This is a genomic window from Moorella naiadis (nom. illeg.) (genome assembly GCF_051020825.1).
In the GTDB taxonomy this organism is placed as follows: Bacteria; Bacillota; DSM-521; order Neomoorellales; family Neomoorellaceae; genus Neomoorella; species Neomoorella naiadis.
This window is the reverse complement of the sequence record NZ_JAXGFQ010000015.1, coordinates 1-54,212: the sequence shown is the minus strand read 5'-3', so window position 1 is coordinate 54,212 and position 54,212 is coordinate 1. Positions and strand designations below refer to the sequence as shown.

Sequence of the window (54,212 nt, the reverse complement as noted above, 5' to 3'; positions counted from 1 at the left end):
GTCAATACATTATTTGCTACAGTGAGGTGCTCAGCGCCGTTCCCGGATCTCCTGGACCACCCTGGCGGCAAAGACCGTTACCGGTACGCTGCCGGTATCCCCGGCGCGGCGCTCCCGTACGGATACAGTACCCCCGGCGGCCTCCTTATCCCCCACGACCAGCATGTAGGGGATCTGTTCCACCTGGGCGGCGCGGATCTTGTAGCCGATTTTATCGTTGCGGTCGTTGACCTCGATCCGGATGCCGGCCCGGACCAGTTCCTCTTTCACTTTGAAGGCGTATTCGTTGTGGCGGTCGGTAATGGGCAGCACTCGCGCCTGGACCGGTGCCAGCCAGACGGGGAAGGCGCCGCCGTAGTGCTCAATAAGGATGCCGATAAAACGTTCAATGCTGCCGAAGACCACCCGGTGAATCATTACCGGCCGGTGTTTCTGGCCGTCTTCGCCGATGTAGTTCAGGTCGAACTTCTCCGGCATCAAGAAATCCAGCTGGATGGTGCCGCACTGCCAGGTCCGGCCCAGGGAGTCCTCCAGGTGAAAGTCGATCTTGGGGCCATAGAAGGCGCCGTCGCCTTCGTTGACAGCATAGGGCATGCCTTTGGCCTCCAGGGCCTGGCGCAGGGCGCTGGTAGCCGTTTCCCAAATCTCCGCCGAACCCATGGCGTTCTCCGGCCGGGTGGAAAGCTCCACGTGGTACTTAAAGCCGAAAAGGCTGTAGAAACGGTCCACCAGGTCGATGACCCCCTGGATCTCGCCGGTAATCTGGGAAGGCAGCATAAAGATGTGGGCATCGTCCTGGGTGAAGGCCCGCACCCGCATCAGGCCGTGGAGGACGCCGGATTTCTCGTGGCGGTGGACCAGGCCTAATTCCGCCAGGCGTAGGGGCAGGTCACGGTAGCTGTGCTGCTCGGTTTTGTAGACCAGGATGGCCCCCGGGCAGTTCATGGGTTTAATGGCATAGTCGACATCGTCGATCTTAGTGAAATACATATTCTCCCTATAATGATCCCAGTGGCCTGACTGCTCCCAGAGGGAACGGCTCAGGATCACCGGGGTGCGGATCTCCAGGTAACCGGTGCGACGGTGCTCCTCCCGCCAATATTGCTCCAGCTCATTGCGGAGGATCATGCCTTTAGGATGGAAGAAGGGGAAGCCGGGTCCCTCCTCGTGGAGGCTGAAGATACCCAGCTGGGCCCCCAGGCGGCGGTGGTCCCTTTTCCTGGCCTCTTCCAGGCGGTGCAGGTACTCCTCCAGTTCCTTGGCCTTCGGGAAGGCCGTCCCATAAATGCGCTGCAGCATGGGATTGACTTCGCTGCCGCGCCAGTAGGCTCCGGCCAGGCTGGTGAGTTTGACTGCCTTCAAGTAGCCGGTGCTGGGCAGGTGAGGGCCGGCGCAGAGGTCAATGAAATCGCCCTGGCGATAGGTGCTGATGGGCACCCCTGCCGGCAGGTCGTTGATGAGTTCCACTTTGTAGGGCTCACCCTGCTGCCGGAAAAGCTCCAGGGCCTCCTCCCGGCTTACCTCCTGCCGTTCCAGGGGCAGGTCGGCTTTGATGATCCTTTGCATTTCGGTCTCGATAGCGGCCAGGTCTTCGGGGGTAAATTTATGCTCGCTATCAAAGTCATAATAAAACCCGTCGGTGATAGCCGGGCCGATGCCCAGTTCTGTACCGGGGAAGAGGTGTTTGACGGCCTGGGCCAGGACGTGGGACGCGGTGTGACGGTAGGTCAGGCGCCCGCCTTCATCGTCAAAGGTAAGGATCCCCAGTTGACATTCCTCCGGCAGGGGCCGGGTCAGGTCCCAGACCTCACCGTTGACCCGCGCCGCCAGGGCCTCCCGGGCGAGGCGGGGCGAAATGTCCTGGGCTACCGCCAGGGCCGTGGTGCCCGGGGCGTACTCTTTGACGCTACCGTCGGGTAGGGTTACACGCATAATTGTTCCTCCTTAAAAAAATAATCCCCGTCCCGCAAAGGGACGGGGATTGCTCCCGTGGTTCCACCCTTCTTCGGGGGATCAAGCCCCCCTCCGACGCTCGTAACGGTAGCTTTCCGGCCGAGCTTACTCTTTTTCAGCCCGGCAGCTCCAGAGTGGTCCGGCTCCCTGCCATCACCCGGGACGCTTGCAGCCAGGGCGTCCCTCTCTGGTGGGCCGTACAGGGGCCTTTTCTCCTTCTTCGCCGTTAGGTACATTATAGCGATTGCAGTCGGAAGCTGTCAAGGTTTCGCGTTTAATCGTGTTATTCGCCGCCAAATGAACTCAACTTCATTAATAATATCCAGTAAGCTTTGTGCGGTTATAGTTTGATGACTCTCCGGTTCGTCAAAGGGATGGCAATGCCAACCCCGTAAATTATCCCTATCGATACCCCAGACACGCTTTTCTTCGTTAATTAATGCAAATGCTAAAGTACCAGTACGTTCATTGTAATATACCTTGAGAAAGCCATCATCTTTGAGTTCAATCTTTCCTTTCACCAAAAAAACTTCAACCTGTAGGTGGTAATCATCTACGAACCGTTTACCTGCTAAATTAGCAAAAAGGTCTCTTATAAATTTGCCTACATCCATTTATCTTTTAGCCCCTGGTAGTGTTTTAAAAGGGTTTCTATTTCCTCCCAATCCCAGTAATCCTTCTCTACCTCATAAGAAAATGCATCCTTTGGCAAGCTATTATCCTTTATTTGCCGGCTAAAAGCCTGAAAGGACATGCCCCATTTTTTTTGGAGTTCTTGTTGGCGTTCTTTAAGGTTAGTGATCTTTAAATCAAGGAATTCACTAAAGAGTTTATATAAAGCTTCATCCATGTCATGGGCATGGGTAGTCTCTAATAGTAGACTGCTAAATCGCGGTGAAATAGCCATGGCCACTGCCTCCTCCCACGATGTATCCTGTAAATATTTTACCAGACATCTATGTTAACGGGAAGTCCCTCACCACCCCGCCAGCAGCGCCTGGATCAGGCCGATCAAGAAACCCAGGAGGCCGCCGAGCCATTCGATATAGCGCAGTTCCCGGCCGGCTACTTCGACAACTATTTCTTCCACCTGCTGCAGGTTTAATTTATTAAACTTGGCCGCCACTACGCCTCCCAGAGAAAAGACCCCCGGTGCCCGGCCAATCTCCGCCAGTAACTCCCGGATGGCCGACGGCATCTCCCGCCGCAGGGTTTCTTCTATTGACCTGCCGGCCGCTTCTTTTAAACCCGGGGGAATAAAGGAGGGCAGGCGTTCCAGCAGGCGCCGCCGCGCCACTTCTACCACCATAGTAGTCAGGCGGTCCTCCAGGGCCGGGGTATGTAGTTGTTCCAGCACTTCTTGCCAAGGTAGCAGGTCTTTATCAACGACTCCGGCTATATTGGCGGCTATTTCCGCCTGGCGTTTAGGAATAAGTCCCTGCAGGGTCCAGAATAATATCTTCACCGGCCGGCGGGGCCGGAAGAGCATCCTGATAGCAATGACGTTTGTCAGCCAACCTATAAAAGCTCCGATAAGAGGGATTAAAACCCACCTGGCAAGCATTTTATTTCACCTCATCGAAGCAGATAATAACAAAAGCCAGGCTAAAATACAAGGTGCCCGGCCTTAGTTAAAATTTAAACATCTGGATGCAGTTATGTCATTAAATTGCGGCAAGGAGGATAACGTTTACCTGTTAGTTAATAATCCGACCCGGGGCTAATTATGGGCCAATTGCCCCCTACCGCTTTTGCAGGGGTTGTAAACAGCGACTGCACCCGTTACACTGGATAACTCGTTCACCAAAGACACTTTTAATCGTAGTAATGGTATTGTGACAGCGGCCTTTATCTACAGCATGCAGGATTACCTGGCGGGGGGAGATGGTTATGAGGGCGCTGATTAAGAGATCCTCATAATTTAAATCGCCATCCGCCATATCTACCATGAAACCCTCCAGGTACTCACCATTGAGATTGCGGTTCTCACCGTCATAGAGCTGGAAACCGCCGCCGGGACTCAAGATCACATGGACCTTTTCCACCCGGGGTTCCTGGGCTTCGACAAAATAACGCAGGAGGCGGACAAATTCGTCGTACTCCTTTTCCATTAAGAATTCATCAACAGCTTCTTCCAGGGCCTGATCCAGTTCCAGCAGGTAGTCCGGCAGGCGGAAGCGGAGGAAACCATCAATATTCAACCAGTTGTTTTCCTGGAAATACTCCAATACCCGCTCATAGATAGCCTCGCCTCGCCCCTGCTGAACCTGCAGGTAGCTGTTCTCTCCCTGATCCAGGATGGCCTGGGCGCGCCGGCAGATTTCCTCGATAGCTTCTTCATCCAGGCCCTCATATTCGCTGGTTAGGATGCTGGCCAGCAGGTCTTTTTCCCATCTTTCGACAATAAAAGTGGCCACAATTTCGGCCACCTGTTCCTGAAAGCGCTTGATATCCCTTTGCGAAGGTCGGCCCCGCCCTGTCTCCAGGAAGCAGCGAAAGAAGTTTACTCCTCCAGCCTGCCACAGGTGGAGGCCAATTGTATAGTTAAATCTATGGTTAAACTCGGCCTGCAAAAAATCTATCGGCCTGGCAGTAATGAGCGTAATGTTCATGGGCCTTGCACCCCCTTGTGCTGCTATTATATGTGCCGCCCATGATTTGTATACAAGGCTGCTCTTATACATGCCTTAAAAAGCGAGGAATCCCAAGGCCTCAGGCTACGGCTGAAATTGGCATGGAGTTAATTTTTGCTAACAAAGAGGACCCTTACTTTAAGCAAGGGTCCTCTTTGCTGAAATGGTGGGCGCAGCAAGGATTGAACTTGCGGCCCCTTCCGCGTCAAGGAAGTGCTCTCCCACTGAGCTATGCGCCCGATTGCTATTATTTTCCGCGGCGAGAAATTAGCTCCTCACCTATGTCTCACCGCGCTGACGATTTTATTATGCCGCAAAAAAGCTGGGATGTCAAGGGGACTGCTATTTTTCTATTTTTTCGTTCGTAACCTGCTGCAGTTCCAGCTCGTAATGGGTGCCATTTTATTTTCGTCTTTTTTCGTCTTGCTTCCTGTTCTTGACCTTTAGCATTTGCTCGCTGAACGCTGCGGCGTGGTAGGAGCTGCGGACGTAGGGTTCGGAGGCGACATAGAGGAAGCCATACTCCTTCCCCTTTTCCGCGTACCAGGCAAAGGTCGCGGGGGTGACGAATTCTTTAATCTCCAGGTGCTGGGGAGAGGGCCGCAGGTACTGGCCGATAGTGAGGATGTCACACTGCACAGCCCGCAGGTCGGCCATGACTGCCAGGACTTCTTCCCGGGTTTCCCCCAGGCCGACCATCAGGCCGGATTTGGTATAGATGCCGGCGTCGAGTTCTTTCATTTTTTTGAGGACGTCCAGGCTGCGGCGATAATCGGCCTGGGGCCGGACCTCTAGGTAGAGCCGGGGCACTGTTTCGACGTTGTGGTTAAAGATGTCCGGCTGCGCCCGGGCAACGATAGCCAGGGCGTCACGGCTGCCGCGGAAGTCCGGGGTTAATACTTCAATATAGGCCTGGGGCAGGGCTGCCCGCAGGGCGGTAATGGTGGCGGCAAAGTGGCCGGCACCGCTGTCGGGCAGGTCGTCTCTGGTCACTGAGGTAACGACCACGTGTTTAAGCCCCAGGCGCCGGGCCGCTTCAGCCACGCGATGAGGTTCATCCTGATCCACGCCCTCCGGCCGGCCGTGCTCGACGGCACAGAAGCGGCAGTTGCGGGTGCAGGTGTTGCCTAGGATCAAAAAGGTGGCCGTCCGGTGGGCGAAACACTCCCCCTGGTTGGGGCAGCGGGCGCTCTGGCAGACGGTGTTGAGGTGCAGGTCGGCCAGGAGCCGCCGGGTGGCCTCGATGTCACCGGACGCCGGCAGGCGTTTGTGGAGCCAGGGAGGCATGCGCCGCTTACCGGTTGTTTCAGATGAATTGACCATTGCTGTCTGCTATATTCCTCCCAAAAATCTCTTTCCAGTACTTTGCTTACCGCCTTTGGTCCAAAGGGGCTTCTGCATCTGTTTACAGTAAATTATCAAGGGTACTTCGTCCCTGGTTTGAACGGCGGGCAGGAGGAACCTGAAGTTAAGGGGGCTTTCAGCCCCTGCGCTTTTAGCCTCTGTGGTAAGTCCCGGATAATTTTGATGACCGCTACGAATGGATGCTCATTCCGTGGACAGCCTCAGCGGCCTCCATGACAGCTTCAGAAAGGGTGGGATGGGCGTGGATTGTCGCCGCCAGTTCGGTGGCGGTAACCCCCTGGCTCACAGCCAGGGCACCTTCGGCGATGAGCTCGGTGGCGTGGGGGCCCATGATGAAGACCCCGACCACCCGGTCGCTCCCTTCTTCGGCGATGACCTTGACCAAGCCTTCGGTTTCGCCGCTGCAGAGGGCCTTGCCGCTGGCCAGGAAAGGGAATTTGCCGACCTTGACCTTCATACCCCGCTCTTCGGCCGCTTCTTTCGTCAGGCCGACGCCGGCGATCTCCGGCAGGGTGTAGATGCAGTTGGGTACGGCGTCGTAGTTGACTTTCGTCGGCCGGCCCATGATGGTGGCCACTGCCGCCAGGCCCTGGGCTGAGGCGACATGGGCGAGCTGGATCTTGTTGGTGACATCGCCGATGGCATAGATGCCGGGGACGCTGGTACGCAGGTAGTCGTCGACGACGATTTCCCCCTTCGGCCCCAGGGTGACGCCGGCTTCTTCCAACCCCAGGCCGCGGGTGTTGAACTGGCGGCCGATGGAGATGAGAATTTTGTCGGCGGCGATAGTCTGGCCGCCGGCCAGGGTGGCCTGGACCCGGCCGCCGTCTTCTTTAACCGCAGTGATCTGGGCTTTCGTTTTAATCTCGACCCCGGCTTTTTTGAGGATCATACTGAAGCGCCGGGCGATCTCACTGTCGATCATAGGCAGGATGGTGGGCATCATCTCGACGATGGTGACCTTACTCCCCAGGGTGGCGAAGAGGGTGGCAAACTCGCAGCCGATGACCCCGCCGCCGATTACCAGAAGTTCGGCCGGTACCTCCGTCCAGGCCAGGGCCTCGGTGCTGGTGACGACGGTGTGGCCATTATAGCCCAGGGCCTTAATCAAGGCCGGCTCTGACCCGGTGGCCAGGATGATGTTCTCGGCCACGATGTTCTCGAGGGTGCCCTCGGTGGTGGCTACTTCGATTTGGCCGGGGCCTTTCAGGAACCCGCGCCCCTGAATAAGGTCGACTTTGTTCTTTTTGAATAAGTAAGCGATACCCCCCGTCAGCTGCTTGACTACGGCGTCTTTCCGCGCTGCCAGGCGGCTGTAGTCGACGCTGTAATCTTGGACGTCAATGCCAAAGGCCGCCGCTCCCTGGAGACCCTTCACCAGGGCCGCTCCGGCCAGCAGGGCCTTGGTGGGGATGCAGCCCCGGTTGAGGCAGGTACCGCCTAAAGCGTCCTGCTCGATGACGACGACCTTCGCCCCCAGCTGGGCCGCCCGGATGGCGGCTACGTAACCCCCCGGGCCACCGCCCAGGATGGCTATTTGGTAGTTCACGGGAACCCCTCCTAAAACTTTGTCAGGTAGTGTTCGATCTCCCACTGGTGCACCCGGGTGCGATACTCCTCACACTCGATGCGTTTGGCCTCGATAAAGCGCTGGTAGATATGGGGACCCAGGGCTTCGCGGATAACAGCATCCTGCTCTAATTCCACCAGGGCTTCGTCCAGGGTGCCAGGCAGCAGGCTGATACCCTCCGCTTTGAGACGGGCTGCTTCCATGTCAAAGATATTGGCGTTAATGGGCGCTGGCGGCTCAATACGGTTTTTGATGCCGTCCAGGCCGGCCCTCAACATGACGGCAATGGCCAGGTAGGGATTGGTCGAGGGATCGGGGTGACGCACCTCCAGCCGCGTCGACAGGCCGCGTTTGGCCGGGATACGGATCAGGGGGCTGCGGTTCCGGGGTGACCAGGCGATATAAACCGGGGCTTCATAGCCCGGTACCAGGCGTTTGTAGGAATTCACCGTAGGATTGGTAATCGCCGTCATGCCCCGGGCGTGGGCCATCAGGCCGCCGATAAAGTAGAAGGCGACCCGGCTCAGCTGGAGATCGCCGTCCGGGTCATAAAAGGCATTCTGACCGTCACGGAAAAGGGAGATATTGCAGTGCATGCCCGAACCGGAAATACCATAGATGGGCTTGGGCATAAAGGTGGCATGGAGGCCGTGGCGCTGGGCGATGGTCCGCACCACGAACTTGAAGGTGGCGATATTATCGGCCGTCCGCAGGGCGTCGGCGTATTTAAAGTCAATCTCGTGCTGGCCGGGGGCTACCTCATGATGGGAGGCCTCGATTTCAAAACCCATCTGCTGCAGGGTGAGGACCATATCCCGCCGGGCGTCCTCCCCCAGGTCCACCGGCGTCAGGTCAAAGTAACCGGCGCGGTCGTGGGTCTCCAGGGTCGGCCGGCCGCTGGCGTCAGTATGAAAGAGGAAAAACTCGGCCTCCGGGCCGACGTTCATGGTAAAACCCAGGGCCTCTGCTTCGGCGATGGCCCGCCGTAGGGTTCCCCGGGGACAACCGATAAAGGGCGTACCGTCGGCGTTATAAACGTCGCAGATTAAACGCGCCACGGCGTCGCCGTTGGGTTTCCAGGGAAAAATGGTAAAAGTGGCGGGGTCCGGGCGCAGGTACATATCGGATTCTTCAATGCGGACGAACCCCTCGATGGAAGACCCGTCGAACATCAACTCGTTATTCAGGGCCTTGGGGAGCTGATCCGGAGTAATAGCTACATTCTTTAGCACCCCAAAGATATCGGTAAACTGCAGGCGAATAAATTTTACGCCCAGGTCGGCAACTTGCTGTAAAATCGTTTCCCGGCTGTCCACCATAGATTGGCTTTCCCTCCCTACAAGCTCCTAATCAAAACGAAAGCGCCCTGGTAAAAGGACGCCTTTTTACCTCTTCGATTATAGCATTGTCCCCGACGGCTTTCAACATTTTTTACCTTTCGAATATCAAGTCCCGGGTAAACGAATGGTATTTTCAAGCTTTCCGGGCGCTCTCACCCCCAAGGCCTGATAAAAACAGGCGAGGTCAGGACTTGATCCGGCCCGCTTACGTATAACCAGTAATAGGAAAGCTCTCTCGGAGCCGGCAATTTAAAAATCCAGGTACGTCTTTCACTGGTGCCGGTGGCTTCCCCTTGCCAAACAGGAACTTCACTATTGTTTCCCTGAAAAAGAAATAATTGATGTTTACCGGCGACTACTCCCTGCCAGGCGATCTCGATCTCCATAACCGCCCCCGGCGGCAGAGTAATCAGCGATCCCGGCGGTTGGCCGTTGATTAAAAAATAACCCAGGCCGCCGTGGTGGCTGGCTACCGTTTGGCCCCGGCGCAGGGCCAGGTCCAGCAAGTATTTCTTGACCTCCCAGGGTAACCCGCTCCACCCCTCCGGCAGGTAAATATAGGTTATATAACCCTGGTAAGGCAGTATCTGGTGCCAGTCGCTCCCCGCCCGGGCGGAAGGGAAGAAGCCGGCCTGCGCTACCCTTCCCGCCAGGCGGGCTACCTCGGCCCGCCACAGCTCCAGAGGCCGCGACTGCAGGTCAAAGTGCCATTGCAGGCCGGAGAAAACCTCCAGGCCGCTGTAGTTTACCACCGGTTCGGTTTCCCAGGGCCAGGGCGGCCGGCCGAAGGGATGGGCTATAGTTACCGAGGCGCTAAAGCCCGGCAGTTTATTAACCCGATCAATAATCTCCTGGCCGGGGTCCCTGGCATTCTCCCAGCCCTCCAGGTCCGCCAGGCCGTAAAGAAGCAGGTGACCGGCGCTGTCCCGGGTGGCCAGCTCCAGACCAGGAAAGACCGCCATGATGCCCGACAACTCCCGGCAGTAACCGGCAAAGCCCTCCCAGGAACCGGCAAGCAAATCGGCATGGGGGGTAAAGTAGAGGGCGCGGTAGCCCCTGCCGGCTAGTTCCTTTACTATGGCCGCCGGTGGCCAATGGCCGTCGTCGTGACAGGCGTTATGCATCTGCAACTCCACCGGCTGCCAGCGGGGATGAACCGGCAGGGGGGCCACCAGGATCGGGGTTTCGGCCCGGTAAACGCGACCGCCAAAGGAAACGAATTCTAATTCCAGGGTATGCCCACCGCCGGCAACCTGCAGAGCCGGCAGGCCAGCTGCTTTAATAAACAACCATGAGCAGGGGTAACGTTTATCCCCTGCCGCCAGGGTCCGCAGGAAGGCCACGGGGTCGGCGGTAGCGGCCCCGGCCGGTAAGAGGTAAACCGGCAGGACCAGGGGAAAGATAACATTGTAGCGGTCGACGGGACGGCTGTCCAGCCATACGCGCCGCAAGCGGAGGTGCCGGTGCGACCCCCGGCCCCAAGCACTGACCGGGATGGCCCACTGGCCCGCCCCCGGTTGCCAGCGTAAAAATTCAGGTAGGATAATCTGCATCCGCCTAATACTCCGCTATATTTACGCCTGACCCAGGACCTCAGCCGCATAGCCCAGGATGCGCTGGAGGATCTCTTCCCGTTTGTAGTCAATGGCCTCAAAATTCATGGCCGGGATATAGTAGCCCTCCATGTGGTCATGGGTGATCTTTGCCTCGCGGATATGGGCGATGGCCCGGTCCAGGGCAGCCTGGTAGCGCACGACGGCGCTGGCAATCTCATTACCGTAGAGATTTAAATGCTCCCGATCAATAAAGCGGTTTAAATCCAAAGCCATGGCCACCTGAAGATTGGGCATGGCCTGCAGGTCGATAGCGTGGGGTGGCTGCCAGTTCATAACCGCCGCCTGGATCTCCGGGATTATGACCATGTCAATATTGTTGGGGTCGAAGGGACAGTGGTAGACCTCGGTATTCAGTCCCTTTTCGTTGGCCACCCGGGCTACCGTGGCCAGAATCCCCGGTACGCCGCTGCCCGGGTCCCCTGCTACTGTATACAGCCGTTGCCCGTCCTGGAGCAGGGTTTCCAGGTTGCCGGTTACCAGGCCGCGGGGGGTCAGGGCGGTGGCAAAAAGATGGCGCTCCCTGGCCGGCTGGTTATAGCGGGACCTTACGCCGGCAAAAATAGCTTCGAGGAGCTCGGCCTTGGCCTGGTAGACCCGGGGCCAGAGCATGCTCTCGGTCACGTAGCTTTCCCACTCGTCCCGGATGACCTTAGCTTCCTTCAAAGCACTGTAGGCGATACGGTACAGGCGACTGATGCGCTGGTTATCCTGGAGGACCTCTTCCTTGCTGGCCCGCACCTTACCTTCATCCCAGTAATCGCCCAGGTGGATAATCTCATCCACAGCCCCGGGGTTCTTGGGGTCAACGATGTGGGGAGCCGTACCGTCGATAATGGCTACCCGGATCTTGGGGATGACCACGCCGTCCAGGGATTCGTTATCCGAGGAACAGCAGTGAAACTCCACGTCAAAGCCCCGCTCCAGCATGGCTTCACCAATTTTGCGCATAAAGGTCGACTTCCCAACCCCCGGACCTCCCTTGACGATAAAGATGCGGGTGGCATCAGGTTCAATAATAAAATCATAGAAAGAATAGAAACCCATATAGGTATTCCCACCGGGAAAAACCTTTTTTAACTTGCCCCTGGGCATGGCTGTCCCTCCCGTGCCAGCCTGATTCACCTGCATGACCGGCTACTATACATGTTATGCGGCCGGAAGCAGGATTTTCAGGGGCGGCGAGAGGAAATAAATGGGATTAACAAGAGCACCTCAGGGGCAGACTGATGCCCGCTCCATAATTTCCGGAAAAGTCCCCAAAGGCTGGTTCCGGTTTACCCCCGGAGATAACGCGGGAATTTAGAAAAGTAAACGGAGGGTGCCCTTTGGACATCGGTGAAAGCCTGGTCGGTTCCTATTTTAAATACGTCCTGGGTTGCAAGATCGTGGTCTATAACTGCCACCTGGACGACAACGGTGAACTCGATGTCGTTGCCCTGGACCCGGAGGGTAATAAAATCTACCTCTGCGAGGTAGCCACCCACCTGCGCGGGCTCCTCTATGGTGACAGCAACGCTGCCACCGTGGAGCGGGTCAGCCATAAAATCAAAAGAGCGGCTGCCTTCGCTGCCGCCAACTTTCCTGACCGGGAACCCGTCTTTATGCTCTGGGCGCCGGCCGTTTCCCGGGGCCTGGTCCAGGACCTCCTCCGCCTCCCGGCAAATACCGGTACCCGGGAAATTATTATCAAATTTATTTTCAACCGTGACTACACCGCCTGCATCCGCCGCCTGCGGGATATCGCCCGGCAAAACATTAAAACCACCGACGAACCGGCCTTCCGGCTGCTGCAGATCCTGGAGCACCTGCGGTGAAGCAACCGGTTTTCATGGCAATATGGTAAAACCGGCTACTTTAAAATGAATATTAAAGGCAAAAGCTTCTTCAATCCCCCCACGTTCCATAACTTTAAACGAAACTACATCGGTCAAGGAGAAGGTTTGATCGTCGAACTTGCGTAATAGTTTCACAGCTTCTGTTGTAATATCTGAATCTATATAGACAACCTGAATTTTCAGTGAGGTACTTATTTTCTCCCACCAGCCCAGCGCTACATCCAGACCGCTATCGAGGCGCAATAAAACATAGGTTTCAGCAGCCCAGATTAGTCGTTAGAAGCTGTCCATAGTTTTTCAATGCTTTTTTATAAAAGGGGACCGCAATGGTATGGTACTGATCCCGGCGGTTGACTACTGCTACCCAGGCCGAAGTATCTACAAACAACTTCTTCACTCTTTCCAGGTCTCCCTTTCCCGTAGAACGAAATAGTGATCATGCCTTTGAGCCATATCGGGAGTTTTTCCCGTTCCCATACCGATAATATCCAGGGCTGGATCCTCCCCACCTAGATCTTCCTCGAGACCGCGGTAAAGATATTTTCGCACCAGGTCGGACTTGGATACCTTTTTTTTCTTCGCCACCTGCCTTAACCGTTCATGAACTCTTTGGTCCAGATAGACCTGAAAAGGAACCTTATTCATGAGATACACTACCTCCAAATGGGTCTTCATGTTAATATTATACATGAATATATTCCTTTATGCCAGCATACCTTTATAATCGCCCAGTACCTTCCGCTCATTATGTATAAAATGGAGGTGCGGGGGGATGAGTATGCTGGCTGAATATCAATTTACGGAGGCGCGCAAGGACTTTTCCGGCAAAGGTTCATCCAGCGGCGGTACAACCAGGGTGATTAAAGCGGGCTCGGCCCTTTTGATCATCTCGTAATGGCGGTCATGATGGACCAGGATATACCTGTGCAGAAGCGCCGAGCTGGCAATCAAAACGTCTATCAGCGGCAGATTTAGCCCCTGACGCCGCAAGGTAAAATTCAGGCGAGCCGCTTTTTCCCATACCTCATCCTGGCGTTCCAGCATTGCTACGGCATCGAGCTCCCTCTGCAACCTGTTAAACTGCTTTTCACTGATCGCTCCTGAGAGGATTTCGGCTTTAACAGGGGGTACAATAGCTACCTTCTCTTGTAGCAGAGATGCCTTAAGCCATTCCCTCGCCAACGGGTTGCCCCGGCGGTGCAGAGCTTCAATCCAGGTAGAGGTGTCCACCAGGTATTTATTCATCGCGTCGCAACTGCTCCAGTCCTGCCTGGGTCAGGTTAAGGTCCAAAGTGCCCAAACATGAGGCCAATTCTTCCATCTTCCGGCGGTGAACAAACTCGGCTAAAGCCAGGTTAACGGTTTCAGTCATTTTCTTGACATTGGCCAGGCGCATAGCTTCTTTGAGCAGCTGACGATCGACATATAATGTCGTCCTCATTATACATCACCTCTTGACATATATAATAACATAAACCCGGAACAAAACAAAGGGAAGGATACCTGAAAAACCCTAAATGCCTTTGTCCTGCTATTATAGTTGCCCTTAGGTTTTAATCGGGGCAGCAGTTAAGATGTAAGCGGATGGCATTATGTATCCTCCAACCAGTGTGGAAAAAGACGCTAAAGAAAAAGGCGCCTATCCTCCCCTGAGAGGTATAGACGCCTGCGCAGGCTAATAGCACATTCCCCTGTCACCAGGTTGGTGGCCCCGGGGCCGGTGGTGGCCAGGCAGAGGCCCGGTTTGCCTGTTAGTTTGGCGTAGGCGTCGTCCATATAGGCCGCACATTGCTCGTGCCGGACTAATTTACCTGTAGTAGCTACACCCGAATCAATTCCCGCGGGTATTCCGTCAGGACCTCATTCTTATCCTCCCCGACGTAAATGACGTCTGTTACCCGTGGCCCACCGATGCCGGTACGGTAGATAGTAGGTAGCAGTAAATCTACCACCATACCGGCCTCGATAACCTCCTCCAGCCCTTTACCGATAATGGGGTAGAATTCCGACTGGCGCAGGCCGACGCCGTAACCTACCAAGTCCAGGTAGCTATCACCATAGCAGCCTTTGCCACTACCTCCCGGGCGGCAGCGTCCACCGCACCGGTGGTAACCCCGGGCCTTAAAGCAGCTATCGCCCGGCCCGGGCCTCCAACAAGACCTGATAGACCAAGCAAATCCAGGTTTTCTGCGGCCATTAATTTTTGGGCTTTCTCAAGGCGATTAGCGAAACGAGCCGCCATGCTGAGCACCTCCTGCAGAACTGCCTGACGCCGGCAGCCTTTTACCTCCCTGGTCTTTATTGCCCTTCCGTGCTTATGGTAGCACTAAAAAGCCAGCCCTCTGACATGTCGAGATTTTTAAAGTAAAAACACCTCACTGTACCTCTACGGCCCGGGCGGCAGCCATGGCGGCGGCGTAGACTTCCTTCACAGGAACACCGGCGGCCAGCGCGGCCCGGCGGCAGGCTTCGTATTCCGGAGCAACGTTGGTGATTGCTCGGCCATCGGAATCATGATAAACTCCCAATTTGACAGCGACCGGCCCATAGGGAGTTAGAACTTCAATACTCCGCCGCCGGCAGACCAGGCGCCGATCACGGCGAAAACGCAACCCCAGGGTGCTGGAATGGGCAAAAATGGCTGCCGCCACTGCCGCCAATTTATTCTCCGGACAAAGGGCCGTAAAAAGGATACCAGGCCGGCCTTTCTTCATCTGTACCGGGGTGAAGAAGGCATCAACAGCACCGGCAGTCAACACCTGCTCCATAAGGGCGGGAAAAAACTCGGGGTTCATATCGTCGATGGTTGTTTCGATAACCAGGCTGCTTTCTTCCCCTTCTAGTTGCCCGCTGTTAACCTCACCCAGGGCAAGGCGCAGGAGGTTGGGATGGGAGAGCAGGGTTTTACCGGCGCCAAAACCGACGCTGGTCAAATTCATGGCCGGGAAAGAGCCAAAACTCTCAGCAAGGGTGGTGATCAGGGCTGCACCGGTGGGGGTTACCAGCTCGGCTTCATCATCAGTGCCGTAAACTGGGTAGCCCTGGAGCAAGTAAAGGGTCGCCGGTGCCGGTACCGGCAGCTTGCCGTGATGGCATTCGACCCAGCCGGAACCCAAGGGCAGGGGTGAGGCCATAACCTGCTTAATACCCAGCAGGTGCAGTCCCAGGACGGTTCCTACGATATCGATAATGGCATCGACGGCCCCGACTTCATGGAAGTGAACCTTTTCGGGAGCAATGCCGTGTACCTTCCCTTCTGCCTGCGCTAGGCGCCGGCAGACAGCCCCTGCTTTTTCCCGCACCAGAGCAGGCAGCGGGCTGCCGTCAATCAATGCCAGGATATCTTCCAGGTGGCGGTGGGGCTGGCGACCGGATACCTTTACATCTATGTCTATAGCCGCAATACCCTGCTGCTGGACTTCTCTGGCTTCTAATTCCCATCCCTCCAGGGCCAGGCCTTTTAATCCTGTCACCAGTTCTTCCAGAGAGAGGCCGTTGGCCAGCAGAGCCCCCAGGCACATATCACCGCTGATACCGGAAAAGCATTCAAAGTAGGCGATTTTCATCTTTCTGTACCTGCCTTAAGCTCTATTTTTGTCCGCCCGTCCTTCTGGGTTAAGCATGGTATTCATGCTCCCGCTTGGTAATTCTCCCGCTTATCGTTATATAAGACTTCACCTTTTTGCTAAATATATACGGCAAAATTGGAGCTCGACATTTGGCCATGGTGGTAGTAATCATCTGCTCCGGCAAAAACATAGAATTCCGTGACCCCTAGCCGGAAGCTTTTAACGGCCGCTTCCATGCCGCGGCGGGCGGCCGTCGCCGCCCGCCGCAGGAGTTCCACTTCCACGGGTTCTTTAATGGAGCGATGGCGATAAAAGAGATCGCTCCCGGTAAAGCTGGCCTCGTCCCGTACTTTCTCAATCCGATTAATATAACGGGTCGTAACGGCTATCAATCCATTAAAATCAATTATTACTCTCAAAGTCCTTTGGTTCAACCAGCAAGGAAACAATCACCCCGCCAATCAGGGCCCAAAATGGAGCACTAATCTTCAATACGGTAATCCCCGACATGGCGATAACCAGAGCAAAGAATGCCCCTACCTTAAATTTTTTCGATGAAAAGGCCATTTCAAAAGAACTTACTAGGACGCCGATCATAGCCAGGCCAGCCAGGAGAGATACCAGGTCCGCTGGCAAAGCCTTGACAAAAGGTACGGCTACGCTGGCAACAAGGCCAAAAGCTCCAAAAGTAATGCCATTAACGATACTGGCTGCATAGCGACCGTTTTTATCTTCTCCTGCTTCACTAGAAGAGCAGATAGCCGTCATGGGACCGGCAATATTGGCATTATGCCCACCGAAGAAAGATGTCACTATACCGCCAATGCCGCTGGCAATGGTCATCATATTAATAGGAGGTTTATACCCTTGGGCCATGAGGACGCCGATGGCCTGGGCGTTTTCAGCACCGACCACCAGGGCCGCCAGGGGAATACCAATGGATAAGAGGGAGCCCAGGCCGAACTCAGGCCAAAATACCTGGGGAGCAATCCACTGGACGTTGACAGCCGAAAATTTAAAACCGCCAAAAAACAGGGCCGCGATTACCCCGGCTACCAGGGCTCCCAGGACAGGTGACACCTTTTTTGTTAACCGGGACATAAGAAAGTAGACCAGCAGGCCAATACCGGCAATCAGGGGGGACTTTTGGACCGAAGTGACAATCCCGGTACCAAAGCGGATCATTGCCCCGGCAATCATAGCCATGACAATTGGTCCTGGCAGCCAGCGCATGACTTTACCGATGAGGCCGGAAATACCCAATAAGAGTACCAGGACGCCGGCTATAAAATAGGCACCTACTACCTGGTTAAAGGGGAATAAAGGTAGGGCAGAGGCGAGCATCACCGCTCCCGGGATCGACCAGGCGCCGTTGATGGGCTGTTTGTAGTAACCAGCCAGTAATACGCCCAGCAGGCCACCAAAGAAATAGATGGAAAAGAGCCAGGAGATGGTCTGGGCCTGGGTCAATTTACCGTTGGCTGCGGCATTCATCACAATCAAAGCCGGACCGGTACAACCAAAGACAGTGGCAATGATGCCTGCCGTGATGGTATTAACATTCAAGTGGCGCGGTAGGTCGCCGAAACCAGAAGCATACCCGGGGCCGGGTTCAACCAGGCTACTCTTCCGAGGTGTGGGGGCTTTAGCAATTGCCATAAATGGACCCTCCTTCAGAAATTTTTCTGGCATAGCATTTATTACCATTAATCGAAAAAACTCGAGGGGAGCGGCATCCTCCGGGGAGAATGCCGCCTACCCCACCCATGAAACTCTAGACCGGGCAGGGACATGCCCTTGCACCGCTCAGAAGTTACGCGCCCTGCTTTAAGACCGACATATCCACGCCGCGCTGGCGTAGCCATTTGGGTAGGAGTTCGTTGTCCACCCGCTCGCTGACTGCCGGGGCTTTCTTAAGCAGCAGCTCCGCCAGGGGTTCGCTGACGTTGATGCCGCCCATGGCGCCGTCGAAGATAATGACCTTCCTTGTACCGGTGGTTTTATAGGCGAACTCCATGGCGGCTTCCGTGCTTTCCGCCACCACCGCGTGCTGCATATAGGTCAGGTTCTGGGGGTCGCGGTTGAAGAGGTCCGCCTGCTCCTGGCCCACTACCACCGTGGGGATGTGCTCGCTGAAGAAGGCGCTGGGATAACCCGTCCAGGCGTAGTTGTGGACGCACATCTTGATAGCCGGGTTCACCGGCGGGATATCATCCAGTAAGGGCCGCCCGGCCTTGCCGTAAAAGGCTTCCGTGTACCAGGTATAGGCCGGCAGGGGCATATCCAGGTCGTAGAGGTCCGTGTTGGAACCGGCAAAGTTGGCGTATATCACCCCCGCTGAGAAGACATAGACCACCGGGCAGGGGAAATCCAGGGCGGCAATGCACTCGTCGATCTCGCCGAAGAGGGTCATCATCTTGCCGTAGTAACGGCAGCCGATCCGGGTTACCCGGTCGTTCAGGGCGTAGAGGTCGTTGTCGGCGTCGACGCCGGTGATGCCGTTGGGCGCCACCGTCAGGAAGGAAGCAAAGGCGAACTTGCTCTGGACAAAGGGCGAGTCAAAGATGGCCCTGGCCGTAAAGTTGGCCGCCCGGGGACCCAGGTTCTGGTGATAGGTGGACCGGGTCTCAATGCGGGCGTAGGACATGCCGAAGGGTTTTACGGCCCGGTCTACCTGGCGGTGGAAATGGACCTCCCGCACGTCGCTGTTATGGGCGTGGACGATCCAGTCCGCATCATAAGCCTTGCGGAGGCCATAGAGGGTTCCAACTTCCGTTTCGATGGGTATCCCCTGGTCGATGGGGGCCACGCCAATGGCCTTGCCGCCGAAGTGTTTATCCAACCCGTAACGCTTGATATACTCTTCCGTCTCCCGGAAGCGCAGGCCCACCCCGGCTCGCAGGCGGATATTTTTACACCCCGTCCGGGTTTCGATAACGTCTTTGAGGGTCTTCAGCATTTCGGCGTAGGGTTCGCCACCCAGGAGCGTGAAGCCGTGATGGGAGGCCAGGATATTGACCGAGTGTTCCGGCTTAATCTTGCTCATATCGATTTTAGCCAGGGCTGCTTCCGTGGCTTTCCTTACAGCAGCCACTCCCTCGGCGCCGGGATAAATTACTTCCGGCAGGTCGGGAAAGAGTTCTTTTAGCAAAACTGAGGTCATACCCGGCAGCTCACTGACCCTGGTTTTTACTAATGACGGATCAATGCCGTACTGGGACTTCCTTGGGGGTAAAGGTGTGATCGGAGGACGCATCAGAAATCCCTCCTTCCCTGTACAGGTGCTGCCACTACCCGGTCTAGCAGCTTGATGTCCTCGTCGAAGTAAAAGCCCCGGCTGGCATACTTTTGTTTAACTCCTTCGGGAATCTCCCACACCGTTACTGTCCGGCCGTACCACTGCCAGCCATCTTTAGGCGGTTCAGGTTTAATGCCGGCAGCTTCCAGAAGACGCAGGATGGGCTGGATACATTCAACTTTACACCCTGTTCGGGTCCCGGTAAGGAAGGAGACTTCCTCTGGCGACCTGGCCCCCTGTAAAATGGCGGCAGCAACTTCTTCGGCCCGGGTGGCAGTACAATAGCAGATAATCTGTTCCGGGTTAAGTTTGGCCCGGCGGCAGAGTCCTTCTATCTGGCTATAGTCGACGGCGCTGACATCTACTTTGACCACAACCGGCTGCTCGCGTTTCACCATGGTAATAGCGTAGTCCGGGCAACGTTGCTCACAGGCGGCACAGCCGCGGCAGCGTTCTGCATCAACGATAGCTTTTTTGTTTTCTACCTTGATGGCCAGTACCGGGCACACCTTTTCACAGGTTTTACAGCCCCGGCACTTGCCGGCATCAACCACGGCCAGCAAATTAACTACCTTCAAACTTAAGCTCCTCCTTTCCCTTGTGCCAGTTGATAAGCTACGTCGACAATCATGTCTTCCTGGCCGCCAACCATCCGCCTCCTTCCCAGTTCTACCAGGATGTCCCGGGGGTCAAGGTGGAATTTCTCCGCCGCCCGGTAGGTATGCAATAGGAAACTGGAGTAAACACCGGCATAGCCCAGCATGAGCGGGGCGTTACGCACTACCTGGGGCCGGTGCATGATAGGCTCGACGATGTCTTCAGCCACATCCATGATTTTGTAGAAATCAACACCAGCCCGGTACCCCAGCTTGTCCAGAACACCAACTAAAGCCTCTGTCTGGGCATTGCCGGCCCCGGCTCCCAGGCCCCGCAGGGCTCCGTCCAGATAGGTCGCCCCCGCTTCTAAGGCGGCCAGGGAGTTGGCCGTGGCCAGGGTCAGGTTGTTGTGGGCATGAAAGCCGACGGGAATCTTGACGGCTTCGACCACGGCACCCACCCGCGCCTTGACGTCTTCCGGTAACATGGCTCCGGCCGAGTCGGCGACGTTGATATAGTCGGCGCCATAGGACTCAAAGAGTTTAGCCTGCTCGACCACTTTTTCCGGTGGCACCATATGGCACATCATGAGAAAACCGACGGCCATCATCCCCATTTTCTTGGCCAGGCCGATGTGCTGCTCGCCGACGTCGGCTTCGGTGACGTGGGTGGCCACCCGGACGACTTTAGCGCCACAGCCGGCTGCCAGCTGCAGGTCTTCAATGGTGCCGATGCCCGGCAGGAGCAGGACGGTTAGTTTCCCCTTCTTGATAGCCCCGGCCGCCGCCCGGAGCATCACTTCATCGCTTAGGGTGGCCCAGCCGTAGTTGTAGGAAGAACCGGCCAGGCCGTCACCGTGGGAAACCTCGATATACTCCACCCCGGCCGCGTCCAGACCGCCGGCAATGGCGGCTACCTGCTCGGGCGTAAACTGGTGGCTGACGGCATGGCTGCCGTCGCGCAGGGTGGTGTCGACCAGGTGGATAAACGTGTTGGCACTCATGCTACCACTTCCTTTGCCAGCAGCATTTGCTGGGCTATTTTTTCGGCTGTAGCCACGGATGCTGAGGTAATGATGTCCAGGTTGCCGGAGTATTTAGGGAGGAAGTCACCGGCCCCTTCGACCTGGATAATGGTCGTTACCTTATCGCCATCGATCAGCGGTGGCACCCGCAGGTGGTAACCGGGTACGTAGGCCTGGATCTCTTTTACCATTTCCTCTACCGAAGCGCGGATAGCCCTTTCATCCACCCTTTCGACCTTGACGTAGACGGTGTTGGTCATCATGATGGGGGGTTCAGCCGGGTTCAAGATGATAATGGCTTTGCCTTTCCGGGCCCCGCCAACGACTTCCAGGGCTTTGGCCGTAGTCTGGGTGAACTCGTCGATGTTCTGGCGGGTGCCCGGCCCGGCGCTCTTGGAGGCGATGCAGGCGACAATCTCCGCATACCTGGCCCCGGCCACGCGGCTGATGGCGTAAACGATGGGTACCGTAGCCTGGCCGCCGCAGGTGACCATATTGAGATTGGGCTCGGCTTTGACCTGGTCCAGGTTGACACAAGGTACCACGTAGGGACCTACTGCCGCCGGTGTCAGGTCAATGGCGATCTTGCCGGCTTCTTTTAAAAGCGGCGCGTGCTGCAGGTGGGGCCTGGCCCCGGTAGCGTCGAAGACGATTTTTATATCCTCCTCGGCCAGGACGGCCTCCACCCCCTGGATAGAGGTCTTGATACCCATCTGGCGCGCCCGTTTGATGCCCTCGGACTCGATGATGCCGGTCATAAGGGCCATCTCCAGGTGCTGGCTGCGCAGGATCTTGTACATCAGGTCGGAACCGATGTTGCCCGGGCCGATGACGGCCACTTTTACTTTGTCCACACTCACATCCCCTTGTTAACATAATGCTATATATCTGGTGGTGGCGGGTTGCTTTTAGGCACTACTTTATGCCATGCGCTTTTAAACCACAGATATGCGCCTGGTAACTCTACTCTAAACAAACCTCAGGTTTAGGCTCCCCAGGCCGTGGAAGGAAACGGTGAAGACGTCGCCAGCCTGGGCGTTCTCGGCGGCGGTGACGGCTCCGGAGAGGATGATCTCCCCGGCTTCCAGGGCGATGTCGAAGGCAGCCAGCTTGTTGGCCAGCCAGGCTACGGCGGCCGCCGGGTGGCCCCAGACGGCGGCTCCGGCGCCGCTGCTCACCATCTCACCGTTCTTTTCCAGGACCATGCCGATCAGGCGCAGGTCCAGATCTTTGATGGGGACCATCCGGCTGCCCAGGACCAGGCGGGCGCTGGAGGCGTTGTCGGCAATGGTATCCGGTAGTTTAATCTTCCAGTCGCGGATGCGGCTGTCGACGATTTCGAAGGCCGGCATAATGCCTTCCGTGGCCCGGTAGACGTCAGCGATGGTTACCCCGGGGCCTTTGAGGGTGTCTTTGAGGATGAAGGCCATCTCGCCCTCGACCCGCGGCCACAATAGCTCTTCCCGCCGGCAGGGCTCGCCTTCCAGGAGGAGCATATTATCCAGCAGGTGACCGTAATCAGGTTCGTTAACTCCCAGCAGCTGCTGCATACCCTTGCTGGTCAGGCCGATCTTTTTACCGATGACCTTGCTGCCGCGGGCGATCTTGGTTTTGATACCCTCGAGCTGGATATGGTAGGCGTCTTCTACCGTCAGCTCCGGGTAGGTCCCGGTAAGGGGTTCTAGCGGCCGGCAGCTGGCTTCGGCTGCCAGGAGCTCGGCAGCTATGGCCTGGTAATTCATGTTGGTAACCTCCTTTGAAAACAGGTTCTAACTGACCATGCTGCGCCAGCGTTCCCGGAGGGCGCCGGCGATATACTCGGCCAGGTGGGCGCCTTCCAGGCCCTGCTCTAAGCCGGCCAGCAGCCGGTCGCAACCCAGGCGGGCCTCCTCGTGGGGTCCGGGCAGGGCTACCAGGCCGGCCTGCCCGACCTGGCCGACGGCGATGCGCACTCCCTCTTTGTGGTGGCGGCGATAGTCGGGTTTAAACTTCAGGATCCAGGGGGTACTGGCCTCCGGGTCCAGGCGCAAGATGGCTTCGACGCTAAAGTCTTTATCCTCGGCGCCGACACCGCCGGTGGTGATAATCAGGCCGTAGCCTTCCTCCAGGGCTCCTTCCAGGCGGTTGGCTGCCGCGACGACGTCATCCGGCAGGATACCGCCGAAGCGGGCCTGATAACCGGCCTTTTCCAGGGCCGCCAGGATATAGGGTGAGTTGGTATCTTTAATTTTCCCGGCGATGACCTCGGCCCCGGAGGCAAAGACCATGGCCCGCCGGGCCACGGCCTGGCTGATATCCCTCGCCAGGGTTGCCGACTTTTCCAACACCCGGGCGGCCTCTTCCGGTTCCAGGGCGATGAGGCCCAGGACGCCTTCGGAGTGGACGGCCGCCTCCGGCCCCAGGGTTACGCCGGGCAATCCGGCCAGGTGTCGCAGGATTTCCCCCTCTTTGCCGGCTACGGCTTCGGCTTTTACCCGGCGCCTGAGGATGTCGAAGGCCACCAGGCCTGGGCGCACGTCGACAACCATTACTTCTTGCGCCAGCAGTTCCAGGGCGGCGGCGGCAACGGCGGCCACCAGACCTAAATCAGCGCCAGCCAGGTCGATGTCGTCGATCCAGAAGGTTGTTTTCTCCAGCAAATCCCATTCCATGGGATTTCTCCCTCCTTTCCCTTACCAATGCTCCATTCTGATCCTTTCCAGTTGAAATCATAGGAAATTGCCATGGTTTTATCTGTTTTTATCTATCTGATTGTTGCCTTGCACCGGCTTGACCTTGACCTGCTCGACATCCAGGCTCAGGTCCAGCAGGGGCGCATCAATGATGGCCCGGCCAACGTCAACGATGTCGGCGCCGGTGGCGATAACCGCTTCCAGTTCCTCCTGGGTAACGCCGCCGGCAAAGGCTATCTGCACTTGCTCCCGCCACCCGCCGGACCGGGCTACGGCCACCACTGCTTCCAGGTCCCGCAGGCTCCCGGTATCCACCATCAGAATGCCCGCTCCCGCTCTGGCGGCCGCCACAGCCTCAGCTGCAACCGGTTGGCGTTCACCCCGGAGCTGAACAGTGATGATCCTTTCCGGGTCGTAGGCCCGGGCCCGGGCGACGGCCGGGCCGACACCGCCCAGGAGGCGGACGTAGTTTTTGTCCAGGTAGATAAAGGGCCGCTCAGTGATGCGCACCCCGGCCCCGCCGGTGGCTATGGCCCGGCGCAGGTCAGGCCTTATTTCCGGGGCTACTTTCTTCCAGGCACCGCAGACTATCTTCAGGCGCCCGGCGGCCCGGCGGACAAAAGTGGCTGCCGCCGTGGCTACCCCGGAGGGCTTGCCGATAAGGCCGGGGAGCATTTCCTCAGCCAGGATGATTTCTGCCGCCCGGCCCCGGCCACGGAGGAGGCATCTTCCCGGTTCCAGGGTTTCTCCTTCGGTGACCAGGAGCTTAGCCTGAAGGCCCAGTTTAGCCGCCTCCTGTTCCAGCCGCCCGGCTCCGGAGAAAATCCCCTTTTCCCGGGCCGTTATCTTGAAAGTAAACTCCTGCCCCTCCAGGGGGGCAAAGAGGAATTCCCTAAGCTCCACTGGCGTCACCTCCCAAAGCGGGCCGGTAACCCAGCCCGGCGGAAATCTCCGCCGCCGTCCGGGTAAGATGCTCGATGGCCAGCTGCATCCTTTCCCCTTCCATCCTGGCGGCCGGACCGGAGACGCTGATAGCGGCACAGACCTGGCCGTTGTGATCCCTTAGGGGCGCGGCCACGCACCGCAGGCTCTCCATGATCTCTTCATTATCTACGGCATAACCTAGTTGCCGTATCCGGGTCAGCTCTGCTTCTAACCGGTTTAAATCAGTAATGGTGTTTTTGGTATAACGGGTTAATCCTTTAGCGGCGACAATCTGCCGCACCCGGGCAGGATGCAGGTAAGCCAGGAGAACCTTACCTACGCCGGTGCAGTGGGCCGGCAGGCGCATGCCCACCTGGGAAACAATACGCAGGGATTGGCGGCTCTCCCGCTTATCAATATAGAGGACTTCGCCTTTATCCAGGATAACCAGGTGCACTGTTTCCTCGAGTTCTTCTACCAGGTGCTGGATATAAGGGGCTGCCACCCGGCGGACGTCCCAGTTGTTGGCAACGGCGTTACCAATTTCGAAGAGGTGGACACCCAGCCGATAGCGACCGTCGAAGGCCGATTGCTCGATGTAACCGAAGTCCCGCAGGGTAGAGAGTAGCCCGTGCAGGGTGCTCTTGGGCAGATCCAACTCCCGGGCTATCTCGGCCAGGGACATCTCCCCCTGGCGGGCCGCCAGGAGATCCAGGATCATCAAAGCCTTGGCCAGGGAGCGAATCTGGGGCGAGCGGTTTTGCTTCTCCGGTTTTTTTACTGTCATTGGGAATGGCCTCCATTCGGCTATTTCGAATAATGTTCGTTGATTTAAGTATACAATATTTAATGCCGCAAAACCACCCTAATACGGCTCGCAATATTCGACATAACCGAATGACGTTCCCCTTTTACTTTACATGTTAAGAATTCGCTATTTTATTTGGTATTCCTGCTATACCAGAAGCCTTTTTGTTCGGCATAGTCGTAAATTTGACGAGTATAATGAATGGCTGTATTTAACTCCAGGTAAAAATAACACCTCCCCGGTGCTCTCCGTAAACCTCTGGCATATATTGGTGCCAGGAGGGAATAATAAACTGACAACCTCCCACCTCTAATTTTGCATTTCTCACATCTCATTTTGAAGGAGGTTTCCCGGCCGTGGATTTCCTGAATATCATCTGGATTATCTTCTTTATCATGGCTTTCTTGCCCATGCTGCACCAGCGGCGTATCGAAGCTACCCGCCTGCATCTCATCAGGACCTTTGAAAGAAAGCGAAACTCCCGCCTGGTTACCCTCATCCACCGCCAGGAGGCCTTGAGCCTCCTGGGTATTCCCCTGAGCCGCTATATCAACATTGAGGATTCCGAACAAATCCTGCGGGCCATTCGCTTAACACCCGAAGATATGCCCATTGACCTGGTTCTGCACACCCCCGGCGGCCTGGTCCTGGCAGCCGAACAGATCGCCCACGCCATCTTAAAGCACCCGGCCAAAGTAACCGTCTACGTGCCCCACTATGCCATGTCCGGGGGCACCCTCATCGCCCTGGCGGCCGATGAGATTGTCATGGACGAAAACGCCGTCCTGGGGCCGGTGGACCCCCAGCTGGGTGAGTACCCGGCCGCCTCCATAATCAAGGTTATCGAGGAAAAGGATAAAAATAAAATCGATGACCGCACCCTCATCCTGGCGGATATCGCCCGCAAGGCCATGAAGCAGGTGCGGGAGAGCCTGGTAGAGCTTCTGGCGGAAAAAATGGAGAGGCAGCGGGCCGAGGAACTGGCTACGACCCTAAGCGAGGGTCGCTGGACCCACGACTACCCCATTGGTGTCGAAGAATTAACCGCCATGGGGTTACCGGTAAAAGCCGGCCTGCCCCGGGAGGTATACCAGCTCATGGAACTCTACCCCCAGCCGGCCGGCCGCCGGCCTTCGGTCCAGTACGTGCCTCTCCCCTACAGCCGCCGGGAGGGGCAGCGGGGCTAGTTTACCGGCAGGGAAGCCGGCTTTCAGAGAAAGCACCGCGACAGAAGCAGTCAAAAAGTAACCCCCGGAGATCCGGGGTTTACTTGAGCTTCTATCCATTGCCGGTTAAATCCTGTACTGGGGTATGCCACCCATGCCGGCTTGCCCCATATTGAAGCCACCCGTCATACCGCCCTGCTGCAGGCGCTGGTGCTCCTGTTGCATCCTTTGGGACAACTGGCTAATCTCCTGCTGGTTGGCCATATCGAGCTGGTACCAGCCCCGGGCGTGCATAACATCCCAGACTGCCTTCAGGCAGTTCTGTTCATCCTGGTAGACGGCCATAAAGTCCCGCCGCAGCTGGTCATTGGCGCTTTCGGTAATAGCGGTATTGTAGCAACTGGTCAGGAGCTTCTCGCTAGCCAGGCAATCACTGCAGATAGTTTTGTCGTCAAATCCCTGAATAGGCATGTACTTCCCTCCCTACATCATTTGCTGTCCGCCCAGGTGGCGGATCAGGGTGTTGTAATGGCGCTGGTGGGCCTGCTGCACCGACGTGAGGACATTCCGCAACTGGGGATCGGTACACTGGGCGGCAAAGGCTCCGAACTTCTGGATCATGAGCATCTCGTTGCTCAAGTTCTCCCGGAGCTGCATGAGCTCCGCCTGGGTCAAACTCATACGACAGCCTCCTTTGCAAAAATCTATCAACCGCTCATCATTTTTCCCTGCCGGCATCAATCTATGCACCTTAGGGCGGCGCGAAAAAGTAAAAATTGGCCGGGGCGTGGCCCCGGCCAGTACAAAATTTTTAGTGCAGGATCCGTTGCAGGCGCGTTGCATCGAAACCGACCATTACCTGGCCGTTTACCACCAGGGTGGGCACCGCCGTCTGGCGCGTACGCCGGTACATCTCTGCGCGGGCTTGCTCATCCCTGGTAATGTCCTTTTCTTCGTAACTAACGCCGTGCTGGGAAAGATACTCTTTCACCGCGGCGCAGCTGGGTCAGGTCGGTGTGGTATAAACAACAACATTTTCCGGCATTGTTAAGATTAATTGCACCTCCCGGTGACTTTTTAGTTAGTCTGCCGGGAAATGCGAATAAATATGCTCGTAGGCCTTATTCCAGGCCCGGTTATAAGTACTGATAGGGCTCCGGGGTGGGTGAGGTTCTATTTACGTTTCCACAGGGCTCCCAGGGCGGTCCTGGTGCTGCTCAAGGTTACCCCCAGGAAGCCGTGGCCGCGGATAACACTCTCCAGGGCTTTTAACACGTAATCGATTTCCTCTTCGCTGACGATCAGGGGCGGTTCCAGGCGGATGACGTTGGGGTTGTTCAGGGTATAAGCAGTTATTATCTGATGTTTATTTAGAAGCTCACCCGCCACCAGGGAGCCAAAGTACTCGCCCGCCAGTTCGTTGACCTTGCCCCGGGTTAGTTTGTCCAACAGTCCGCCCACCGGCTGGTTGAACTCCAGACCGACAATCAGGCCGCGGCCGCGCACGTCCTTGATTAAATCGTATTTTTCCTTGAGCTGCCGTAGCCGCGTCAGGAAATACTCGCCCCTAGCCGCCGCCCGGCCGGCCAGGTCCTGGTCAAGGATGGCCTGCAGGGCCGCCAGGCCGGCGGCTGCCGCCAGGCTGTTGCCGCCAAAGGTGGAGGTGTGGAGCAGGGCTTTGTCCATGCCGCCATAGGCCTTGTCCCAGACAGCAGCCCGGGCGATATAGGCACCGATGGGCATGACACCGCCACCCAGGGACTTGGCCAGGCACATAATGTCCGGGACTACCCCTTCGTGCTCGCAGGCAAAGAGATAACCCGTACGACCGAAGCCCGTCTGGATCTCGTCAAAAATCAGCAGGCTGCCGTAGCGGTCGCAGAGAGCCCGTGCTCCTTTAAGGTAACCATCGTGGGGGACAATTACCCCGCCCTCGCCCTGGATGGGCTCGACGATAAAGGCGGCCGCGTCCTGGCGGGCGAGTTTGGCCTCCAGGGCCTCCAGGTCGTCAAAGGGAACGGCCTCACAGCCCGGCAGCAGGGGCCGGAAGGGACGCTGGTATTTCTCCCGCCCGGTGACGGACAGGGAACCAAAACTCTTACCATGAAAGGAATTCTGGCAGTAAATAATCTTTTCCCGGCCGGTGGCCGCCCGGGCTAGCTTCAGGGCGCCCTCTACCGTCTCAGTACCGCTGTTGCTGAAAAAAACCCGCTCCAGGTCGCCAGGGGTGACCCGGGCCAGGTTGTGGGCCAGGGCCGCCGCCAGGGGGTTCAGGGAGGCCTGAAGTAAATTGGGCCGGCCCATGGCCTCTTTGAGTGCCGCCAGGACCGCCGGCGGGTTATGGCCCAAATTCAGGGCGCCGTAGCCGCCCAGGAAATCCAGGTAACGCTTACCCTCCCGATCCCAGACGGCCAGCCCTTCGGCCCGGACATAGGCCTTGTCAAAATCCAGCAGGCCCAGCATCCCGGCCAGGCCAGGGTTGATATAACGGTGGTAGAGATCCCGCGTTTCCTGGCGGCTAAACTGCAGGGCCGCCTCCAGTTCGATTAGATTCTTGACTGTCAATCCTCCCACTTGCCTTTCCATTAAATGTAGGGGAAGGGCCCGCCCTTGTCCCCCATGGGTATTAGCCGGTGACCGGGGCGGCATAAAAAATAAATGACCCTAAAGGGCCTTCCCTTTAAGGCCATTTTACCATTCCTACCCTGGCCTGTTCAATGGGTCCTGGGGAATGCGACCGGGGCACTACGACTCCTGGTCAATGGGCCCGGCAGCCCGCACCTACCGCCGCCCCGGCACCAGCTTGCCCTTGCTTTTGCCAAATCTGGTCGGCGACTTCGCCCCACTCCCGGGCGTAGGGGGCCAACTTAGCGGCGAATTCCGCCGCCGTCTCGTCGGCGTGGACCTGGGTCGCCCGGGCGCCGGACTCGGCCACCATCTCCCGCAGCATCGCCGGGTTGTCAATCAGGGGACAGGGCCGGCGCAAGTTGGTGTTAAAGGGCTGGCGCGCCTGGTAGGCGCGAAAGAGGGGATTCTGCAGGGCTTCCACTAGGCTGACGTCCTTGATATTGCAAGTGCTGTAGTGGACAAAGGCGCAGGGTTCTACCTCGCCGGCGGCGTTGATGTGGAAATAGCGCCGGCCGCCGGCGATACAGCCGTTGCTGGCCTCGCCGTCGTTCCAGAAGTCCACCAGGAAGAGGGGCTTGGTCTGGCGAAAATACTGGATACGGTCAAACATCCAGGCCCGTTGCTGCGGCGTGGCCATCATCTCCAGATCGACGTCTTTGCCGATAGGGATATAGGTGAAATACCAGCCAAAGGCCACGCCTTTAGCCACCAGCATATCAATAAACTCGTCACTACCAAGCTCCTCGGTATTGTTGCGGCTGTAAGTGACTGAGACGCCATAGACGACACCAGCCTCGCGCATGAGGTCCATGGCCTGCATCACCCGGGCAAAAACGCCTTTACCCCGGCGTAAGTCAGTTTTTTCCTCAAAACCTTCCAGGCTGAAGGCGACAGTAATGTTGCCCAGGCGAACCATATCGTCCACAAAGGACCGGTCAATTAAAGTACCATTGGTAAAGAGGTGGAAAACCTGGTCGGGGTGCTTCTCCGCCAGGCGGATGATGTCCTGCCGCCGCATCAGAGGTTCGCCGCCGGAAAGGACGATAAAATTAATGCCCAGCTTTTCTCCCTCGGTAATCACCCGGTCCATGGTCGCCAGATCCAGCTCCTGGGTGCGCTGGTAATCGCCCGCCCAGCAACCCAGGCAATGAAGGTTACACTTCTCCGTCGGGTCCATAAGGATAGCCCAGGGCACCGCGACCCCCAGCTTGGCCGCCCATTCCTTTTGCCGGGGCACACCGACAAAAGTGGAGTTGATAAAGAAGTCCATAGCCAGGCGCTGACGAATATTGGGATGGGTGGTGGTCAGCAACCGCCGGGCAAACTGGTACCAGTTGCCTTCCTTATTCTCCAGCACTTTTTTAACGTTTGCCACCATCTCCCGGTGGTAGGGGTCCCGGGCCAGTTTTTCGGCCAAGTTAATTAAGCGCGGGATATTCTTTTCGGGGTTATGAAGAATCAACTTTACCCCCTGCTCCAGCACCTTCTCGCCGACATAAGTTGCCGCCAAGTTCAAGATCAAGACCTCCTTTACCCCAGTAATAAAACACAAAAGGGTGATACCAACGTTTTTAACGTTAGCTACCACCCCCCGCTATACCCAAAAGACCAATTTTTGTTTTTATTATATGCCTTCCACCAAATTTGGTCAAGACCTCCCTAACGGGTAGAAATTGTTCGTTATTATTACCTCCAGCCAGGGTAAAACTAAGAAACGCACAGGGACCAAAACTGCAAAGGAGGCTGCATCTAATGACCATTGGTAGCCAGATGCACCAGACCCTCACCAGCCTGGAAGGCGCAGTAGCCGACCTGAAGTCCTATGCCCTGCAGACTGAGGACAAAACTGCCAAGAAGCAGTTCACCGACTACGCCAATCAGCTCGATAGTATTGCCCAGGGCTTAAAGGGCCGGGTCAACTACCTGGAAAGCCAGGAACCCCAGTACAAGGTCTTCCAGCAGGCGCAGCAACCCCGGCAGCAGTAGCGTCCCTTTGAGCATAGCCCCCGCCGGTGCGGGGGCTTTAAGATTAGCATGCTGCATACAGATACCTTTAGTAAAAACATATGCCGGGATGGCAAAGATTAGAAGCAGTAAGACGTGCCTCGCGCCATTAAGTGTCCTTGTAAAGTCGCTATATGCGCGATAGCTTATGGTTTCCTACCGGCCGCAACAAATAACCGGCCCGCGCAAACCGGCCGGTTACATCAACAGTCACTTTATTTCATTTAACTGCCAGGGCCTGCAGCCAGTAGTCGGCGATAATGCTCTGGCCATAGGTTATACCGGGAACCGCCCAGCGGGCGTTCAGCCCCTGCCAGGTGGGGGCGGAACCGCGCTGCACCAGGTTAAAGCGCGGGTCGTAGAGTTTTTTGCCCGCGGGCAAGGGCTTATTGGTGGCGTAGGCGTAAAGGTGCTGGATGTGGGCTTCGACGCCCACCTCCGGGGAGGCGAAGGTGGCGCCGTGTAAGCCTGGAGCAAACTGGACTTTGGTGGGGTCGGTGCCGTTCAAGGGCTCCTGGCCGGTGTTGGGGCTACCGGTGGCCCCCAGGCCGCAGTAGTTGTTCTGGGAGGGCTGGACGCTGCCGGTAAACTGCCAGTAGAACGTCTCCTTGGCCGCCTGGGCAAAGGCGATATCGCCCCGGATGCCGTATTCGGCGCCGATGCGGATATAGAGATCCGCCAGATCGGGGATGGGGAGCAGGTCCCGGTTATACTCTTGCCGCATCTTGGCCTGCAGGCGCGGCTTCTCCCCTTCAATCCAGGCCCGCAGCTGGGCGGCGCCGGCCACTGCCGGCCCCTGGATGGTGACGTCGGCCATATTTAATATTGTACCGTCGGGCAGCTTGACCTGCTGGTCGTACTTCTTTAGTTCTACCAGGGACTTGGCAAATTGCTGCAGCTGCTCCCGGCTGAAGGTGGAGGTGTCCATCTGCAGCAGATCAGTGGAATTGATAACCTTCCCGTCCAGCAACTTCAGGTTGGTCCGGTACCCGGCCAATTCTGCCAGGAGCTTATAGGTGGCGGATTTAATATCAACTGTATTACTGGCCGCCAACCAGTTGACCTCGCAGCCCAAGGCTTCACCCACTGCCCGCAGGGGGACCACCGTGCGCCCCGCCGGGGTTATGTAGGGCTGGCCATAACCGGCCGGGATTTGTAAAATCCGGCCGTCGATAAGGATCTGTACCGCTGCCGGTACCGGGTCGGGATTAGCCGGGGATGTTACCGCCGCTGCGTCAGGGGTCGTGATGAGGACCCGGTTAGCAGCCTCTTGCCACTCCACCCGGGCGCCGAGTTTTTCGCTGATGATCCGCAGGGGAACGTAGGTCCGGTCCCCCTTTATAAAAGCCACCTGGTCCCCCGCCGGTATGGCCAGGGGTTTATTGTCCAGCACCAGCTTCACGGCTTCCCCGGCGGCTACAGCCGGCACCGGCATGGCTAACAGGGGACTGACACATAAGAGCAAGGTGGCGATCTTTTTCCCGACACAGCGATTAATGGCAGGCACACCCTTTCTTGAAGGTTATTACGCGTAAGTAGCTATTCGCCACCTTACCCGGATTTTCCTGCCCGCCGGGTTAAGGCCCGTCAAAGTAAAAACAAAAACCCCGGCAGTCAAACTACCAGGGTTGGTATAACCGCCACTATTGATTTTTAGGCCCGGCGCCCGGCAGTCCTGCCGGCGGCGTGTAAACCCTTTGGCCCAGTTCATTATCCAACATCAACAAACCCATACCATCATTACCAATGAGATCCAGCTTGTGCAGTACCTTGACCAGGGTCTCCTCTTCCTCGGCCTGCTCGGTGATATACCACTGCAGGAAGGTACTGGTGGTATGATCCCGGACCGTCACGGCAGCCTCATAGAGTTCGTAAAAGGCGGCGGTCACGGTTTTCTCATGGGCCAGGGCGGCTGTAAATACCGCCGCCGGATCCTGATAAGCAGCCTCCGGTTGCGGGATCGCCCCCAGGGTGACCTGCCCGCCCATTTTGTGGACGTAATTAAACAGGCCTATGGCATGGTCCAGCTCCTCCTGGAATTGGACATAAAAGAAATGGGCCATGCCGTCCAGGTTCTGGTTGGCCAGGTAGGCCTCCATGGCCAGATACAGGTAAGCGGAATAGAATTCCCTGGTTACCTGTTCATTCAATTGGGCCAACAACTTCGCATCAGCCATGCTAACAGATCCTTTCGCTGATAATTATGGGGTAAAATAGTTAGTCTCCTGGAAGGCCGGTCCCTTGCTACGGTGCCGTTACCCTTTTTTAGTAGGAGTTACTATTTGCGTTTACAATTCGGCGCCAATCCTCTTTTTCCTGCTGGTTGATAAAAATTTTTTCGGCCCAGGTCTTTGCTGATTATTCCCCCGGCTACCCTTCTTCTCCACCTGCGGCGAAAAGCTTCTGGATTAGCACCCTACCGAAGGCAGGAAAGCCACGCTTTCGCTTTCTGGCAGGTCGTTCACCTAGTTACGCAGTAAAAGACGAATTCTTTGGCTATTGCTTTCACTCCTTTAGGCTCGTGGTGCCCCAGAAAGTTGTTTACAGTTGCCCTGGCAACATTACTCATGAGATTATAGCAATTACAGTAGGTCTTCCTTGACTTCCTAACTTTGGTAAGGTAAAATAACTTCAATATTAGTAAAAGGAGTGATTCCTATGTCTGCCCTCAAGGGAACCCGCACGGAGAAGAACCTGCTGACAGCCTTTGCCGGTGAGTCCCAGGCGCGCAACCGCTATACCTACTTTGCCAGCCAGGCCAAAAAAGAGGGTTACGAACAGATCGCCGCCATCTTCCTGGAAACGGCCGATAATGAAAAAGAGCATGCCAAACGTATTTTTAAATTTCTGGAGGGCGGCGAGGTGGAGATTAGCGCCGCTTTCCCGGCCGGTACCATCGCCAGCACGACGGTGAACCTGGGGGCTGCCGCCGCCGGGGAGAATTACGAACATACTACTATGTATCCTGAATTCGCCCGTATCGCCGAGGAGGAAGGTTTTAACGAAATAGCCGCCGTCCTGCGGGCCATCGCCCGGGCGGAAAGGGGCCACGAGGAGCGTTACCGGGCCCTGCTGGCCAATATCGAAACTGGCCGTGTTTTTAAACGCGACGGGAAGGTATTCTGGCGGTGCCGCAACTGTGGCTATATCCACGAAGGCAACGCCGCGCCGGAGGTATGCCCGGCCTGCGCCCATCCTCAGGCGTATTTTGAATTACAAGCCCTCAATTATTAAGGGGTGAGGTGAATGTCCTGTCCAACTGTAATGGCCATTCTGGTGGACAAGCGGCGGGAAACGGCGGTCCGGGTCCAAGAAATTCTCACCAAATACGGCTGTATCATCCGGACGCGCCTAGGACTCCATGAAACTGAAGCCTGCAGTGATGATGGTTTGATTATCCTGCAACTCTGCGCTCCTGAAGCTCAGGTCCAACAATTTAAGGATGAGCTCAATGCCCTGGAACGGGTGAAGGCCGAGGTCATTAACCTGGCCTTGGACTAATACCCTGGCCGCGCAAGAATAAAGCCTTGTACCCCCCAGCCAGCCTGGACCAGTTACCCTTTTAAACGGAAATCATTGACGCTCGTGGATGTGCAGGACTAGTGGCATAAGGTGCCTGCAGCGATTAAGAGCAGGGGTGCCTAAGTAGTTACGAGCCGTTTTATAGTGCACCGTTCTGAGGCTCGCTAATCTGCCCCACCTATTCAAGGAGCTACCCCGTTCTTAGCAACGAGGTAGCTCCTTTGAACATTTACCATTAACAAAAGAGCTGCATTTGCTAAAAGCAATTGCTATAGATTCAAGATCAAGGCGAAAACGACTTAACTCAAAACTAGATTGCACAGTGGAATCATTAAGAAAAATAGAAAAAGGAAAGCGGCCTTTCCTGGTTGGTTATTCAACCTTGATATCGATCTTTTTCTCTTTTTCCTCTTCCGCTTTGGGTAACTCTAGGGACAGGATGCCATCTTTGTAGGTGGCGACAATCTTAGCGGCGTCTACGCTCCCCGGCAGGGAGATGCTGCGCAGGAAGTTGCCGTAATAGCGCTCGCAATAATAGTAGTCTTTTTCCTGGCATTCCTTTTCCGCCTTGCGCTCGCCCTTAATGGTCAGGACGTTTTTACTGACAGCTACGTCGATGTCTTCTTTGTTCAGGCCAGGCAGGTCGGCTTTAATTACATATTTATCCTTCTCTTCATAAACCTCAATGGGTGGAGCCCAGGCACCACCCTCACCAGCCACCGGCCGCCGGCTGAGGGGGAACAGGGGGCTGGCGAGGTCCAGTATCCGCTCCCGGAGTTCCTCCAGCTCGCGGAAGGGATTCCAGGGAGTTAAACCACCACGATACCTTTCGATGGCCATAGCTTCAATCCTCCTTTTAGACTAGTATGGATGTGGGAAGTTACATCTCGCCGCTATGGGCGGCTCTTAGCGTTTCTTATAGGAAAAGGCCGCTTCCCTTCAAAAACTATATTTAGCAATTATCTTTCCCCAGGTGCCAAATACCGAACCGGCGCGCATGAAGTGGGGAAATAAAGCCTCCGGTTATTAGTAATCGCTCTGTTAGTAATTTGGCGCGTATCATTTCATTTAGCCAGACTGTATTGGTGCTAGCGTACAAAAAGATGGCTTTCGCTGGGCCGATAAGGATCTGCCTTAGCCAAAATATAGGGTCTCCGGGTTATATAAAGAAGCATTTTTCGGAACCGGCCACCGGTGCGCATGCTGATGATAGGAAGTACTCAGGGGTCTCCCCTCCCGGAGAACGCCCATGTTGGTTATCTGGCCGATAAAAATAGTCTGCTTGCCGGCCGTAAAGGACCCGGTGACCCTGGTTTCCAGGAAGGCAAGGGTATGGTCGATTAAATAGGGGATACCATTCCGGCCCAGTTCATAGCGCAAGCCGGCAAATTTATCGATCTGCCTTCCGGACTTATACCCGAAGCGTTCGATCAAAGCGAGGGGGGTGTCTTCGGCTAAAATCGAGACGTTAAAGGCCTGGCAACCGGTAATATACTCGTGGGTGAGGTTGGCTGTATTGATGCCTGTCAATACAGTCGGAGGCTCGGCGGCTACCTGGAAGACGATATTCGTCACCAGGCCGTTAAAGCGGTTGTCTTGACGGGCAGTGACAATATACAAACCGTAATTAATCAGGTTTAGGGGATTGGCTTCCATTGACTTACCCTTCTTTCCTAACTTGCTGTTTCTGTATCCGTTCCTGCAAGGGACTGCACCGTAAAATCGATGTTACCGTGGGCGACGGTTAAAGTTATGCTGTCCCCGGGTTTTATCTCACCGCTGACGAGCTTCCGGCTAAGGGGCGTTTCGACCTCCTGCTGGATGACCCTTTTCAGCGGCCGCGCCCCGTAGGTCGGTTCGTAGCCCTTGTTGGCCAGGTAGGTCAAAACCGCATCCTCCCAACGCAGGCTGCCCGGCAGGGTTTGCTGCAGCCTGGCCGCCAGGCGTTCCAGGAGCAGGGCAGTTATCTGACGCAGCTGGTCCGGTTTTAAAGCCTGGAAGACGATGATCTCATCCACTCGGTTTAGAAACTCGGGCCGGAAATGGCGGCGCACCAGGTCCAGGACGCCCTTTTTCATGGCGGTGAAATCGCCGCCCCTTTCCTGGAAGGCCAGGATCTCCTGGCTACCCAGGTTAGAGGTCATGATAATGATGGTATTTCTAAAGTCTACGGTCCGGCCCTGGCCGTCGGTGAGGCGGCCGTCATCCAGGATCTGGAGCATGACGTTGAAGACATCGGGGTGGGCCTTCTCGATTTCATCGAAGAGGACCACGCAATAGGGCTGGCGCCGAACGGCTTCCGTCAGCTGGCCGCCCTCGTCGTAACCGACATAACCCGGCGGGGCGCCGATGAGACGGGCAACGGTGTGCTTCTCCATATACTCCGACATATCCAGGCGGATCATCTGGCGTTCATCGTCGAAGAGGGCCGCCGCCAGGGAGCGGGCCAGTTCCGTCTTGCCCACCCCGGTCGGTCCCAGGAAAATGAAGCTCCCCACTGGCCGGTTGGGGTCCTTCAGGCCGCTGCGGGCGCGCAGGACGGCTTCGGCCACCGCCCGGACGGCTTCATCCTGGCCGATGACCCGCCGGTGCAGCTCCTCCTCCAGGTGCAGCAGCTTCTCCTTCTCCCCTGTCAGCAATCTGGTAACCGGGATGCCGGTCCAGCGGCTGACTGTCCGGGCAATATCCTCCTCATCCACCTCTTCTTTTAACAGCCGGTTGGTCTTCTGCTTGCCGGCAAGAAGTTCTTCCTCTCCTTTGAGCCGGCGTTCCAGTTCATGCAAGCGACCGTATTTCAGTTCGGCCATGCGGTTAAGGTCATATTCTCGTTCCGCCTTTTCGATCTCCGTGCGGGTTTCCTCGATTTCCCGTTTGAGCTGTCGCACCCTGGCGATGGCTTGCTTCTCCACCTGCCACTGGGCCTTCATGGCCTCGGCCTCACCCTTCAGGTCCTGGAGTTCTTTCTCGATTCTTTGCAACCTTTCCATGGAGGCCGTATCCTTTTCCTTTTGCAGGGCGGCGGCCTCGATCTCCAACTGCATCACCCGCCGGGTGATCTCGTCCAGGGCGACGGGCATGCTGTCGATTTCGGTGCGCAGGCGGGCCATGGCTTCATCCATTAAATCGATGGCCTTATCCGGTAAAAAGCGGTCGCTGATGTAACGGTCAGCCAGGGTGGCGGCCGCCACCAGAGCGGCATCCTTAATGCGGACGCCGTGGTGCACCTCGTAGCGCTCCTTCAAGCCCCGTAAAATGGAGATGGTGTCTTCTACTGAGGGCGGTTGGACGAGAACCGGCTGGAAACGCCGTTCCAGGGCGGCGTCTTTCTCAATGTGTTTACGGTACTCGTCCAGGGTCGTCGCCCCGACGGCCCGCAGTTCACCCCGGGCGAGCATGGGTTTCAGGAGATTGCTGGCGTCCATGGCCCCCTCGGCGGCCCCGGCACCGACTACCGTATGCAACTCGTCAATAAAGAGGATGATGCCCCCCGCCGCCTCCTGAACCTCCTTGAGGACCGCCTTCAGGCGCTCTTCGAACTCGCCCCGGTACTTGGCGCCGGCAACCAGGGAGCCCATATCCAGGGCGATGACGCGCTTGCCTTTCAAGCCCTCGGGGACATCACCGGCTACAATCCGCCGCGCCAGGCCCTCGACGATGGCCGTCTTGCCCACCCCCGGTTCGCCGATAAGGACTGGGTTATTCTTGGTACGCCGGGAGAGAATCTCGATCACCCGGCGGATCTCGTCATCGCGGCCGATGACCGGGTCGAGCTTACCCTCCCCGGCCAACCGGGTCAGATCGCGGCCGTAGCGTTCCAGTGCTTCATAGGTATTTTCCGGGTTGTCGCTGGTCACCCGCTGGGAGCCCCGGACGGCCCGCAGGGCCGCCAGGATGCCGTTACGGGTAACGCCCTCCCGCCGGCAGAGGTCCTTTAAGTCCCCCTCGCTTTCCTCCAGCAAGGCCAGCAAAAGGTGTTCCACACTGATATAATCGTCTTTTAATTGTTCGGCTTCCTTGGCCGCCCGGTCCAGGACCCGGGCCAGAGCCGGGCTGAGATAAAGGGAGCCCGCATCACCCGTCACCGCGGGTATCTTCTGCAGCAGGGTTTCCAGCCGACGGCGCAATTCCCGGCTGTCTACTCCGGCCTGGTCCAGCAGGCGGGGCACCAAGCCCTCGGTCTGGTCAAGCAAGGCCAGGAAAAGGTGACTGGTAGTTACCTCCTGGTGATGCCGGCCCGCCGCTAGTTGCTGAGCCGCGGCCAGGGCCTCGCGAGACTTTTGCGTTAAACGGTTAGCGTCCATAATAATCACCTACCCTTTTAACCAGAAGTTAGATGCTAGAAGTTGGAGGTGAGAGACTGGTAGGAACCGGCTGCGCCTGTTCTTTATTTAAGCTTATCATATCGCTGTTCTTATTTATTATTTGTACTGGTGTTGTCTGGTTGAGGGACGGCTATCCTTTAATAACAGGGAGACGATTGGTGCTAATAAAGACACACCAGGATCATTATTTGCTTCCACTCCGCCGTAATTCCTTTAGTTGCCGGTACAGGCTCCTTTCTTCCTCCGTCAACTCAGCCGGGATGTCGATAGTCAGGCGCACATACTGGTCGCCCCGCCGGCCGTCCCGGGTCGGCAGGCCCTTGCCCCGCAACCGCAGCCTGGTGCCGCTACGGCTGTTGGCGGGGACCGTTACGACTACCGGGCCATCCATGGTCGGCACCGGGAGTCTGGCTCCCAGGACGGCCTCTTCCGGCCGCAGGGTCAAGCCGGTTTCCACATCCCGGCCCTTGACGGTGAAGGTGGGATGGGGTAGCAGGCGAACGCGCAAATAAAGGTCGCCTGCTCCGCCCCCGTCCCGGCCCGGGCCGCCCTGACCCTTCAGGCGGATCCGTTCCCCGTCCTGGATACCGGGAGGAATCTTAACGGCCAGGATTCTGGTCTTACTTAGATTGCCGGTACCGCCACACCGGGCACAGATCTGGCCCCTACCGGTAACCCCCATCCCCCCGCAATCCGGGCAGAGGGCTTCCCCGGCCAGTTCCAGATCCCGGGTTGTGCCCCGGTAGGCTTCCTCCAGGGTGATGGCCAGCTCGCTTTCTACATCAGGGCCGCGGGCCGGCCGCCGGCGCCGGCGGCCCGGGCCGCTCCTGACGGCGGCAGGATTAAAATACAGGTCGCCGAAAAGGGTCTTGAAGAAATCACTGAAGTCGCTCCCGGCATCGGGCTGGAAACCGGCGCTGGTATAAAAATGGATGTCGCCCATATCCGGCGGCTGGAAATCCTGGCCGGCCTGCCAGTTGGCCCCCAGGCGATCGTAGCGGGTTCGCTTTTCCGGATCGCTCAACACCGCATAGGCTTCGTTGATTAGCTTGAACTTTTCCTCGGCTTCTTGCTTTTCTTTACCCGTGTGCAGGTCAGGATGCCACTGGCGGGCCAGCCGGCGGTAGGCGGCTTTAATCTCCTTGGGGGTTGCCTCCCGCTTGACGCCGAGTATCTGGTAGTAATCCTGGTAGGTCGCCGCCATGGGGGACCGCCTCCGTTTATTTAGCTTCTATTTCTCTTCGTATTCGGCGTCAACGACATCATCATTACCGGCGGGGGGAGTTCCCGGGTTGGTTCCAGATGCTGTTCTCCGTCCCGTTCCCGGCGCCGCCTTGACCCGGGCGGCTGCTAAAGAATAGGCTGCCTGCTGTAAATCGCTGTGCAGGGAACGGATGCGTTCCAGGGGGGCGTTTTCCTTTAAAGCCGCCCGCAGGTCGGCCAGGAGCTGTTCAATCCGGGCTTTTTCGTGCACCGGCAATTCTTCACCCTGTTCTTTTAACTCCCGTTCCACCTGGTAGGCCAGGCTGTCGGCCTCATTGCGGGCCTCGACCTCCTGCCGGCGTTTTTTATCCTCTTCGGCGTGGGCCTGGGCCTCCTGGACCATGCGCTCGATCTCGGCTTTGTCCAAATTGGTCGAGCCGCTGATGGTCACCCTTTGTTCCTTGCCTGTGGCCTTATCCCGGGCGCTGACATTTAAAATGCCGTTGGCGTCGATATCAAAGGTGACCTCAATCTGCGGGATACCGCGCGGCGCTGGGGCAATGCCCTCCAGTTTGAATTGTCCCAGAGAACGGTTATCCCGGGCGAGTTCGCGCTCGCCTTGAAGGACGTGGATATCAACCGCCGGTTGATTGTCCTCGGCCGTGGAGAAAACCTGGCTGCGCCGCACCGGGATGGTGGTATTGCGCTCGATAATCTTCGTCATCACCCCGCCTAGAGTCTCTACCCCCAGAGAAAGGGGCGTCACGTCCAGCAGCACGACATCCTTCACATCCCCGGTCAGGACCCCGGCCTGGATGGCCGCCCCGACGGCAACGACTTCGTCCGGGTTAACTCCCTGGTTGGGTTCTTTACCCAGCAGTTCGCGGATTAATTTTTGTACCGCCGGGATGCGGGTGGAGCCGCCCACCAGGATAACCTCGTCAATATCCGCTGCCGTCAATTTGGCATCCTTCAAGGCGGCTTGTACCGGCCCCCGGCAACGTTCTACCAGGTGATGGGTCAGTTGTTCAAATTTGGCCCGGGTCAGTTTGGTGTCCAGGTGTCGGGGGCCGCTGGCGTCGGCGGTGATGAAGGGCAGGCTAATCTGGGTCTCCATCAGGGTTGACAACTCAATCTTGGCCTTTTCGGCTGCCTCCACCAACCTCTGCAGGGCCTGTTTATCCTGGCGCAGATCAATACCGTAGTCTTTTTTAAACTCTTCCGCCAGCCAGTCGACGATGACTTTATCAAAGTTGTCGCCGCCCAGGTGGGTATCCCCGTTGGTGGCCTTCACCTCAAAAACGCCGTCGCCCACCTCCAGGATGGAAACGTCAAAGGTGCCGCCGCCCAGGTCAAAGACCAGGATGGTCTCGTTGGCCTTTTTGTCCAGGCCGTAGGCCAGGGAGGCGGCAGTGGGCTCGTTGATAATACGCAGGACCTTAAGGCCGGCGATTTTGCCGGCGTCTTTGGTAGCCTGGCGCTGAGCGTCGTTGAAATAGGCCGGCACGGTGATTACCGCTTCGATGACCTTCTCACCCAGGTATTTGCCGGCGTCGTCGACCAGCTTCTTTAAAACCATGGCTGAGATCTCTTCCGGCGCGTACTTTTTACCCCGGATCTCAAAGCGTACGGCGTCGTTGGGCCCGGCCACGACCTTATAGGGGACCAGTTGGCGTTCGTCGCCCACTTCCGAAAACTTACGCCCGATAAAGCGCTTAACGGAATACAGGGTATTTTCGGGATTCAAAGCTGCCTGGCGCCGGGCGATCTGGCCGACCAGCCTTTCGCCACCTTCTTTGAAGGCCACTACCGAGGGCGTCGTGCGCGCGCCCTCGACATTGGCGATGACGACCGGTTGCCCGCCTTCGATAACCGCGACCACCGAGTTGGTGGTACCCAGGTCAATACCTACTGCCTTGGCCATAATTATTCCTCCTATCGTTTAAAATTAGACCTTGTCCAGCTAACCCAGTACTATACCCGTGAGATACCAGCTATGTGCTTCAAGTCAGACGCCTATGTCGCTAACATGGCACCACCGTGCCTTTGACCTTTCTTGACTATTATATATCGTAAGCGGTAATAATTAGCAATAGCGATTTATGGTTTTATAAGCTGGTTTTTACCCTTTAAACTCACCATAGCCAATCGGGCCCTCACTTTCACTTTTTTGCTGGCATTTTTTGCATTACTCGGCTGCTGGTAAAAAAGGAATATAATCGGTGCCCTTGAGTTAAGAAAACCCGCAGCTTGTACCGCGGGTTGTTTGAGCCAATCGCTCCGCCAAGGATTATCATAAAAAGATTTACAGGGTGCGCCGCCTCGAGGATTAAGTTGTAACCAGGTCCCGGCCCAGCCGGAAGGCGGCTTCCATTTGGTCCGGGTGTTGGCGGACGGCGCCCGGCTCGTCAACGCCACGTACCAGCAGTTCCCGGCTATAGTCCAGATTCAGGGCCTTAAAGGCGTATTTGACCGTTAAAATCGAACCCAGAAACAGTTTTTCCCCCCGGGTGGCGCCCACGGCAATCAGGGCACCCCGGCCAGTACCCCCGACCCACTCAATTGGCTCGCCCAACCGGTAACGGCGATTCCAGAACACCTGGCAACGATCGATCAGGGCCTTCAGCTGGGCTGTTACCCCGTAAAAGAAGATGGGTGAAGCGATAATCAGGGCTCCCGCCCCGGCAAAGAGGGTAGCCAGGGAATCCATATCATCGCGCTGGATGCAACGGCCACGGCGGCAGTAATCGCAACCGCGGCAGGGATTAACCTGCAGGCTAGTCAGGATAATCTTTGTCGTTCGCGCCCCTTGCTCCGCCGCCCCTGCTAGGGCGGCGTCCAGCAGCAGTTCGCTGTTCCCCTGGCGCCGGGGGCTGCCGGCAATACCCAGTACTAACACCGCCTCACCCAATCCTTTCTTTGTTGCCCATCCCGGCGCTCCCGCCTGCCGGGTAAATCATACTAGGCGTTGCCCAGCGTGCCTTACGTTACTTCTGCCTTTGAACATTCAGCCAAGAGCATGCAACACTGGTACTAACGATAAGACCGCAGATATTTTTGCTCGGTTCCACTTCAAGATGGATAGCATGGTCGCCGTAATCTTTAGGCGAGTGCCGCTAACATTCCTGCCCGCTAATACCGGGCGGTTCCTCCCCGGCTACAGTTTTTACAGACTCTTCAAAGCGCTATGCAGTTCGCACAGATGGCGTCTTTCCTGGCGCAATAGCTCGTCCACCTGGGCTGCTTCCACTTCCGGTACCAACTTTTTCAACCCGCCGAAAAAGAGCAGTGAATCCTTTTCGAAACCCATGGCCAGTTTCAGAGCGTCTTGATCGTTGCTGATTTGCCGGGCCAGGTCCGCGGGGTTCAGCTCCCGGGGAAAGACATTATTATCAACCAGGGCTTGCATATATTCGGCATACTCCCCGGGATAAGTCTCCGGTGGGTCATAGGCCGCTACCCTGGCGGCCAGACGTTCAAAATCCAGGATGTGTTGCGCTTCTTCCCGGGCCAGGCGTTGAAAGAGCTTCTGCACCTGGTTATCCCGGGCGCCGGCGGCCATGTTCTGGTAAAAGGTGCGACCGTTTTGCTCGATGGCCCGGGCAAATTCAAAAACCTCGCTGGCGCGAAACACGATAGACCCTCCTTCGCAGGCAGAAAGCCCGCACTAATTCAATGCCAGGGGGCTACCGCCCTGCTCTGTTCCATAAGGCCGGCAGCCGGCGTGTCTCAATGTAACCTCGACGGTGCCGCCGTCCCCCCAGGGCCTCCGGATCAGACGCCAGCTTAAGGGGTCCATGCACGGCGGCCGCACCGTGAGGTTGTTAGTTGTTTATACGGTACCGCCGCCACAGTCGGGAATGTAGCAATTGGCATCGACAAAGCTGCATACCGACTGGCAAGCCGGGCATTTATCTGGCGGAATCTCCCCTTCAAAAGTATAGCCGCAAACGGAACAACGCCATTTATGCATTAGCGGTTCTCCTTTCTGGAACTATAAGCCTACAACCAAACTGTCAGCAACCTTACGCAGCAGTAAAAGCGAAGGTCTTTACCGAGATACTAGATATTCAATTACTCCTCCGGTTCAAAGGCTTCCTTGCCGGCGCTGCATACCGGGCAAACCCAATCATCCGGCAACTCGTTAAAGGGTGTTCCCGGGGCGATACCGTTATCGGGATCACCTTCTTCAGGGTCATAAACATAACCACAGACCGTGCAAGTGTACTTTTCCATCAAGCATCTGCCCCTTTCAAAACTAAATTTCGCCCGGGGTGATAGCACCCCGCCAGGAGGTGCATATTATACCAAAGTTCAAAGGCCGATTTCCTTCACAAAAGGTCCATGCCGCCCCCTTGGCACCCGCAGAAGGATGAAAATGGTAAAGAGCGCTATTTATAGGGTAGCAGGTTGCGATCAACGGCTACCATCCCTTGCTGGCACCAACCGGCGACACTTTTTATTGCTCTTGGGGGTTGCCCGAGTGGTAGGGTTACCTTTTAATTCCTTCCCCCTATACTGATTGCCAGTTGCCGTGGAGATTGCAGTAAGCGCGGGCCGTGGCCTGGCCGGCCGTAGTGCAGAATACCGCTTCGGGAGCGTCGCCAGGTTCCAAGTGCTGGCGCAGTACCTGGCCACCGGCCTGGAGTTCGATCCACTCGATATAGTGTTTTTCTTCCATGGGGTGGGGGATGCTGCCGACAGTTACTTTAAAACCGCCATCCACACCTGTCACTACAGGGACATGCTTTTCCTGGCTAGCGTCTACCGTGTTTTCACCCTGGAGGACCATAGGCTTGCCGCAGCAAACCAGGGCCCCGGTGCCGGGATGCAGGATGGTAGCGATATTGCCACAAACACTGCACTTGTAAACCTGACCAATCGCCGTCATTATTAAGTTCCTCCTTATAGTAGGAATTACTATTTGTAATTAGTATTCGCCAGTCATCCTCTTTTTCCTGCTGGTTAAAAAATTTTGGGGATTAAAGTTACTTTAAGCAGGAAGCTAAAAGAGGCGAGGGATTAAACAAATAATCCCTCGCCTCTTCGTCTGTCGCCTTTCCGATCCTGCCCGGCAATTTAAATGCTCCCAGAGACGCTGCCGGATCCAATTCGCTTCCATTCCTGGCATCACCTTCTTTTTGCTTTTATTATATCGGAACATTTATTCTGGAACAGGCGAAATTCCTCCTGCCGCATCAGAAGTAAGTACGGTACTCCCGTTACGAGGTCCGACCCGATCAGGTACCCTTCTCCAGGGTCCGAGCGAGATCATTGATGGCCACCGTCAGGTCGTCCAGCTTTTTCTCGATTCTGATCAGGAGATATATCCCAGTATCTTATTTTGGAAAGGCTATAAGGTAGATTTACTAAGAAAAAACGAGAAATATGAAGGAAAAAATATTGTAGATAATATATTTCGTCATGACGGTATAATATGAACTTCAGCAACGATTTTAAACGGATCGGCAGTGTAAGGATGGAAGTAAATATATTCCTATTTTAGAGAATGTTGGTCAAATTATACAGAAATGTTTATCTGAAACCCAGTAGCTTCGAGGCGAACAACGATGATAACGACGACAGGGACGCCAATGCTATCCAAGTAGCGTCTAAATTATCGATCCTGGTTCAAAAAAGCTAACTGTTCATGACCAGGCTTTCGCGCCTTTCGAATTTAAGCTTCTTTTTCGTTCAAAAAAAGTCTTTCCAGTCATACTGACATTTTTCTCAGTCCGCTTACACTATAACAATATCATAGTCTGGTAACAAGCAGCGTATATTCAGGTTGATATAAGCCGGGCTTTATGGTACTATAATTCGTAAAGTGGAAAATGATGTATGGAATAGCCAAGTCCATCCTCTTTCTCGTCGGCGAAGAGCCGGTGATGGTAGTCACCTGCGGGGACGTGAAGGTGAGCCAGAGCTGGCTGAAACAGCACCTGGTTGCTAAAGGCAAGGCGAAGATGGCTGATGCGGAAGCTACCGCGGCCATCACCGGCTTCCCGCTGGGCGGAGTCTGTCCCTTCGCCTTGCAACAGCCGGTAGGGGTACTTATCGACGCCAGCCTCAGGCGTTTCCCGGTGGTTTACATAGCCGCCGGCAGCCCCCGTTCGGCAGCGCCGGTAACGGTGGAGCAGCTCCTGGCTATAACCGGGGGCGAACCCTGTGATGTATGTATAGGGACCGGGTGATTGATGATGATCAGAATCCCTACCGACCTCATAGCAAAAACTGTTACCCCGGCTCTGAAGTCCAGGGAGGAAATAGCCGGGGCTTACTTGTTCGGTTCAGCCCTGGAGTTATGCCGTCCGGATAGTGATATTGATATCGGGCTGGTCATAGACCCTCTTGCCGGGCCGCCGGAGGAATACTACGAAAGGATAGCCAATAGTATAGCCAACCGCCTTTCCAGGCTTAACGGCCATCCTTTTGATGTTGTACCCTTAAATATAATAAACAGCATTTTCGCTTTCAAGGTAATAAAAAGCGGTCGCTTGATTTATAACGGCCGGCCGCTGATAGTTAGCGATTTCATTGAAAAAACAAGCCGCCAGTACGCCGAAAATTACCCACGTTACTGGGAAGCGCTCAAGATGATTGTGGGGGTGTAAGTTGTGGCTATAGATAAGGAACGGGTCCTGCAGAAAATCGCCTATATCCGTGGGCAAGTAAGCGCTATCGAAGAGCTGGTAAAAACTTCGGAACGACAAGAGATTCTTAATGATCCCTGGAAATTAAGGGGCGTCAAATACGCTTTACAAACAGCTATTGAAGCAGTAATTGATATAGCTTACCATATAGTTGCTAAAAAGTATAACTATCCTCCGGCCGATGCCCGGGATGCTCTGCGGGTATTAGAAAAAAATGGCGCCATTTCAACTGACGATTTTGATAACTATACCGCTATGGTAGGTTTTCGCAATCGTCTGGTCCATGGTTATCAGGAAATATCACCCGAACGATTATATGAGCTTATCACTAACCGGCTGGTTGATTTTGAGAGATTTAGCAAATCAGTTATGAAAATAATTCGTGCCGAGGAACATAAGAGTTAAAGACGGGCGAACTTCATTAATACAGCGAGGCGCTAAAACATCTGGTGCGGTATGAGTAAACTTAAAAAGCAGCCCCCTGCAGTCACAGGGGGCTGAATTTATCTTCCCGGCGGAGGATTATGACGTTGCCCTCGCGGCCCATCATCTGCACGGGGATAGTATTGCCGCCGGGTTCTACCAGCAGGCAGCAATTTTTTTCATACAGGACGGTACCGCTGGCAGTTAGTTTATAAAAGGTTTCCTGGCGGCGCTGGAGGGCCCTTTCGCCGTCCAGCAGGCGCAGGGCCAGGGTATCCATATTTAAAAGGCAAGGCAGGACCTGGTTACCGGGGAGGATCAGCCGGGTGCGAAAGAAGCCTTCGGCATAAGGCTCATAACTTTTTACCTTGCTGCCGACTAGGTAGCCTGTCCCGCCTTCATCGCGGCTGCGGGGCCGGCGCAGGCGTAAAGGTATAAGGACCATTTCCGGTCCCAGGACAATGGGGGCCAGGTGACTGCGGCCTTCCCGGGACCAAGCAGTATATTCCTGCCGCCAGGATACTCCCAGATGGGCGGCCAGGGCCTTCAAGACAGTCTTCGTCCGGCGGCGGTCAAGGAGTATCCGGCCGTCATCGAGCCAGACCTCGGTGTAGTTGCCGGCATCATCGCCGCTGCCGTAGACCGGCACCAGGCAGTTTAATTTTAGCCACAGACCTTGCTGGATCCAATTAGCTGGCAAGGATTCCACCTCCTACCTTTTAAACATATTATATGGGAACATACATTCGATGATCAAGAGGGGATTTATCACGGTTCGGGATAGCGGCAATTCAAGCGGGGGGTTTCAGGGTTCGGGCCAGCTCGTTTATAGCTATCGTCAGGTCATCGAGCTTTTTCTCGATGCGGACCAAAAGGTAAAAAGCAACCACCATCGGGAATCCGTAATTACCAATCTGCACCCAAAAGTTTTCCATAGCCAATCCCCTCCCTAATTTTGCTCCCGGTCATCCTGGCTATCCGGGTTGTTTTCCGGGGTCAATGGCCCGTTGCCAAAGGTCCATTCCCGGGTTACTCTTTCCCGGCTGTGATCCAGGAGTTCTGCCAGGGCGGCGGCACACTCGCCGCATAGGACCAGGTCGCCGATAAGGTTAGCGCCTTCCAGGACCAGAATTTTGCCTGCCAGGACCTGCTGGCGGTCGCAGCAATCGCAGCGTCCCCGGCGCTGCCGGGCGAAAGTAACCGGCCGGATCTGGTACATATTAATCACCTCACCCATAGTCGATGGCCGCCTCACGACCTTTAGCTGGACGGCCTCCGGGATATTCTGGCAATTAGCCCCGGAGGCCGGCAGGTTTTAAGCAGCGATAATATCGGTAACATCCCTGGTGACAATGCGGGCCCCAGTGATAGCCGTCAGGTCACCACCGGGCGAGGTAAAGATGTTCCTGGCCAGGATCAGCTCCATAGCAGCCCGGACCTCAGCCTCGGTAAGGTTTTCCCGGGGATCCTGGACGGCTAGGGTGGTCCGGCGGCCGGCAGCATTCTGGAAGATCAGTTCCAGGCGTTTGGTCGGCATAAGGGTTCACCTCCTTTCCCCTTTTCATTCCCCTTATTGGTTGACCAGTGTGGTCAGGGGGCCGGATCTTTTCCCGGTGCCAACCGGCGGCCAGGGAAAAAGCCGCCGGTCGCACCTGGACACCCTGCGGCCAGCCTAAGCGCCGGCGCTCAGGTCGCCTTCATTGGTACGGCTAATGGTGCTGACGGGGTGGACCTGCAACCCGCCCAAAGACTGGGCGATGTCGTAGACGTCCTGGTCGGTAGCAGCCGATTTAACGCGGTTGTAGGTTCGCACCCGGTAAAGGGGCTTGCCATTCGCGTCGGTACCGGTCTGGACCCGTAGTTGCATGCTGGAAGCCACCGGAGTGTTGACGACTGGCATTTTTCTCACCTCCCTTCGGACAGCTTTAGGATACCATGGTTACCTGGATTAGTCGAACATCTGTTTTGGACCTTTACGAAAATCCCTCCCTCTTCTCCTGCTTATTCCAGCCAGCCGGAGGCCTTATTCCCCGGCGGGACGAAGGGTAGCCGGTCGTAAAGCCGGGATAACCTCTAATCCGGCCAGGGTTACCAGGGGGCGTAACCCGGTGCTTGCAGTAACGGTGTCATGGAAATAAATTTAATCGTGTAATTATGGAAGGAAGAGCGGCCGCGGCGGCGAATAGATATATAAGAAAGGGGTTGGGTCATGAGGGTTGTAGTTGTAGGTGGCGGTAAAGTAGGCTTCCAGGTGGCCAGACAGTGCGCTGCCTGGGGATGCGACGTCGTCCTGGTGGAAAACGATCAGGAAAAAGGCGAGAAAATAAAACAGGAACTCGGCCTGCAGGTAGTCATCGGTGATGGCACCAGTGCCCACTTTCTTAAAAAAGCAGGCGCCGAAAAAGCCGATATCGTGGTCGCCGTAACCGATGACGACCAGGACAACTTGGTCATCTGCCAGCTGGCCGAACGCCAGTTTAAGGCCCAACGTACCCTGGCCCTGGTCAATAACCCGGGTAATGAAAAGCTCTTCCGCTGGTTGGGGGTTAACCAGGTCATCGGCCCGGCCTCCCTAATCCTGGGGCTTATCCAAGAAAGGGTGGATATGGACGCCACGGCTGCCATGTGGATGCAGGGGATTAAGGATCTCAAGATGATCCAGTTCAAGCTCGGTCCCGAGGCCCCCGTCCGGGGGAAAAAGATTAAGACCATCCCCTTCCCGAACGAGTGTATCCTGGTGACTGTTGTCCGGGGAGATTCGGCCATTGTCCCCTGCGGTAATACCGTCCTGGAGGAAGGGGATCTGGTCTTCGCCCTGGCCAACCCGGCCGTCCAGGCGGAACTGGAGTATATCCTGACGGGAAAAAGCGACGGTTAAACCTTGACAGGACCGGCAGCCCGTGCTATAATCTCCTATGCAATGAGCGAGCGGAAGTAGCTCAGCGGTAGAGCATCGCCTTGCCAAGGCGGGGGTCGCGGGTTCAAATCCCGTTTTCCGCTCCATTTTTATATCCTGGCGCGGTGGCGAAGAGGCTAACGCCGCGGTCTGCAAAACCGCTATTCGCCGGTTCGAATCCGGCCCGCGCCTCCAAGAAAAGTTAGACGCCGCAAGCATTTGCGGCGTTTGTCATCTCCAGTGAAATCAACGAAATTAGCGTAATGGGAGCAGTTTGGGAGCAAACAGGAACAACCGGAAGCAATGAAACGCAAAGTGAAAAGACAGGTTTTTAAGCCTGTCCCTTTTTGCTGCCATTTTTCATATGTTGGTAAGCCTGCTCAAGGCGGTCCGCCGCTTCTTTATCGGCGCTTCTGAGGTAATGCCCGTACAAATCCATAGTTATCGAAATGGTGCTGTGACCAAGGCGGCTGCTAATATTTTTAGCCTGCAAGCCCTGGTTGATCAACATGGTGGCCGCCGTATGGCGTAGGCCGTGGAACGGGAGAGGAGGTAACCCGTGGCGCTTCAGGAATTTACCGAACCAATTGCTGACCGTATTGGAGGACATGGGCCGCCCATCCCATGTTGTAAAAAACCTGTCTGAATCCTGCCACCTATCGCCGACCTTAAGGCGCGCTTCAAGCTGCTCTTTTCGGTACTGGCGAAGCAGCATCACCAGGAAGGGCGGCAAGGATAGTTTGCGGACTGATCCCTTCGTTTTGGGAGCCTTCACGAAGTTTCCCATGCCCGGCAGGTATTGGGCGGCCTGGCGGACCTCCAGGGTGCCATCATCAAGGTTGACGTGCTTCCATTCTAGGCCCAGCAATTCACCCCGGCGGAGGCCGGTAAACAAGGCCATAGTAACCATGACCCTATATTTTGACTCCTCTCCCTCCAGTGCTTGCAGGAGCGCAGCAACTTGCCATTCATCATAGCAGGCTACTTCTTTCTTCGGGACCTTCGGCGGCTTTACTCTGGAGGCCGGGTTAAAGGGGATTATTTGCCACTCAACGGCATCCTGGAGCATGGCCGAAATTAGACGGTGGTGGTGCAAAATGGTCTGTTCAGACAAGCCCCCCGGCCTGCCGTCTGTTCTGATCCCGGCCTCCTGTAAATTGGCATAGAACTCCAGCAGGTGAAGCGGCTTGATCTGTTCTAACTTGAGGTGCCCCAAGGCGGGCAGTATGCGCGACGCGAGCAGTTGCCGATAGCGAAACAGCGTTTTCGGCGCAAGATTGGCCTCCCCATAATCCTTGAGCCATCTTTCCGCGAATTCGGCAAGGGTTAGCTTACTCGGTTCGACATAGAGGCCCTTCTGCACTTCGGCCGCGAATTCGGCCAGGAGCTTTTCTGCCTGGCGCTTGCTGGTAGCCTCTACGGTCTTGCGGTAGACCTTGCGCTTTCCGTCCGGCCCGGTCCCGCCTGGCACATTGAGCCTCCAGGAATTTTCGCCGCGCCTTTCAACCCATCCGGCCATTAATTAGACCCTCCCTTATAGTTTTTCTTTGCGATAAATTTTTCTATTTCCGTTTTCAGTTTATCCTTTTCTCGGATTCCCTCGCTCCAAAGTCGGTTTATTTCGTCCTTGATCAGCTCGTACTCTTGCCCGGAGATTCTCCCCCTATTCTTCTGAGTGCGCCAGTAGGCAAGGACATTTTGCTTGACCTGGCCCCGGCGCTGGTGGCTGGGGTGGTACCACTTATTAAACGTGTGCAGGCCGCAGCCGCAGGCGCATTTCCTGAGCCCGCCGCCGCTCCAGATGATCCGGAGCAGCGCCAGAGAAAAAGCATCTTTGGGCTGGCCAATGAGGCGCAGGTTTCCCTGGGCGTCAACGTAACTCTTGTACTCAACATCGTTTAGGGTTCTCTTCACGTTTGCCAAGACCTCCCGCCTGACCCATGAAATAACCTTGTCGCGTTTTTTCCAGTCTGGAAATTTTGACCGTAGAATTATCCTGAAATCTTCGGTTTCGGGTATTTCTTCAACCTCCGGAACAAAGTAAAAGTAACCGGCGTAGTTGACTGTCATGTACTTCCATTCACGATCCGCAAGCGCTGTTATTTTTTGTTGAAGCATAAGCTCAAATTCGGAATCTCCGAAATAAAACTGAGATCTTTCGCGATTTTTCAGTACGTTGTATGCTTCCTGTACTCGCTGAAGAGGAACGATTAAAACGCGGTCCAAAACGTCATCCGGCAATGGGGTCTGCCCCGGCTGGTACCCCCAGCAAAGGGCGGCCCAGGACAAAAGCGCAAGCCTCTGGGCAATTTCAAGCCAGGATGCAGCCTTCTTTTTGAAAAGCGGTCCCCACCTGTTGCAGAACTCGGCGACCACTTCGGCCAACTCCCTCCTGGCTAAGTTACTTTGAACCAGGAGACGAATTCGACTTTCCGGCGTGTCATCAGCCTTTTCCCTTCTAAACCATTCGTCTTGAACGAATTTCAGCGCCAGCAAAACCATCTCGTCCGTAAACTGTTTCCCTAGTTCAACCGTTTCGCCCAGATCTTCCCACGTTATGTATTCCCAAAAGATGGGTCCCTCGTTTTTTTCGGCAAAGTGTAAAAGCGCTTCGATCCAGCTTAGTTTTTCTTTAAATTCCTCCTTCAGCCGGGGGTTTTTAAAAAGCGTTTTCCTTAGCGTGCGAAGTTCTTCCAGCCCCGTGTAATTCATTTGATAAGCTTCTGCCGGAGCTGGCCGCAACTCCACGCGGGCACGGCATTTCGGCTGCTTCATTTTTAAGGTTACCTGAACTTGGAGCATGCGCAGACCTCCGTTCGTATGCGTTCGTATGGTATTATTGACCTTTTTCTACATAGTACTGTATATTGGGGATAAAGTCAAGACCAGGGATGGTGAAGAAAATGAGCCGTCTTCGCGACGAACGCAGACGACGGGGATGGAGTCAATTTGAACTGAGCAAGCGGTCGAACATACATCCGATAGAGATCGGGCGGATAGAAAGGGGAATTGTCAAGCCGTTCCCAGGCTGGAGGAAACGACTCTCGGAAGCCTTGGGTGTGCCGGAAAATGAGCTTTTCGGGGAGGAGGGCAAAGGAGATGCAATCACGCGATAATTCCCATCAGGCGCTGCGCGAAACGATCACCGCCGGGGAAGCCGCAAAAATTCTGGGCATGTCGGAATGGTCGGTTTACGACTTAGCCAGGCGGCGGCTGATCCCGCATGTCCGGCCGGCAGGGATGCGGCGGGTGTTTTTCAGGCGTTCGACTTTACTGGCCTGGCTGGAGGCTCAGGAGGCGGCCAGCGTTCAGCAAAAAGAACCTGCCCTAGAAAAAATCCGGCGGCTGAAGTAGAGACCTGTATGACGGGCAATCGGGCGGGACGGCAGAAAAATTTTTGCCGTCAGCGCGCAGAGGAGTTTCTGTCTCTAACACATAAAATCGCCCGGCTGCTCGTAGCCGGGCCGAAGGAGGTAACAGAATTGTCATGTATATTTTATCACAGGAAAACTCCCCAGCCAACTCGGACTGGGAGTTAAGCTGGGGACCACGGTTTGAGGAACTACCTACTCTCCAGGAAGATATTAGCCGGGGTGACCGGTGGGAGAGGGAACAGGTGCCCTGGTGTGTTCGGGTAGGCGTGAAAAGTTGTCCAGTACTATTGCATGCGATTCTTTGGGACCTGCGTGGTAAGGCTTCGGCACTTACAACGATGGCAGCCGTGACCCGCTTCGTTGGCAGATGCGGCATAAGGGTTATCCAAAAATTGCCAGCCATTCACCGGCTTGAGCGTGATAGAAAAAAAGCTTTTAAAGCCGTGGATGAGCTGGCGTTGCTCAAATTTTCCCGGGGGCATTATGATTTTGGATTTCGGCTGGGGATTAATACTGTTTACCTCAATACCAGCTTTTTCCAATGGGTACACGCCAAAACCTGTGATTTGCTCCCGATTATGGGATTAGATTTATCGACCCTTGCCATGGTTGTCCTTGTGCATGGCCTTGCCCAAGATGAAGGATGGCTGCCGAAGATGTATTTTGACAAGATTTGCCAAGAGATTGATCATTTTAACGACTACCTGCTTGCTCGGTTAGAGGGTAATAACCAATAAATCTGCTATGATTCTGGTGCAAGAACCCCAAAATAACTAACTCATGCCAGGTACGCAATCGCTCTTTGACATCAAAAATG

The 54,212-nt window shown here is 56.0% G+C and carries 65 protein-coding genes, 3 tRNA genes and 1 pseudogene; 14 read left to right on the top strand and 55 right to left on the bottom strand.

All coding sequences use genetic code 11. The features are described 5' to 3' along the window. Positions 1 to 30: 30 nt before the first annotated feature. The 11 genes from thrS to SDD30_RS10790 all read right to left on the bottom strand — a co-directional run bounded on the left by thrS (position 31) and on the right by SDD30_RS10790 (position 11,569). Positions 31 to 1,932, bottom strand: a complete 1,902-nt coding sequence (thrS, locus tag SDD30_RS10840) for a threonine--tRNA ligase (protein ID WP_434074936.1) — start codon at positions 1,930 to 1,932, stop codon at positions 31 to 33. Positions 1,933 to 2,213: 281 nt separating this feature from the next. Next, positions 2,214 to 2,567, bottom strand: coding sequence for a hypothetical protein (locus SDD30_RS10835; protein ID WP_434074935.1), 354 nt, complete (start codon positions 2,565 to 2,567; stop codon positions 2,214 to 2,216). Then, a complete protein-coding gene (locus tag SDD30_RS10830) occupies positions 2,558 to 2,860 on the bottom strand; it encodes a hypothetical protein (protein WP_434074934.1) in 303 nt (100 codons plus the stop codon). The genes SDD30_RS10835 and SDD30_RS10830 overlap by 10 nt, the downstream gene beginning before the upstream one ends. Positions 2,861 to 2,929: 69 nt before the next feature. Continuing rightward, positions 2,930 to 3,517: a DUF445 domain-containing protein gene (locus SDD30_RS10825; protein ID WP_434074933.1), complete on the bottom strand. Its 588-nt coding sequence runs from the start codon at positions 3,515 to 3,517 to the stop codon at positions 2,930 to 2,932. A 178-nt stretch (positions 3,518 to 3,695) separates the two neighbouring features. Then, entirely contained in the window at positions 3,696 to 4,565 is an 870-nt protein-coding gene (gene ytxC, locus SDD30_RS10820; protein ID WP_434074932.1) for a putative sporulation protein YtxC, read from the bottom strand. Positions 4,566 to 4,750: 185 nt separating this feature from the next. Then, positions 4,751 to 4,825, bottom strand: a tRNA-Val gene (locus tag SDD30_RS10815). Positions 4,826 to 4,988: 163 nt separating this feature from the next. Then, complete coding sequence (lipA, locus tag SDD30_RS10810) at positions 4,989 to 5,909, bottom strand: lipoyl synthase (RefSeq protein ID WP_434074931.1); 921 nt, start codon at positions 5,907 to 5,909, stop codon at positions 4,989 to 4,991. 211 nt (positions 5,910 to 6,120) lie between these two features. Continuing rightward, a complete protein-coding gene (lpdA, locus tag SDD30_RS10805; RefSeq protein WP_434074930.1) occupies positions 6,121 to 7,500 on the bottom strand; it encodes a dihydrolipoyl dehydrogenase in 1,380 nt (459 codons plus the stop codon). 11 nt (positions 7,501 to 7,511) lie between these two features. Continuing rightward, complete coding sequence (gene glnA, locus SDD30_RS10800) at positions 7,512 to 8,840, bottom strand: type I glutamate--ammonia ligase (RefSeq protein ID WP_434074929.1); 1,329 nt, start codon at positions 8,838 to 8,840, stop codon at positions 7,512 to 7,514. 173 nt (positions 8,841 to 9,013) lie between these two features. Next, positions 9,014 to 10,414, bottom strand: a complete 1,401-nt coding sequence (locus SDD30_RS10795) for a CehA/McbA family metallohydrolase domain-containing protein (RefSeq protein WP_434074928.1) — start codon at positions 10,412 to 10,414, stop codon at positions 9,014 to 9,016. A 21-nt stretch (positions 10,415 to 10,435) separates the two neighbouring features. After that, positions 10,436 to 11,569 carry a PRK06851 family protein gene (locus tag SDD30_RS10790; protein ID WP_434074927.1) on the bottom strand — a complete coding sequence of 378 codons (1,134 nt, stop codon included), beginning with the start codon at positions 11,567 to 11,569 and terminating at the stop codon, positions 10,436 to 10,438. A gap of 233 nt (positions 11,570 to 11,802) precedes the next feature. Between SDD30_RS10790 and SDD30_RS10785 the strand changes: the two genes are divergently transcribed. Continuing rightward, positions 11,803 to 12,291: a hypothetical protein gene (locus SDD30_RS10785; protein ID WP_434074926.1), complete on the top strand. Its 489-nt coding sequence runs from the start codon at positions 11,803 to 11,805 to the stop codon at positions 12,289 to 12,291. 12 nt (positions 12,292 to 12,303) lie between these two features. Here the strand turns inward: SDD30_RS10785 and SDD30_RS10780 are convergent, their stop codons facing one another. From SDD30_RS10780 to SDD30_RS10690, 19 genes and pseudogenes are all read right to left on the bottom strand, one after another. Further along, positions 12,304 to 12,555, bottom strand: coding sequence for a type II toxin-antitoxin system VapC family toxin (locus SDD30_RS10780; RefSeq protein ID WP_434074925.1), 252 nt, complete (start codon positions 12,553 to 12,555; stop codon positions 12,304 to 12,306). 13 nt (positions 12,556 to 12,568) lie between these two features. After that, positions 12,569 to 12,709 carry a hypothetical protein gene (locus SDD30_RS10775; RefSeq protein WP_434074924.1) on the bottom strand — a complete coding sequence of 47 codons (141 nt, stop codon included), beginning with the start codon at positions 12,707 to 12,709 and terminating at the stop codon, positions 12,569 to 12,571. Continuing rightward, on the bottom strand, positions 12,706 to 12,957 hold the full coding sequence (locus SDD30_RS10770) for a CopG family transcriptional regulator (RefSeq protein ID WP_434074923.1): 252 nt from the start codon (positions 12,955 to 12,957) through the stop codon (positions 12,706 to 12,708). The genes SDD30_RS10775 and SDD30_RS10770 overlap by 4 nt, the downstream gene beginning before the upstream one ends. A gap of 147 nt (positions 12,958 to 13,104) precedes the next feature. Next, positions 13,105 to 13,557 (bottom strand): type II toxin-antitoxin system VapC family toxin, encoded by a 453-nt coding sequence (vapC, locus tag SDD30_RS10765; protein ID WP_434074922.1) that lies wholly within the window; start codon positions 13,555 to 13,557, stop codon positions 13,105 to 13,107. Next, positions 13,550 to 13,753, bottom strand: a complete 204-nt coding sequence (locus tag SDD30_RS10760) for a type II toxin-antitoxin system VapB family antitoxin (RefSeq protein WP_434074921.1) — start codon at positions 13,751 to 13,753, stop codon at positions 13,550 to 13,552. Before SDD30_RS10760 ends, vapC begins: the two co-directional genes overlap by 8 nt. Before the next feature lie 248 nt (positions 13,754 to 14,001). Continuing rightward, positions 14,002 to 14,160, bottom strand: a pseudogene (locus tag SDD30_RS10755) (thiamine pyrophosphate-binding protein); the annotation flags it as partial. Continuing rightward, positions 14,133 to 14,351: a hypothetical protein gene (locus tag SDD30_RS10750; protein WP_434074920.1), complete on the bottom strand. Its 219-nt coding sequence runs from the start codon at positions 14,349 to 14,351 to the stop codon at positions 14,133 to 14,135. The gene SDD30_RS10750 and the pseudogene SDD30_RS10755, both read right to left, overlap by 28 nt. Then, on the bottom strand, positions 14,345 to 14,554 hold the full coding sequence (locus SDD30_RS10745; protein WP_434074919.1) for a hypothetical protein: 210 nt from the start codon (positions 14,552 to 14,554) through the stop codon (positions 14,345 to 14,347). The genes SDD30_RS10750 and SDD30_RS10745 overlap by 7 nt, the downstream gene beginning before the upstream one ends. A 133-nt stretch (positions 14,555 to 14,687) precedes the next feature. After that, a complete protein-coding gene (gene larC, locus SDD30_RS10740) occupies positions 14,688 to 15,878 on the bottom strand; it encodes a nickel pincer cofactor biosynthesis protein LarC (protein ID WP_434074918.1) in 1,191 nt (396 codons plus the stop codon). Between the two features lie 119 nt (positions 15,879 to 15,997). Beyond that, complete coding sequence (locus SDD30_RS10735) at positions 15,998 to 16,300, bottom strand: hypothetical protein (protein WP_434074917.1); 303 nt, start codon at positions 16,298 to 16,300, stop codon at positions 15,998 to 16,000. Next, the gene (locus SDD30_RS10730; protein ID WP_434074916.1) at positions 16,284 to 17,540 is read right to left on the bottom strand and encodes a benzoate/H(+) symporter BenE family transporter; all 1,257 of its coding nucleotides are present in this window, start codon (positions 17,538 to 17,540) and stop codon (positions 16,284 to 16,286) included. The genes SDD30_RS10735 and SDD30_RS10730 overlap by 17 nt, the downstream gene beginning before the upstream one ends. Before the next feature lie 154 nt (positions 17,541 to 17,694). Beyond that, positions 17,695 to 19,137, bottom strand: a complete 1,443-nt coding sequence (locus SDD30_RS10725) for a hypothetical protein (RefSeq protein WP_434074915.1) — start codon at positions 19,135 to 19,137, stop codon at positions 17,695 to 17,697. Further along, a complete protein-coding gene (locus tag SDD30_RS10720; protein ID WP_434074914.1) occupies positions 19,137 to 19,757 on the bottom strand; it encodes a 4Fe-4S binding protein in 621 nt (206 codons plus the stop codon). The genes SDD30_RS10725 and SDD30_RS10720 overlap by 1 nt, the downstream gene beginning before the upstream one ends. A 2-nt stretch (positions 19,758 to 19,759) precedes the next feature. Further along, positions 19,760 to 20,779 carry a 4-hydroxy-2-oxovalerate aldolase gene (gene dmpG / locus SDD30_RS10715; protein ID WP_434074913.1) on the bottom strand — a complete coding sequence of 340 codons (1,020 nt, stop codon included), beginning with the start codon at positions 20,777 to 20,779 and terminating at the stop codon, positions 19,760 to 19,762. Beyond that, positions 20,776 to 21,654 carry an acetaldehyde dehydrogenase (acetylating) gene (locus SDD30_RS10710; RefSeq protein WP_434074912.1) on the bottom strand — a complete coding sequence of 293 codons (879 nt, stop codon included), beginning with the start codon at positions 21,652 to 21,654 and terminating at the stop codon, positions 20,776 to 20,778. Before SDD30_RS10710 ends, dmpG begins: the two co-directional genes overlap by 4 nt. 114 nt (positions 21,655 to 21,768) lie before the next feature. Then, positions 21,769 to 22,542 carry a 2-keto-4-pentenoate hydratase gene (locus SDD30_RS10705; protein WP_434074911.1) on the bottom strand — a complete coding sequence of 258 codons (774 nt, stop codon included), beginning with the start codon at positions 22,540 to 22,542 and terminating at the stop codon, positions 21,769 to 21,771. 27 nt (positions 22,543 to 22,569) lie between these two features. After that, positions 22,570 to 23,451, bottom strand: coding sequence for a molybdopterin-binding protein (locus SDD30_RS10700; RefSeq protein WP_434074910.1), 882 nt, complete (start codon positions 23,449 to 23,451; stop codon positions 22,570 to 22,572). A gap of 78 nt (positions 23,452 to 23,529) precedes the next feature. After that, complete coding sequence (locus tag SDD30_RS10695; RefSeq protein WP_434074909.1) at positions 23,530 to 24,375, bottom strand: beta/alpha barrel domain-containing protein; 846 nt, start codon at positions 24,373 to 24,375, stop codon at positions 23,530 to 23,532. Further along, positions 24,365 to 25,183 carry an IclR family transcriptional regulator gene (locus tag SDD30_RS10690; RefSeq protein ID WP_434074908.1) on the bottom strand — a complete coding sequence of 273 codons (819 nt, stop codon included), beginning with the start codon at positions 25,181 to 25,183 and terminating at the stop codon, positions 24,365 to 24,367. The genes SDD30_RS10695 and SDD30_RS10690 overlap by 11 nt, the downstream gene beginning before the upstream one ends. Positions 25,184 to 25,560: 377 nt before the next feature. Between SDD30_RS10690 and SDD30_RS10685 the strand changes: the two genes are divergently transcribed. Continuing rightward, positions 25,561 to 26,391 (top strand): SDH family Clp fold serine proteinase, encoded by an 831-nt coding sequence (locus SDD30_RS10685; RefSeq protein ID WP_434074907.1) that lies wholly within the window; start codon positions 25,561 to 25,563, stop codon positions 26,389 to 26,391. Positions 26,392 to 26,496: 105 nt separating this feature from the next. On the opposite strand, the gene SDD30_RS10680 is transcribed toward SDD30_RS10685, so the two are convergent. The 5 genes from SDD30_RS10680 to SDD30_RS10660 form a co-directional block, all read right to left on the bottom strand. Beyond that, positions 26,497 to 26,841 carry a spore coat protein gene (locus SDD30_RS10680; protein WP_434074906.1) on the bottom strand — a complete coding sequence of 115 codons (345 nt, stop codon included), beginning with the start codon at positions 26,839 to 26,841 and terminating at the stop codon, positions 26,497 to 26,499. Between the two features lie 12 nt (positions 26,842 to 26,853). Beyond that, positions 26,854 to 27,051 carry a spore coat protein gene (locus SDD30_RS10675; RefSeq protein WP_434074905.1) on the bottom strand — a complete coding sequence of 66 codons (198 nt, stop codon included), beginning with the start codon at positions 27,049 to 27,051 and terminating at the stop codon, positions 26,854 to 26,856. A gap of 130 nt (positions 27,052 to 27,181) precedes the next feature. Then, complete coding sequence (locus SDD30_RS10670; RefSeq protein ID WP_494517271.1) at positions 27,182 to 27,415, bottom strand: glutaredoxin family protein; 234 nt, start codon at positions 27,413 to 27,415, stop codon at positions 27,182 to 27,184. Between the two features lie 128 nt (positions 27,416 to 27,543). After that, positions 27,544 to 28,935, bottom strand: coding sequence for an aspartate aminotransferase family protein (locus SDD30_RS10665; RefSeq protein WP_434074904.1), 1,392 nt, complete (start codon positions 28,933 to 28,935; stop codon positions 27,544 to 27,546). A 193-nt stretch (positions 28,936 to 29,128) separates the two neighbouring features. Next, a complete protein-coding gene (locus tag SDD30_RS10660; protein WP_434074903.1) occupies positions 29,129 to 30,514 on the bottom strand; it encodes a radical SAM protein in 1,386 nt (461 codons plus the stop codon). 236 nt (positions 30,515 to 30,750) lie between these two features. Here SDD30_RS10660 and SDD30_RS10655 point away from each other — a divergent pair, with 236 nt between their 5' ends. After that, a complete protein-coding gene (locus SDD30_RS10655) occupies positions 30,751 to 30,984 on the top strand; it encodes a DUF1657 domain-containing protein (protein WP_434074902.1) in 234 nt (77 codons plus the stop codon). Positions 30,985 to 31,222: 238 nt separating this feature from the next. Here SDD30_RS10655 and SDD30_RS10650 read toward each other — a convergent pair whose 3' ends face one another. Both SDD30_RS10650 and SDD30_RS10645 read right to left on the bottom strand, forming a co-directional pair. Then, positions 31,223 to 32,509 (bottom strand): stalk domain-containing protein, encoded by a 1,287-nt coding sequence (locus tag SDD30_RS10650; protein WP_434074901.1) that lies wholly within the window; start codon positions 32,507 to 32,509, stop codon positions 31,223 to 31,225. 136 nt (positions 32,510 to 32,645) lie between these two features. Beyond that, on the bottom strand, positions 32,646 to 33,179 hold the full coding sequence (locus tag SDD30_RS10645) for a ferritin (protein ID WP_434074900.1): 534 nt from the start codon (positions 33,177 to 33,179) through the stop codon (positions 32,646 to 32,648). Positions 33,180 to 33,660: 481 nt separating this feature from the next. Between SDD30_RS10645 and rbr the strand changes: the two genes are divergently transcribed. Both rbr and SDD30_RS10635 read left to right on the top strand, forming a co-directional pair. Then, a complete protein-coding gene (gene rbr / locus SDD30_RS10640; RefSeq protein ID WP_434074899.1) occupies positions 33,661 to 34,236 on the top strand; it encodes a rubrerythrin in 576 nt (191 codons plus the stop codon). A 12-nt stretch (positions 34,237 to 34,248) separates the two neighbouring features. Beyond that, entirely contained in the window at positions 34,249 to 34,503 is a 255-nt protein-coding gene (locus tag SDD30_RS10635) for a CPF_0552 family protein (RefSeq protein ID WP_434074898.1), read from the top strand. Between the two features lie 393 nt (positions 34,504 to 34,896). Here the strand turns inward: SDD30_RS10635 and SDD30_RS10630 are convergent, their stop codons facing one another. The 11 genes from SDD30_RS10630 to SDD30_RS10580 all read right to left on the bottom strand — a co-directional run bounded on the left by SDD30_RS10630 (position 34,897) and on the right by SDD30_RS10580 (position 45,379). Continuing rightward, positions 34,897 to 35,364: an Hsp20/alpha crystallin family protein gene (locus tag SDD30_RS10630; protein WP_434074897.1), complete on the bottom strand. Its 468-nt coding sequence runs from the start codon at positions 35,362 to 35,364 to the stop codon at positions 34,897 to 34,899. Between the two features lie 294 nt (positions 35,365 to 35,658). Further along, positions 35,659 to 36,180: a flavin reductase family protein gene (locus tag SDD30_RS10625; protein ID WP_434074896.1), complete on the bottom strand. Its 522-nt coding sequence runs from the start codon at positions 36,178 to 36,180 to the stop codon at positions 35,659 to 35,661. Positions 36,181 to 36,197: 17 nt separating this feature from the next. Continuing rightward, positions 36,198 to 38,825, bottom strand: coding sequence for an ATP-dependent chaperone ClpB (clpB, locus tag SDD30_RS10620; protein WP_434074895.1), 2,628 nt, complete (start codon positions 38,823 to 38,825; stop codon positions 36,198 to 36,200). Positions 38,826 to 39,030: 205 nt separating this feature from the next. Next, positions 39,031 to 40,050 (bottom strand): DnaJ C-terminal domain-containing protein, encoded by a 1,020-nt coding sequence (locus SDD30_RS10615; protein WP_434074894.1) that lies wholly within the window; start codon positions 40,048 to 40,050, stop codon positions 39,031 to 39,033. Positions 40,051 to 40,077: 27 nt separating this feature from the next. Beyond that, a complete protein-coding gene (dnaK, locus tag SDD30_RS10610) occupies positions 40,078 to 41,973 on the bottom strand; it encodes a molecular chaperone DnaK (RefSeq protein ID WP_434074893.1) in 1,896 nt (631 codons plus the stop codon). Positions 41,974 to 42,378: 405 nt separating this feature from the next. Then, the gene (locus SDD30_RS10605) at positions 42,379 to 42,948 is read right to left on the bottom strand and encodes a flavodoxin family protein (RefSeq protein ID WP_434074892.1); all 570 of its coding nucleotides are present in this window, start codon (positions 42,946 to 42,948) and stop codon (positions 42,379 to 42,381) included. A 267-nt stretch (positions 42,949 to 43,215) separates the two neighbouring features. Beyond that, complete coding sequence (locus SDD30_RS10600; protein WP_434074891.1) at positions 43,216 to 43,683, bottom strand: ferritin-like domain-containing protein; 468 nt, start codon at positions 43,681 to 43,683, stop codon at positions 43,216 to 43,218. A 198-nt stretch (positions 43,684 to 43,881) separates the two neighbouring features. Beyond that, positions 43,882 to 44,022 carry a rubredoxin-like domain-containing protein gene (locus tag SDD30_RS10595; RefSeq protein ID WP_434074890.1) on the bottom strand — a complete coding sequence of 47 codons (141 nt, stop codon included), beginning with the start codon at positions 44,020 to 44,022 and terminating at the stop codon, positions 43,882 to 43,884. 101 nt (positions 44,023 to 44,123) lie between these two features. Continuing rightward, the gene (rd, locus tag SDD30_RS10590; RefSeq protein WP_434074889.1) at positions 44,124 to 44,285 is read right to left on the bottom strand and encodes a rubredoxin; all 162 of its coding nucleotides are present in this window, start codon (positions 44,283 to 44,285) and stop codon (positions 44,124 to 44,126) included. A gap of 277 nt (positions 44,286 to 44,562) precedes the next feature. Continuing rightward, a complete protein-coding gene (locus tag SDD30_RS10585) occupies positions 44,563 to 44,940 on the bottom strand; it encodes a desulfoferrodoxin (RefSeq protein ID WP_434074888.1) in 378 nt (125 codons plus the stop codon). 349 nt (positions 44,941 to 45,289) lie between these two features. Further along, entirely contained in the window at positions 45,290 to 45,379 is a 90-nt protein-coding gene (locus SDD30_RS10580; protein WP_434074954.1) for a YvrJ family protein, read from the bottom strand. Positions 45,380 to 45,883: 504 nt separating this feature from the next. Here SDD30_RS10580 and SDD30_RS10575 point away from each other — a divergent pair. From SDD30_RS10575 to hepT, 3 genes are read left to right on the top strand one after another with little or no spacing between them, the layout of a single operon-like run. Continuing rightward, positions 45,884 to 46,243: a YbaK/EbsC family protein gene (locus SDD30_RS10575; protein WP_434074887.1), complete on the top strand. Its 360-nt coding sequence runs from the start codon at positions 45,884 to 45,886 to the stop codon at positions 46,241 to 46,243. 3 nt (positions 46,244 to 46,246) lie between these two features. After that, positions 46,247 to 46,663: a nucleotidyltransferase domain-containing protein gene (locus tag SDD30_RS10570; RefSeq protein ID WP_434074886.1), complete on the top strand. Its 417-nt coding sequence runs from the start codon at positions 46,247 to 46,249 to the stop codon at positions 46,661 to 46,663. Between the two features lie 3 nt (positions 46,664 to 46,666). Then, positions 46,667 to 47,107 carry a type VII toxin-antitoxin system HepT family RNase toxin gene (gene hepT, locus SDD30_RS10565; protein ID WP_434074885.1) on the top strand — a complete coding sequence of 147 codons (441 nt, stop codon included), beginning with the start codon at positions 46,667 to 46,669 and terminating at the stop codon, positions 47,105 to 47,107. 82 nt (positions 47,108 to 47,189) lie between these two features. On the opposite strand, the gene SDD30_RS10560 is transcribed toward hepT, so the two are convergent. From SDD30_RS10560 to SDD30_RS10540, 5 genes are all read right to left on the bottom strand, one after another. Then, entirely contained in the window at positions 47,190 to 47,825 is a 636-nt protein-coding gene (locus tag SDD30_RS10560) for a hypothetical protein (RefSeq protein ID WP_434074884.1), read from the bottom strand. A 91-nt stretch (positions 47,826 to 47,916) separates the two neighbouring features. Further along, entirely contained in the window at positions 47,917 to 48,060 is a 144-nt protein-coding gene (locus SDD30_RS10555; protein WP_434074883.1) for a YvrJ family protein, read from the bottom strand. A gap of 14 nt (positions 48,061 to 48,074) precedes the next feature. Further along, positions 48,075 to 48,362 (bottom strand): hypothetical protein, encoded by a 288-nt coding sequence (locus SDD30_RS10550; RefSeq protein WP_434074882.1) that lies wholly within the window; start codon positions 48,360 to 48,362, stop codon positions 48,075 to 48,077. A gap of 78 nt (positions 48,363 to 48,440) precedes the next feature. Next, a complete protein-coding gene (locus tag SDD30_RS10545) occupies positions 48,441 to 48,662 on the bottom strand; it encodes a DUF2922 domain-containing protein (protein ID WP_434074881.1) in 222 nt (73 codons plus the stop codon). Positions 48,663 to 48,797: 135 nt separating this feature from the next. Then, entirely contained in the window at positions 48,798 to 49,025 is a 228-nt protein-coding gene (locus SDD30_RS10540) for a DUF1659 domain-containing protein (RefSeq protein WP_434074880.1), read from the bottom strand. Positions 49,026 to 49,334: 309 nt separating this feature from the next. Here SDD30_RS10540 and SDD30_RS10535 point away from each other — a divergent pair, with 309 nt between their 5' ends. The 3 genes from SDD30_RS10535 (at position 49,335) to SDD30_RS10525 (ending at position 50,216) form a co-directional block, all read left to right on the top strand. Next, positions 49,335 to 50,003 (top strand): potassium channel family protein, encoded by a 669-nt coding sequence (locus tag SDD30_RS10535; RefSeq protein WP_434074879.1) that lies wholly within the window; start codon positions 49,335 to 49,337, stop codon positions 50,001 to 50,003. A gap of 50 nt (positions 50,004 to 50,053) precedes the next feature. Beyond that, positions 50,054 to 50,128 (top strand) — tRNA-Gly (locus SDD30_RS10530). 12 nt (positions 50,129 to 50,140) lie between these two features. Further along, positions 50,141 to 50,216, top strand: a tRNA-Cys gene (locus SDD30_RS10525). A 136-nt stretch (positions 50,217 to 50,352) separates the two neighbouring features. On the opposite strand, the gene SDD30_RS10520 is transcribed toward SDD30_RS10525, so the two are convergent. Together SDD30_RS10520 and SDD30_RS10515 are read right to left on the bottom strand one after the other, a co-directional pair. Further along, positions 50,353 to 51,540 carry a tyrosine-type recombinase/integrase gene (locus tag SDD30_RS10520; RefSeq protein ID WP_434074878.1) on the bottom strand — a complete coding sequence of 396 codons (1,188 nt, stop codon included), beginning with the start codon at positions 51,538 to 51,540 and terminating at the stop codon, positions 50,353 to 50,355. Next, positions 51,540 to 52,823, bottom strand: coding sequence for a hypothetical protein (locus SDD30_RS10515; protein ID WP_434074877.1), 1,284 nt, complete (start codon positions 52,821 to 52,823; stop codon positions 51,540 to 51,542). Before SDD30_RS10515 ends, SDD30_RS10520 begins: the two co-directional genes overlap by 1 nt. An 89-nt stretch (positions 52,824 to 52,912) precedes the next feature. Between SDD30_RS10515 and SDD30_RS10510 the strand changes: the two genes are divergently transcribed. The 3 genes from SDD30_RS10510 (at position 52,913) to SDD30_RS10500 (ending at position 54,132) form a co-directional block, all read left to right on the top strand. Then, positions 52,913 to 53,137 (top strand): helix-turn-helix domain-containing protein, encoded by a 225-nt coding sequence (locus tag SDD30_RS10510; protein ID WP_434074876.1) that lies wholly within the window; start codon positions 52,913 to 52,915, stop codon positions 53,135 to 53,137. Beyond that, the gene (locus tag SDD30_RS10505) at positions 53,121 to 53,375 is read left to right on the top strand and encodes a helix-turn-helix transcriptional regulator (protein WP_434074875.1); all 255 of its coding nucleotides are present in this window, start codon (positions 53,121 to 53,123) and stop codon (positions 53,373 to 53,375) included. Before SDD30_RS10510 ends, SDD30_RS10505 begins: the two co-directional genes overlap by 17 nt. A 133-nt stretch (positions 53,376 to 53,508) precedes the next feature. Continuing rightward, positions 53,509 to 54,132 carry a hypothetical protein gene (locus SDD30_RS10500; protein ID WP_434074874.1) on the top strand — a complete coding sequence of 208 codons (624 nt, stop codon included), beginning with the start codon at positions 53,509 to 53,511 and terminating at the stop codon, positions 54,130 to 54,132. The last annotated feature ends 80 nt before the right edge of the window (positions 54,133 to 54,212 follow it).

Excerpts from the sequence above, each read along its gene's own strand:
- thrS (WP_434074936.1), bottom strand. The coding sequence starts at position 1,932 with ATGCGTGTAACCCTACCCGACGGTAGCGTCAAAGAGTACGCCCCGGGC.
- SDD30_RS10835 (WP_434074935.1), bottom strand. The coding sequence starts at position 2,567 with ATGGATGTAGGCAAATTTATAAGAGACCTTTTTGCTAATTTAGCAGGT.
- SDD30_RS10830 (WP_434074934.1), bottom strand. The coding sequence starts at position 2,860 with ATGGCTATTTCACCGCGATTTAGCAGTCTACTATTAGAGACTACCCAT.
- SDD30_RS10825 (WP_434074933.1), bottom strand. The coding sequence starts at position 3,517 with ATGCTTGCCAGGTGGGTTTTAATCCCTCTTATCGGAGCTTTTATAGGT.
- ytxC (WP_434074932.1), bottom strand. The coding sequence starts at position 4,565 with ATGAACATTACGCTCATTACTGCCAGGCCGATAGATTTTTTGCAGGCC.
- lipA (WP_434074931.1), bottom strand. The coding sequence starts at position 5,909 with ATGGTCAATTCATCTGAAACAACCGGTAAGCGGCGCATGCCTCCCTGG.
- glnA (WP_434074929.1), bottom strand. The coding sequence starts at position 8,840 with ATGGTGGACAGCCGGGAAACGATTTTACAGCAAGTTGCCGACCTGGGC.
- SDD30_RS10795 (WP_434074928.1), bottom strand. The coding sequence starts at position 10,414 with ATGCAGATTATCCTACCTGAATTTTTACGCTGGCAACCGGGGGCGGGC.
- SDD30_RS10790 (WP_434074927.1), bottom strand. The coding sequence starts at position 11,569 with ATGCCCAGGGGCAAGTTAAAAAAGGTTTTTCCCGGTGGGAATACCTAT.
- SDD30_RS10770 (WP_434074923.1), bottom strand. The coding sequence starts at position 12,957 with ATGAATAAGGTTCCTTTTCAGGTCTATCTGGACCAAAGAGTTCATGAA.
- vapC (WP_434074922.1), bottom strand. The coding sequence starts at position 13,557 with ATGAATAAATACCTGGTGGACACCTCTACCTGGATTGAAGCTCTGCAC.
- SDD30_RS10760 (WP_434074921.1), bottom strand. The coding sequence starts at position 13,753 with ATGAGGACGACATTATATGTCGATCGTCAGCTGCTCAAAGAAGCTATG.
- SDD30_RS10745 (WP_434074919.1), bottom strand. The coding sequence starts at position 14,554 with ATGGCGGCTCGTTTCGCTAATCGCCTTGAGAAAGCCCAAAAATTAATG.
- larC (WP_434074918.1), bottom strand. The coding sequence starts at position 15,878 with ATGAAAATCGCCTACTTTGAATGCTTTTCCGGTATCAGCGGTGATATG.
- SDD30_RS10730 (WP_434074916.1), bottom strand. The coding sequence starts at position 17,540 with ATGGCAATTGCTAAAGCCCCCACACCTCGGAAGAGTAGCCTGGTTGAA.
- SDD30_RS10725 (WP_434074915.1), bottom strand. The coding sequence starts at position 19,137 with ATGCGTCCTCCGATCACACCTTTACCCCCAAGGAAGTCCCAGTACGGC.
- dmpG (WP_434074913.1), bottom strand. The coding sequence starts at position 20,779 with ATGAGTGCCAACACGTTTATCCACCTGGTCGACACCACCCTGCGCGAC.
- SDD30_RS10705 (WP_434074911.1), bottom strand. The coding sequence starts at position 22,542 with ATGAATTACCAGGCCATAGCTGCCGAGCTCCTGGCAGCCGAAGCCAGC.
- SDD30_RS10700 (WP_434074910.1), bottom strand. The coding sequence starts at position 23,451 with ATGGAATGGGATTTGCTGGAGAAAACAACCTTCTGGATCGACGACATC.
- SDD30_RS10690 (WP_434074908.1), bottom strand. The coding sequence starts at position 25,183 with ATGACAGTAAAAAAACCGGAGAAGCAAAACCGCTCGCCCCAGATTCGC.
- SDD30_RS10680 (WP_434074906.1), bottom strand. The coding sequence starts at position 26,841 with ATGCCTATTCAGGGATTTGACGACAAAACTATCTGCAGTGATTGCCTG.
- SDD30_RS10675 (WP_434074905.1), bottom strand. The coding sequence starts at position 27,051 with ATGAGTTTGACCCAGGCGGAGCTCATGCAGCTCCGGGAGAACTTGAGC.
- SDD30_RS10655 (WP_434074902.1), top strand. The coding sequence starts at position 30,751 with ATGACCATTGGTAGCCAGATGCACCAGACCCTCACCAGCCTGGAAGGC.
- SDD30_RS10645 (WP_434074900.1), bottom strand. The coding sequence starts at position 33,179 with ATGGCTGATGCGAAGTTGTTGGCCCAATTGAATGAACAGGTAACCAGG.
- rbr (WP_434074899.1), top strand. The coding sequence starts at position 33,661 with ATGTCTGCCCTCAAGGGAACCCGCACGGAGAAGAACCTGCTGACAGCC.
- SDD30_RS10635 (WP_434074898.1), top strand. The coding sequence starts at position 34,249 with ATGTCCTGTCCAACTGTAATGGCCATTCTGGTGGACAAGCGGCGGGAA.
- SDD30_RS10630 (WP_434074897.1), bottom strand. The coding sequence starts at position 35,364 with ATGGCCATCGAAAGGTATCGTGGTGGTTTAACTCCCTGGAATCCCTTC.
- SDD30_RS10625 (WP_434074896.1), bottom strand. The coding sequence starts at position 36,180 with ATGGAAGCCAATCCCCTAAACCTGATTAATTACGGTTTGTATATTGTC.
- clpB (WP_434074895.1), bottom strand. The coding sequence starts at position 38,825 with ATGGACGCTAACCGTTTAACGCAAAAGTCTCGCGAGGCCCTGGCCGCG.
- SDD30_RS10615 (WP_434074894.1), bottom strand. The coding sequence starts at position 40,050 with ATGGCGGCGACCTACCAGGATTACTACCAGATACTCGGCGTCAAGCGG.
- dnaK (WP_434074893.1), bottom strand. The coding sequence starts at position 41,973 with ATGGCCAAGGCAGTAGGTATTGACCTGGGTACCACCAACTCGGTGGTC.
- SDD30_RS10595 (WP_434074890.1), bottom strand. The coding sequence starts at position 44,022 with ATGCATAAATGGCGTTGTTCCGTTTGCGGCTATACTTTTGAAGGGGAG.
- rd (WP_434074889.1), bottom strand. The coding sequence starts at position 44,285 with ATGGAAAAGTACACTTGCACGGTCTGTGGTTATGTTTATGACCCTGAA.
- SDD30_RS10585 (WP_434074888.1), bottom strand. The coding sequence starts at position 44,940 with ATGACGGCGATTGGTCAGGTTTACAAGTGCAGTGTTTGTGGCAATATC.
- SDD30_RS10575 (WP_434074887.1), top strand. The coding sequence starts at position 45,884 with ATGATGTATGGAATAGCCAAGTCCATCCTCTTTCTCGTCGGCGAAGAG.
- SDD30_RS10570 (WP_434074886.1), top strand. The coding sequence starts at position 46,247 with ATGATGATCAGAATCCCTACCGACCTCATAGCAAAAACTGTTACCCCG.
- SDD30_RS10555 (WP_434074883.1), bottom strand. The coding sequence starts at position 48,060 with ATGGAAAACTTTTGGGTGCAGATTGGTAATTACGGATTCCCGATGGTG.
- SDD30_RS10550 (WP_434074882.1), bottom strand. The coding sequence starts at position 48,362 with ATGGGTGAGGTGATTAATATGTACCAGATCCGGCCGGTTACTTTCGCC.
- SDD30_RS10545 (WP_434074881.1), bottom strand. The coding sequence starts at position 48,662 with ATGCCGACCAAACGCCTGGAACTGATCTTCCAGAATGCTGCCGGCCGC.
- SDD30_RS10540 (WP_434074880.1), bottom strand. The coding sequence starts at position 49,025 with ATGCCAGTCGTCAACACTCCGGTGGCTTCCAGCATGCAACTACGGGTC.
- SDD30_RS10535 (WP_434074879.1), top strand. The coding sequence starts at position 49,335 with ATGAGGGTTGTAGTTGTAGGTGGCGGTAAAGTAGGCTTCCAGGTGGCC.
- SDD30_RS10520 (WP_434074878.1), bottom strand. The coding sequence starts at position 51,540 with ATGGCCGGATGGGTTGAAAGGCGCGGCGAAAATTCCTGGAGGCTCAAT.
- SDD30_RS10515 (WP_434074877.1), bottom strand. The coding sequence starts at position 52,823 with ATGCTCCAAGTTCAGGTAACCTTAAAAATGAAGCAGCCGAAATGCCGT.
- SDD30_RS10510 (WP_434074876.1), top strand. The coding sequence starts at position 52,913 with ATGGTGAAGAAAATGAGCCGTCTTCGCGACGAACGCAGACGACGGGGA.
- SDD30_RS10505 (WP_434074875.1), top strand. The coding sequence starts at position 53,121 with ATGCAATCACGCGATAATTCCCATCAGGCGCTGCGCGAAACGATCACC.
- SDD30_RS10500 (WP_434074874.1), top strand. The coding sequence starts at position 53,509 with ATGTATATTTTATCACAGGAAAACTCCCCAGCCAACTCGGACTGGGAG.